The organism is Caulobacter sp. LARHSG274 (assembly GCF_052871235.1).
Genome location: NZ_JBIXJO010000013.1, coordinates 1 through 52,936, shown reverse-complemented (window position 1 = coordinate 52,936; position 52,936 = coordinate 1). Strand labels below are relative to the sequence as shown.

The 52,936-nt window shown below is 69.4% G+C and carries 62 protein-coding genes; 44 read left to right on the top strand and 18 right to left on the bottom strand.

Annotation, left to right across the window (positions count from 1 at the left end; genetic code table 11):
• Positions 1–15: 15 nt before the first annotated feature.
• From ACIPQB_RS18595 to ACIPQB_RS18570, 6 genes are all read left to right on the top strand, one after another.
• A complete protein-coding gene (locus tag ACIPQB_RS18595) occupies positions 16–963 on the top strand; it encodes a DUF6662 family protein (RefSeq protein ID WP_446486744.1) in 948 nt (315 codons plus the stop codon).
• A gap of 22 nt (positions 964–985) precedes the next feature.
• Positions 986–1,513: an FMN-binding protein gene (locus ACIPQB_RS18590; RefSeq protein WP_446486743.1), complete on the top strand. Its 528-nt coding sequence runs from the start codon at positions 986–988 to the stop codon at positions 1,511–1,513.
• A complete protein-coding gene (locus tag ACIPQB_RS18585; RefSeq protein ID WP_446486742.1) occupies positions 1,482–2,342 on the top strand; it encodes an FAD:protein FMN transferase in 861 nt (286 codons plus the stop codon). Before ACIPQB_RS18590 ends, ACIPQB_RS18585 begins: the two co-directional genes overlap by 32 nt.
• Complete coding sequence (locus ACIPQB_RS18580) at positions 2,339–2,794, top strand: hypothetical protein (protein WP_446486741.1); 456 nt, start codon at positions 2,339–2,341, stop codon at positions 2,792–2,794. Before ACIPQB_RS18585 ends, ACIPQB_RS18580 begins: the two co-directional genes overlap by 4 nt.
• A 295-nt stretch (positions 2,795–3,089) precedes the next feature.
• A complete protein-coding gene (locus tag ACIPQB_RS18575) occupies positions 3,090–3,659 on the top strand; it encodes a 5-formyltetrahydrofolate cyclo-ligase (RefSeq protein WP_446486740.1) in 570 nt (189 codons plus the stop codon).
• A 6-nt stretch (positions 3,660–3,665) separates the two neighbouring features.
• On the top strand, positions 3,666–4,487 hold the full coding sequence (locus ACIPQB_RS18570) for a TIGR00282 family metallophosphoesterase (RefSeq protein WP_446486739.1): 822 nt from the start codon (positions 3,666–3,668) through the stop codon (positions 4,485–4,487).
• A gap of 161 nt (positions 4,488–4,648) precedes the next feature.
• On the opposite strand, the gene ACIPQB_RS18565 is transcribed toward ACIPQB_RS18570, so the two are convergent.
• Positions 4,649–5,161, bottom strand: a complete 513-nt coding sequence (locus tag ACIPQB_RS18565) for a hypothetical protein (RefSeq protein WP_446486738.1) — start codon at positions 5,159–5,161, stop codon at positions 4,649–4,651.
• Positions 5,162–5,286: 125 nt separating this feature from the next.
• On the opposite strand from ACIPQB_RS18565, the gene ACIPQB_RS18560 reads away from it, so the two are divergent.
• Complete coding sequence (locus ACIPQB_RS18560) at positions 5,287–5,700, top strand: organic hydroperoxide resistance protein (protein ID WP_446486737.1); 414 nt, start codon at positions 5,287–5,289, stop codon at positions 5,698–5,700.
• 52 nt (positions 5,701–5,752) lie between these two features.
• Here ACIPQB_RS18560 and ACIPQB_RS18555 read toward each other — a convergent pair whose 3' ends face one another.
• A complete protein-coding gene (locus ACIPQB_RS18555) occupies positions 5,753–6,136 on the bottom strand; it encodes a BA14K family protein (protein WP_446486736.1) in 384 nt (127 codons plus the stop codon).
• Positions 6,137–6,343: 207 nt separating this feature from the next.
• On the opposite strand from ACIPQB_RS18555, the gene ACIPQB_RS18550 reads away from it, so the two are divergent.
• From ACIPQB_RS18550 to ACIPQB_RS18540, 3 genes are read left to right on the top strand one after another with little or no spacing between them, the layout of a single operon-like run.
• A complete protein-coding gene (locus ACIPQB_RS18550) occupies positions 6,344–7,099 on the top strand; it encodes a YebC/PmpR family DNA-binding transcriptional regulator (RefSeq protein ID WP_446486735.1) in 756 nt (251 codons plus the stop codon).
• A gap of 50 nt (positions 7,100–7,149) precedes the next feature.
• Entirely contained in the window at positions 7,150–7,839 is a 690-nt protein-coding gene (locus ACIPQB_RS18545; RefSeq protein WP_446486734.1) for an MgtC/SapB family protein, read from the top strand.
• 54 nt (positions 7,840–7,893) lie between these two features.
• Positions 7,894–8,835: a nucleoside hydrolase gene (locus ACIPQB_RS18540; RefSeq protein WP_446486733.1), complete on the top strand. Its 942-nt coding sequence runs from the start codon at positions 7,894–7,896 to the stop codon at positions 8,833–8,835.
• A 6-nt stretch (positions 8,836–8,841) separates the two neighbouring features.
• Here the strand turns inward: ACIPQB_RS18540 and ACIPQB_RS18535 are convergent, their stop codons facing one another.
• On the bottom strand, positions 8,842–9,354 hold the full coding sequence (locus tag ACIPQB_RS18535; protein WP_446486732.1) for a hypothetical protein: 513 nt from the start codon (positions 9,352–9,354) through the stop codon (positions 8,842–8,844).
• A gap of 150 nt (positions 9,355–9,504) precedes the next feature.
• On the opposite strand from ACIPQB_RS18535, the gene ruvC reads away from it, so the two are divergent.
• The 14 genes from ruvC to folP all read left to right on the top strand — a co-directional run bounded on the left by ruvC (position 9,505) and on the right by folP (position 23,090).
• Complete coding sequence (gene ruvC / locus ACIPQB_RS18530; protein ID WP_446486821.1) at positions 9,505–10,026, top strand: crossover junction endodeoxyribonuclease RuvC; 522 nt, start codon at positions 9,505–9,507, stop codon at positions 10,024–10,026.
• Complete coding sequence (gene ruvA / locus ACIPQB_RS18525) at positions 10,023–10,637, top strand: Holliday junction branch migration protein RuvA (RefSeq protein WP_446486731.1); 615 nt, start codon at positions 10,023–10,025, stop codon at positions 10,635–10,637. Before ruvC ends, ruvA begins: the two co-directional genes overlap by 4 nt.
• On the top strand, positions 10,634–11,680 hold the full coding sequence (gene ruvB / locus ACIPQB_RS18520) for a Holliday junction branch migration DNA helicase RuvB (protein WP_446486730.1): 1,047 nt from the start codon (positions 10,634–10,636) through the stop codon (positions 11,678–11,680). Before ruvA ends, ruvB begins: the two co-directional genes overlap by 4 nt.
• Positions 11,673–12,227, top strand: coding sequence for a DMP19 family protein (locus tag ACIPQB_RS18515; RefSeq protein WP_446486729.1), 555 nt, complete (start codon positions 11,673–11,675; stop codon positions 12,225–12,227). Before ruvB ends, ACIPQB_RS18515 begins: the two co-directional genes overlap by 8 nt.
• A gap of 19 nt (positions 12,228–12,246) precedes the next feature.
• Entirely contained in the window at positions 12,247–12,708 is a 462-nt protein-coding gene (locus tag ACIPQB_RS18510; protein ID WP_446486728.1) for a YbgC/FadM family acyl-CoA thioesterase, read from the top strand.
• A 196-nt stretch (positions 12,709–12,904) separates the two neighbouring features.
• Positions 12,905–13,600 (top strand): protein TolQ, encoded by a 696-nt coding sequence (tolQ, locus tag ACIPQB_RS18505; RefSeq protein ID WP_446486727.1) that lies wholly within the window; start codon positions 12,905–12,907, stop codon positions 13,598–13,600.
• Between the two features lie 4 nt (positions 13,601–13,604).
• A complete protein-coding gene (locus ACIPQB_RS18500; RefSeq protein WP_446486726.1) occupies positions 13,605–14,114 on the top strand; it encodes an ExbD/TolR family protein in 510 nt (169 codons plus the stop codon).
• Positions 14,115–14,246: 132 nt separating this feature from the next.
• Complete coding sequence (locus tag ACIPQB_RS18495; protein ID WP_446486725.1) at positions 14,247–15,074, top strand: energy transducer TonB; 828 nt, start codon at positions 14,247–14,249, stop codon at positions 15,072–15,074.
• A 505-nt stretch (positions 15,075–15,579) separates the two neighbouring features.
• Positions 15,580–16,839 (top strand): Tol-Pal system beta propeller repeat protein TolB, encoded by a 1,260-nt coding sequence (gene tolB / locus ACIPQB_RS18490; protein ID WP_446486820.1) that lies wholly within the window; start codon positions 15,580–15,582, stop codon positions 16,837–16,839.
• Positions 16,840–17,026: 187 nt separating this feature from the next.
• Complete coding sequence (gene pal / locus ACIPQB_RS18485; RefSeq protein ID WP_446486819.1) at positions 17,027–17,599, top strand: peptidoglycan-associated lipoprotein Pal; 573 nt, start codon at positions 17,027–17,029, stop codon at positions 17,597–17,599.
• 154 nt (positions 17,600–17,753) lie between these two features.
• Entirely contained in the window at positions 17,754–18,608 is an 855-nt protein-coding gene (gene ybgF, locus ACIPQB_RS18480) for a tol-pal system protein YbgF (protein WP_446486724.1), read from the top strand.
• A gap of 104 nt (positions 18,609–18,712) precedes the next feature.
• Entirely contained in the window at positions 18,713–20,011 is a 1,299-nt protein-coding gene (gene tilS, locus ACIPQB_RS18475) for a tRNA lysidine(34) synthetase TilS (protein WP_446486723.1), read from the top strand.
• A gap of 78 nt (positions 20,012–20,089) precedes the next feature.
• Positions 20,090–21,964, top strand: coding sequence for an ATP-dependent zinc metalloprotease FtsH (gene ftsH, locus ACIPQB_RS18470; protein WP_446486722.1), 1,875 nt, complete (start codon positions 20,090–20,092; stop codon positions 21,962–21,964).
• A 304-nt stretch (positions 21,965–22,268) separates the two neighbouring features.
• A complete protein-coding gene (gene folP / locus ACIPQB_RS18465) occupies positions 22,269–23,090 on the top strand; it encodes a dihydropteroate synthase (protein WP_446486721.1) in 822 nt (273 codons plus the stop codon).
• Positions 23,091–23,137: 47 nt separating this feature from the next.
• Here folP and ACIPQB_RS18460 read toward each other — a convergent pair whose 3' ends face one another.
• The 3 genes from ACIPQB_RS18460 to ACIPQB_RS18450 form a co-directional block, all read right to left on the bottom strand.
• Positions 23,138–23,803, bottom strand: coding sequence for an HAD family hydrolase (locus ACIPQB_RS18460; protein WP_446486720.1), 666 nt, complete (start codon positions 23,801–23,803; stop codon positions 23,138–23,140).
• 495 nt (positions 23,804–24,298) lie between these two features.
• Positions 24,299–25,201, bottom strand: a complete 903-nt coding sequence (locus tag ACIPQB_RS18455) for an acyl-CoA desaturase (RefSeq protein WP_446486719.1) — start codon at positions 25,199–25,201, stop codon at positions 24,299–24,301.
• Positions 25,198–25,662: a hypothetical protein gene (locus ACIPQB_RS18450; protein ID WP_446486718.1), complete on the bottom strand. Its 465-nt coding sequence runs from the start codon at positions 25,660–25,662 to the stop codon at positions 25,198–25,200. The genes ACIPQB_RS18455 and ACIPQB_RS18450 overlap by 4 nt, the downstream gene beginning before the upstream one ends.
• 83 nt (positions 25,663–25,745) lie before the next feature.
• On the opposite strand from ACIPQB_RS18450, the gene ACIPQB_RS18445 reads away from it, so the two are divergent.
• On the top strand, positions 25,746–26,087 hold the full coding sequence (locus tag ACIPQB_RS18445; RefSeq protein WP_446486717.1) for a metalloregulator ArsR/SmtB family transcription factor: 342 nt from the start codon (positions 25,746–25,748) through the stop codon (positions 26,085–26,087).
• Here the strand turns inward: ACIPQB_RS18445 and ACIPQB_RS18440 are convergent.
• Together ACIPQB_RS18440 and ACIPQB_RS18435 are read right to left on the bottom strand one after the other, a co-directional pair.
• Positions 26,065–26,523 carry a hypothetical protein gene (locus tag ACIPQB_RS18440; RefSeq protein ID WP_446486716.1) on the bottom strand — a complete coding sequence of 153 codons (459 nt, stop codon included), beginning with the start codon at positions 26,521–26,523 and terminating at the stop codon, positions 26,065–26,067. The two genes, ACIPQB_RS18445 and ACIPQB_RS18440, sit on opposite strands and share 23 nt — an antisense overlap.
• 221 nt (positions 26,524–26,744) lie before the next feature.
• A complete protein-coding gene (locus tag ACIPQB_RS18435; RefSeq protein WP_446486715.1) occupies positions 26,745–28,085 on the bottom strand; it encodes a hypothetical protein in 1,341 nt (446 codons plus the stop codon).
• A 120-nt stretch (positions 28,086–28,205) separates the two neighbouring features.
• On the opposite strand from ACIPQB_RS18435, the gene ACIPQB_RS18430 reads away from it, so the two are divergent.
• The 5 genes from ACIPQB_RS18430 to ACIPQB_RS18410 all read left to right on the top strand — a co-directional run bounded on the left by ACIPQB_RS18430 (position 28,206) and on the right by ACIPQB_RS18410 (position 32,084).
• Entirely contained in the window at positions 28,206–29,291 is a 1,086-nt protein-coding gene (locus ACIPQB_RS18430; RefSeq protein WP_446486714.1) for an MBL fold metallo-hydrolase, read from the top strand.
• A 47-nt stretch (positions 29,292–29,338) separates the two neighbouring features.
• Positions 29,339–29,782 carry a MarR family winged helix-turn-helix transcriptional regulator gene (locus tag ACIPQB_RS18425; protein ID WP_446486713.1) on the top strand — a complete coding sequence of 148 codons (444 nt, stop codon included), beginning with the start codon at positions 29,339–29,341 and terminating at the stop codon, positions 29,780–29,782.
• Entirely contained in the window at positions 29,779–30,549 is a 771-nt protein-coding gene (locus ACIPQB_RS18420; RefSeq protein WP_446486712.1) for an enoyl-CoA hydratase, read from the top strand. The genes ACIPQB_RS18425 and ACIPQB_RS18420 overlap by 4 nt, the downstream gene beginning before the upstream one ends.
• A 1-nt stretch (position 30,550) precedes the next feature.
• Entirely contained in the window at positions 30,551–30,979 is a 429-nt protein-coding gene (locus ACIPQB_RS18415; RefSeq protein ID WP_446486711.1) for a DUF3995 domain-containing protein, read from the top strand.
• 235 nt (positions 30,980–31,214) lie between these two features.
• Positions 31,215–32,084 carry an SDR family oxidoreductase gene (locus ACIPQB_RS18410; protein WP_446486710.1) on the top strand — a complete coding sequence of 290 codons (870 nt, stop codon included), beginning with the start codon at positions 31,215–31,217 and terminating at the stop codon, positions 32,082–32,084.
• Between the two features lie 127 nt (positions 32,085–32,211).
• Here ACIPQB_RS18410 and ACIPQB_RS18405 read toward each other — a convergent pair whose 3' ends face one another.
• Positions 32,212–32,547: a TfoX/Sxy family protein gene (locus ACIPQB_RS18405; RefSeq protein WP_446486709.1), complete on the bottom strand. Its 336-nt coding sequence runs from the start codon at positions 32,545–32,547 to the stop codon at positions 32,212–32,214.
• Here ACIPQB_RS18405 and ACIPQB_RS18400 point away from each other — a divergent pair, their 5' ends adjacent.
• Positions 32,548–33,048: an N-acetyltransferase family protein gene (locus ACIPQB_RS18400; protein ID WP_446486708.1), complete on the top strand. Its 501-nt coding sequence runs from the start codon at positions 32,548–32,550 to the stop codon at positions 33,046–33,048.
• A 159-nt stretch (positions 33,049–33,207) separates the two neighbouring features.
• On the opposite strand, the gene ACIPQB_RS18395 is transcribed toward ACIPQB_RS18400, so the two are convergent.
• On the bottom strand, positions 33,208–34,494 hold the full coding sequence (locus tag ACIPQB_RS18395; RefSeq protein ID WP_446486707.1) for an MFS transporter: 1,287 nt from the start codon (positions 34,492–34,494) through the stop codon (positions 33,208–33,210).
• Between the two features lie 260 nt (positions 34,495–34,754).
• Here ACIPQB_RS18395 and ACIPQB_RS18390 point away from each other — a divergent pair, with 260 nt between their 5' ends.
• From ACIPQB_RS18390 to ACIPQB_RS18365, 6 genes are read left to right on the top strand one after another with little or no spacing between them, the layout of a single operon-like run.
• Entirely contained in the window at positions 34,755–35,270 is a 516-nt protein-coding gene (locus ACIPQB_RS18390) for a GNAT family N-acetyltransferase (protein WP_446486706.1), read from the top strand.
• A gap of 41 nt (positions 35,271–35,311) precedes the next feature.
• Positions 35,312–35,905, top strand: a complete 594-nt coding sequence (locus ACIPQB_RS18385; protein WP_446486705.1) for a DUF1285 domain-containing protein — start codon at positions 35,312–35,314, stop codon at positions 35,903–35,905.
• 11 nt (positions 35,906–35,916) lie between these two features.
• Positions 35,917–36,576 (top strand): CoA pyrophosphatase, encoded by a 660-nt coding sequence (locus ACIPQB_RS18380; protein WP_446486818.1) that lies wholly within the window; start codon positions 35,917–35,919, stop codon positions 36,574–36,576.
• On the top strand, positions 36,573–37,826 hold the full coding sequence (locus ACIPQB_RS18375; RefSeq protein WP_446486704.1) for a CCA tRNA nucleotidyltransferase: 1,254 nt from the start codon (positions 36,573–36,575) through the stop codon (positions 37,824–37,826). Before ACIPQB_RS18380 ends, ACIPQB_RS18375 begins: the two co-directional genes overlap by 4 nt.
• A 60-nt stretch (positions 37,827–37,886) precedes the next feature.
• Positions 37,887–38,594 (top strand): glutamine amidotransferase-related protein, encoded by a 708-nt coding sequence (locus ACIPQB_RS18370; protein WP_446486703.1) that lies wholly within the window; start codon positions 37,887–37,889, stop codon positions 38,592–38,594.
• A gap of 60 nt (positions 38,595–38,654) precedes the next feature.
• Complete coding sequence (locus ACIPQB_RS18365) at positions 38,655–39,299, top strand: Isoquinoline 1-oxidoreductase subunit (RefSeq protein WP_446486702.1); 645 nt, start codon at positions 38,655–38,657, stop codon at positions 39,297–39,299.
• Positions 39,300–39,312: 13 nt separating this feature from the next.
• On the opposite strand, the gene hemF is transcribed toward ACIPQB_RS18365, so the two are convergent.
• A complete protein-coding gene (gene hemF / locus ACIPQB_RS18360) occupies positions 39,313–40,185 on the bottom strand; it encodes an oxygen-dependent coproporphyrinogen oxidase (RefSeq protein WP_446486701.1) in 873 nt (290 codons plus the stop codon).
• 261 nt (positions 40,186–40,446) lie between these two features.
• On the opposite strand from hemF, the gene ACIPQB_RS18355 reads away from it, so the two are divergent.
• Positions 40,447–41,898, top strand: coding sequence for a hypothetical protein (locus ACIPQB_RS18355; protein WP_446486700.1), 1,452 nt, complete (start codon positions 40,447–40,449; stop codon positions 41,896–41,898).
• Positions 41,899–42,758: 860 nt separating this feature from the next.
• Here ACIPQB_RS18355 and ACIPQB_RS18350 read toward each other — a convergent pair.
• On the bottom strand, positions 42,759–43,217 hold the full coding sequence (locus ACIPQB_RS18350) for a tRNA (cytidine(34)-2'-O)-methyltransferase (RefSeq protein ID WP_446486699.1): 459 nt from the start codon (positions 43,215–43,217) through the stop codon (positions 42,759–42,761).
• A 237-nt stretch (positions 43,218–43,454) separates the two neighbouring features.
• On the opposite strand from ACIPQB_RS18350, the gene petA reads away from it, so the two are divergent.
• Genes petA through ACIPQB_RS18335 form a run of 3 tightly spaced genes read left to right on the top strand, consistent with a single transcriptional unit; the run spans position 43,455 to position 46,206 of the window.
• Positions 43,455–44,006 carry a ubiquinol-cytochrome c reductase iron-sulfur subunit gene (gene petA, locus ACIPQB_RS18345; RefSeq protein ID WP_446486698.1) on the top strand — a complete coding sequence of 184 codons (552 nt, stop codon included), beginning with the start codon at positions 43,455–43,457 and terminating at the stop codon, positions 44,004–44,006.
• A gap of 5 nt (positions 44,007–44,011) precedes the next feature.
• Positions 44,012–45,331 (top strand): cytochrome b, encoded by a 1,320-nt coding sequence (locus tag ACIPQB_RS18340; protein ID WP_446486697.1) that lies wholly within the window; start codon positions 44,012–44,014, stop codon positions 45,329–45,331.
• Positions 45,332–45,336: 5 nt separating this feature from the next.
• On the top strand, positions 45,337–46,206 hold the full coding sequence (locus ACIPQB_RS18335) for a cytochrome c1 (protein WP_446486696.1): 870 nt from the start codon (positions 45,337–45,339) through the stop codon (positions 46,204–46,206).
• A 23-nt stretch (positions 46,207–46,229) separates the two neighbouring features.
• Here ACIPQB_RS18335 and ACIPQB_RS18330 read toward each other — a convergent pair whose 3' ends face one another.
• On the bottom strand, positions 46,230–47,021 hold the full coding sequence (locus tag ACIPQB_RS18330) for a hypothetical protein (protein ID WP_446486695.1): 792 nt from the start codon (positions 47,019–47,021) through the stop codon (positions 46,230–46,232).
• Between the two features lie 54 nt (positions 47,022–47,075).
• Positions 47,076–47,690 carry a peptidylprolyl isomerase gene (locus tag ACIPQB_RS18325; RefSeq protein WP_446486694.1) on the bottom strand — a complete coding sequence of 205 codons (615 nt, stop codon included), beginning with the start codon at positions 47,688–47,690 and terminating at the stop codon, positions 47,076–47,078.
• Between the two features lie 123 nt (positions 47,691–47,813).
• On the opposite strand from ACIPQB_RS18325, the gene ACIPQB_RS18320 reads away from it, so the two are divergent.
• From ACIPQB_RS18320 to ACIPQB_RS18310, 3 genes are read left to right on the top strand one after another with little or no spacing between them, the layout of a single operon-like run.
• Complete coding sequence (locus ACIPQB_RS18320) at positions 47,814–48,143, top strand: ArsR/SmtB family transcription factor (protein ID WP_446486693.1); 330 nt, start codon at positions 47,814–47,816, stop codon at positions 48,141–48,143.
• Positions 48,140–48,601, top strand: coding sequence for an SRPBCC family protein (locus tag ACIPQB_RS18315; RefSeq protein WP_446486692.1), 462 nt, complete (start codon positions 48,140–48,142; stop codon positions 48,599–48,601). Before ACIPQB_RS18320 ends, ACIPQB_RS18315 begins: the two co-directional genes overlap by 4 nt.
• A gap of 36 nt (positions 48,602–48,637) precedes the next feature.
• A complete protein-coding gene (locus tag ACIPQB_RS18310) occupies positions 48,638–49,054 on the top strand; it encodes a GFA family protein (protein WP_446486691.1) in 417 nt (138 codons plus the stop codon).
• Between the two features lie 189 nt (positions 49,055–49,243).
• On the opposite strand, the gene ACIPQB_RS18305 is transcribed toward ACIPQB_RS18310, so the two are convergent.
• The 4 genes from ACIPQB_RS18305 to ychF are packed head-to-tail and all read right to left on the bottom strand — an operon-like array spanning position 49,244 to position 52,636.
• A complete protein-coding gene (locus ACIPQB_RS18305; RefSeq protein ID WP_446486690.1) occupies positions 49,244–49,930 on the bottom strand; it encodes a dienelactone hydrolase family protein in 687 nt (228 codons plus the stop codon).
• On the bottom strand, positions 49,927–50,613 hold the full coding sequence (locus ACIPQB_RS18300) for a dienelactone hydrolase family protein (RefSeq protein ID WP_446486689.1): 687 nt from the start codon (positions 50,611–50,613) through the stop codon (positions 49,927–49,929). The genes ACIPQB_RS18305 and ACIPQB_RS18300 overlap by 4 nt, the downstream gene beginning before the upstream one ends.
• A gap of 39 nt (positions 50,614–50,652) precedes the next feature.
• Positions 50,653–51,528, bottom strand: a complete 876-nt coding sequence (locus ACIPQB_RS18295) for a hypothetical protein (protein ID WP_446486688.1) — start codon at positions 51,526–51,528, stop codon at positions 50,653–50,655.
• A 7-nt stretch (positions 51,529–51,535) separates the two neighbouring features.
• The gene (ychF, locus tag ACIPQB_RS18290; protein WP_446486687.1) at positions 51,536–52,636 is read right to left on the bottom strand and encodes a redox-regulated ATPase YchF; all 1,101 of its coding nucleotides are present in this window, start codon (positions 52,634–52,636) and stop codon (positions 51,536–51,538) included.
• Positions 52,637–52,936 lie beyond the last annotated feature (300 nt).

Below are 52,936 nucleotides of genomic sequence, written 5' to 3'. Positions count from 1 at the left end.
TCGCAACGGATGTTCATGTCGATCTTTGACGCCTTCAAGGCCCGCAGTTTGGCCCTCGCCCTGGCCTGCGCGGCCGTCGCGGGCGTCGCCCACGCCGACGAGCCGCTGTTCGGCTACGTCTACACCACCGACGTCCTGCCCAAGGGCCAGAAGGAGATCGAGCAGTGGGCGACCCTGCGCGAAGGCCGCAGCAACGGCGACTTCCACGTCTTGCAGGCGCGCACCGAGTTCTCCTACGGCCTGACCGACCGGCTGCAGGCCTCGGCCTATCTGAACCTGGCCTATGCCGACGTCTATCATAACGACCCCGACGGCCTGACCGCCCCGCCCGAAATCTTCGCCGACTATTCGACGGATCCCGACAAGCGCATGAAGCGCGGCCGGTTCGAGGGGATCTCCGGCGAGCTGATCTATCGTCTGGCCAGCCCCTACACCGCCCCGGTCGGCTTTGCGGTCTATATCGAGCCGACCATCGGGCCACGCACCCGCGAACTGGAATCGCGCGCCATCCTGCAGAAAAACTTCCACGACGACCGGGTGGTGCTGGCCGCCAACCTGACCGTCGGCCAGGAGTGGCGCTATCTGCAGGGCGACCCCGGCGCGGATCCGGGCAGCGTGGAGCTGAACGACCACTGGGACAAGGAGACCGACGTCAATTTCGGCCTCGCCGGCTCCTACCGTTTCCGGGCCAACTGGTCGACCGGGCTGGAGCTGCTGAACGAGCGCGAGTGGGCCGGCCTCAACCCGTTCAAGTCGGAACACCGCAACAACGTCGCCTACTACTTCGGCCCCAACATCCACTATGGCGGCGAGCACTATTTCGTCACCGCCACCTTCCTCAAGCAGTTGCACGGGGCCAAGGACTACGCCAATCCGCCCCCTGGCTTCATCATCGGCGGCATCACCAACGCCGATGATTTCGAGAAATACCGCCTGCGCCTGAAGGCCGGCTTCTATTTCTGATCGCTGACGAGATCACCGCGCCATGAAATCCCGTTTCGTCCTCGTTCCCCTGGCCCTGCTCGCCCCGGCCGCCGCCCATGCGACGGTCTATCTGAGCGTCGAGCAGGCCCAGGCCCAGATGTTCCCCGGCGAGCCCCTGAAGCCGGAGTTCCGCACCCTGACCGACGCCCAGTTCGCCGCGATCCGCAAGGATTCCGGCGAGACGCCGCTCAGCCGCGAGGTGAAGGCGTGGCGGGCGCGGGACGGCGGCTGGTTCATCCTCGACGAGGTGGTGGGCAAGCACGAGTTCATCACCTTCGCCGTGGCGCTGGACGCCTCGGGCGCGGTCAAGGGCGTCGAGATCCTCGACTATCGCGAAAGCTACGGCGGCCAGGTGCGCGGCCAAGCCTGGCGGGCCCAGTTCACCGGCAAGCGCCATGGCGCGGCGCTGAAGCTGGGCCAGGACATCAAGAACATTTCCGGCGCCACCCTGTCGTCCAAGCACGTGGCCGACGGCGTGCGCCGCCTGCTGTCGACCCATGCCCTCGTCCTCGCGCCCGGCGCCCATTGAACGGGCCCGGCCGCTGCTGGGAACCCTGGTGGCGGTGCGGGCGGAGTTCGATGATGCGGCGATCGGCGCGGCGGCGGTCGCGCGGGCCTTCGACGAGATCGCGCGGATCCACCAGCTGATGAGCTTCCAGGCGCCCGACGGCGATTTGGCGCGGCTGCGGCGCGCCCGACTTGGCCAGGCCGTGGCGGTCGACGCCCGCACCCGCGCGGTGCTCGCCTTCGCTCTGGCTCTAGCGGACGAGACCGACGGACGCTTCGACCCCACGCTCGGCGCGGCGGCAGTCGCGGCCGGCGGCCTTTCGGGCGCCGTCCATGATGACGATCTCGCGCCGACCGGCGACTGGCGTGACGTGAGGCTGGACGGCGACGGCGTGACTTTGGGCCGACCGGTCTGGCTCGACCTTGGTGGCGTGGCCAAGGGCTACGCCGTCGACCGGGCGATCGCGATCCTGGTCGAGGCCGGCGTGCGCCAGGTCTGCGTCGACGCCGGCGGCGACCTGCGGATCAGCGGCCCCGACGCCGAGCCGGTGCGGTTGGCGGCCGGCGGCGACGAGGCGGCGGCGATCATCGAGCTGGCCGACGGGGCGGTGGCGTCCAGCGGCGGCGGCAGGCTCGGCATGGCGGTCCATTTCGACGGCCGCGACCGCCGGCGCGTCGACTCCGCCCATTTCGCCAGCGTCGTCGCCCCGACCTGCATGGTCGCCGACGCCCTGACCAAGGTGGTGCTGGCCGATCCGCAGGCCGCCATGCCGGTCCTGGCCCGCCACGCGGCCCGGGCCTATAGCCACGACGCCGCGCGAGGGTGGCGAATCTGGGAGCCCGCCTCATGAAGCGGACCATGTGCAAGCCTTTGCCGGCCCGCCTGACCCATCGTCGGCGGCTGGCGGTCAATCTGTCGGGGCTGGTGCTGTGGGGTTCGGGCGTGGTCTGGCTGGGCCTGCACTATTTCGCCGTCCGCCAGGGGGAGTTCGGGCCCGAGCAGAGCCCGGTCGAGCCCTGGGCGCTGAAGGTCCACGGCGCCGTGGCCTTCCTGGCGCTGTGGCTGGGCGGATTGCTGTGGGGCGTGCATGTCGTCAACGGCTGGGGCCAGAACCGCCGCCGCGTCTCCGGCGGCGTGCTGCTGGGCGGCTTCCTGTTGCTGATCGTCAGCGGCTATCTGCTCTATTACGGCGGCGAGGCCGGGCGGCCGGCGATCTCGCTGTTCCACTGGGTCCTGGGCCTGGGCCTGCCGGCGCTCTATGTCGCCCATCGGATCCTGGAGCGCCGCAAGGCCGCGGGGTGAACGCCGCGACAAACGCGCCGCCCCCTATCGCCGGCGCGCCGGACGCCCTATATTGACCGGCGGCGGGTCAGCTGTGGCCCTCGTCGAAGATTTCTATTCCCAGGGACCTTAATCTCTCTATCGGGATCTGTTCCCTCCCGTGGCCGTGGCTGCGGGAACACGGAGCCCACCTGTAACAAACAGGTTCGAGTGGATTGAAACGTCTTCACGGTTCTTCACGGCGCCGCCACCTTCCTCTCTCCGTCCGATCGGACCCGCGCTTCGCGACGGGCGCGATGACGGCTAGAACCTCCCCATGACGATCGCCGATCCCGCCGCCGCCAAGACCGCCCTGCGCCTGCTGGTCCGCAACCGCCGCAAGGAACTGGCCCGCCAGCAGCCGGAGGCCGGCAAGATGGCGGCCGAGCGGGCGGCCGGGCCGCTGAGCGCCCGCTTTCCCGAACCGGCTGGAAAGGCGGCTTCCCTCTATATCGGCCTGGGCTCAGAGATCGACGCGGCCCCCCTGGCCGACTGGCTGGCGGGGCAGGGCTGGACCCTCGCCGCCCCCAGCGTCGAGGGGGAGGTCGGCCAGATGGTGTTTCGCCGCTGGACGCCGGGCGCGCCGCCCGACGCCTCGCACCCCGTCGTCGAGCCCGACCTGGTCGTGGTGCCGCTGCTGGCCTTCGACCGCGACGGACGGCGCCTGGGCCAGGGCGGCGGCTATTACGACCGGGCGCTGGAGGCCCTGCGCGCTCGCCGCGAGGTCTTCGTCCTGGGCCTGGCCTACAGCGGCCAGGAGACCCACGGCCTGCCCCGCGAACCGCATGATCAAGGATTGGACGCCATTTTGACTGAAAGCGAGTATATCGCCGTCCGAAAGGACTAATCTCCCATGCACTTCGCCTTCTTCGGGGACGTCGTCGGCAAGTCGGGCCGCGACGGCCTGGCCGACCACCTGCCCGCCCTGCGTCGCCAGCTTTCGCTGGAGTTCGTGATCGTCAACGCCGAGAACGCCGCCGCCGGCTTCGGCATCACCGAGAACACCGCCCGCGAGCTGTTCGAGGCCGGGGCCGACTGCCTGACCCTGGGCAACCACAGCTGGGACCAGCGCGAGGCCCTGACCTACATCGTCCGCGAGCCGCGGCTGATCCGGCCGGCCAACTATCCGATCCTGTCCGACGCGCCGGGCAAGGGCAGCCACCTGTTCCAGACCGAGGGCGGCCGAACCATTATGGTCATCAACCTGCTGGGCCGGGTGCACATGGACGCCATGGACGACCCGTTCGCCGCCGCCGACCGCGAGCTGGACAAGGCCCCGTTGGGCCAGGTGGCCGACGCGGTGGTGGTCGACATGCACTGCGAGGCCACCTCCGAGAAGATGGCCATGGGCCACTATTGCGACGGCCGCGCCTCGCTGGTGGTGGGCACCCACACCCACGTGCCGACCGCCGACGCCCAGATCCTGCCCGGCGGCACCGCCTACCAGACCGACGCCGGGGCCTGCGCCGACTATGACAGCGTCATCGGCAACCAGAAGGAAGAGCCCCTGCGGCGCTTCACCACCAAAATCAGCGGCGGCCGCTACACCCCGGCCTCGGGCCCGGCCACGGTCTGCGGCGTGTTCGTCGAGACCGACGACCGCACCGGCCTGGCGATGCGGATCGAGCCGATCCGGGTGGGGGGACGGCTGAAGGAGACGGTGCCGGCGGTGTGAGCGGAACTAACGACGCGCGGGCTTGCCGGCGGCCTGAGGCGGAGGCGCGGGACGGGTGGGCGCGGTTCCCGACGGCATAGGAACATTGACCTTGAAGGTCGGGAAGATCGTGCCGCGCTCGACCGGATTTCCCGAACTGGGTGCTTTGCGTTCGCTCTGATTCACGGCGCCGCCTCGTCGTCGAAGATGATCCTAAGATAGCCTTCGGTTTCCCGTTCCGCCAGGGTCACAAGCTTGGGGTCGGGTTCGAAACCCTCAGGGAAATGTTTGCGTTCGGCGTCCAACTGAAGCCGACGCAGCTTCTGCAGCCTTTTGCTGATCTCCTGATCGGTCAGGCGGCCCGCATAGATGTCGGTCCATTCCGCGTCCGCGTCGATCCAGATGGTTTCCATCGCAATCGTCAGATCGCTGGCGGCCCGATGCAGCTTGGCGAACGGAAACACCCCCTTGAGCGCATCAAGGAGCTGCGCGGCGGCGATAATGCCCGCCCAGAGAAATGGAAGATCCTTCCACACGACCCAGCCCGCGATCGCGCCGCTTGAGCTGACGGCCTTGATCAGCTCGATCGCCCGCACGCGCCTGGCGAGGCGATTCCGATAGAGGCGCATGTAGATGCCGGCGGCTTTGACCTGTCTCAGTTGCGCCCAGTAGAGATTGGGGAGTTGTACCGCCATGGCGAGACTCGGTGTGAATGTCACCCATAGGTTGTTTCAAGCGTCACCGCAAGGCAAGCTCGCGGCGGTGTTGCGGTTGTCATGCATCGGGTGTCCATTTGGGGTTTTGCAGAAGGAGCTCCCCCATGACCGACGCCATCTACACCGCCCACGCCCATGCGATCGGCGGACGCCAGGGCACCGCGAAGACCGACGACGGCCACCTCGACGTCAAGCTGGGCTACCCCAAATCGATGGGCGGCAATGGCGAGGGCACCAATCCCGAGCAGCTGTTCGCGGCCGGCTACGGGGCCTGCTTCCTCGGCGCCCTGGGGCTGGTGGCCCGCAACCAGGGGATCAAGCTGGGCGAGCACAGCCTCGACAGCGAAGTCGACCTGATCAAGGACGAGACCAGCTTCCACATCGGCGTGCGCCTGACCCTCAACGCCCCTGAGCTCGACCGCGAGACGGCCGAGAAGGTGCTGCACGCCGCCCACGAGGTCTGCCCCTATTCCAAGGCCACCCGCGGCAATGTCGAGGTGGTGCTGAAGGTGGCGTGACCTGGCCGGGGACAGGCGCATGCGCCTGTCCCCGGTCTTGGTTGCTGACCCCCTACAGCCGGCAGCGACGCCAGGCGCCGGGCCGCAGTCGGTAGCTGTCGGTGCGCGGATTGTAGCTGCGATAGCGCATCTGGCAGGCGCGGACGTGCTGGTACCAGCTTCCGGGCCGGCCCCAGTGCGACGGCGGCGGCGGCGGACGATGGCCCCAACCGGGGTTCCAGTGGCCATAGCCCGGACGGGGCGGCGACGGCCGGGTCGGGTTGGGACGCGGCGGCGGCCGGTTGGGACCGGCTCCGGGACCGCCTGGGCCGCCGTAGCCGGGACCGGATCCGCCGGGCGGCCGGTTGCGGTCCGGCGCGTTGCTCTGGGCGGTGGCGGTCAGGGGCGCGATCGCCAGCAGGGTCGCGCCGATGGCGACGAGTATCGATCTCTTCATGAGCGTCTTCTCCCGGGATGGAGCCCGCGATGCGGTCTCCAGGCGCGCCTCGCCCGACAGCTTGGCTTCAACCCTAACCATCTGCGATGGCGGAGGTTCCCGCCGAACGTGCGTCGATCAATGCAAGCCGGGTGACAAAACCCCGCTCCAGACGCTAGAAGCGCCGCCAACCTTTCTTTCCATCTCCAGTCAGAGAAGAGCCTCCGAATGGCCGGCCACTCGAAATTCAAGAACATCATGCACCGCAAGGGCCGCGCCGACGCCGCGCGCTCCAAGCTGTTCTCCAAGCTGTCGCGGGAAATCACCGTCGCCGCCAAGGCCGGCCTGCCCGACCCCAACATGAACCCGCGCCTGCGCCTGGCGGTCAACAACGCCAAGGCCGAGAGCCTGCCCAAGGACGTCATCGACCGGGCGATCAAGAAGTCGCAGATGGGCGACGCGGCCGACTATACCGAGATCCGCTACGAAGGCGTCGCGGCCGGCGGCGTCGGCATCATCGTCGAGGTGCTGACCGACAACAAGAACCGCGCCGCCGCCAATGTCCGCTCCTATTTCACCAAGCTGGGCGGCAACATGGGAGCCACCAATTCGGTGGCGTTCAACTATGACCGGGTCGGCCAGATCAGCTATCCGGCCAAGGTCGCCAGCGAGGACGAGATGATGGAGGCGGCCATCGAGGCCGGCGCCGACGACGTCGTCTCCGACATGGACGAGGAAGGCGAGGGCCACACCGTCTACACCGCCTTCGAAGGCCTCAACGAGGTCGCCGCCGCCCTGGAGGCCCGCTTCGGCCCGGCCGCCAACACCAAGATCGCCTGGCGTCCGAAGATGCAGGTGCCGGTGACCGGCGAGGCCGTCGCCACCCTGATGAAGCTGCTGGACGCCCTCAACGACGACGACGACGTCCAGGCGGTCTATTCGAACGAAGAGATCAGCGACGAGGACGTGGCGAAGCTGGGCTAGCGTTTTCGCCGGAGGCGGAGCGAGAGGAGGCCCTCGCCCGTTCTGCTTCCATGGACACGCCCCTCCAGCTCGTTCCGCCCATCCTCGGCGCCCTGGCCGCCGGGGGCGCGATCGGGTTCGAGCGGGAGTATCGGGCCCGGCCCGCGGGCCTGCGCACCCACATGCTGGTGGCTCTGGCCTCGGCCCTGCTGATGCTGGGGGCCGTGCACCAGATCAGCTGGCTGCAGGGCGCGTCCGAGGCGGTGCTGCGCATCGATCCGGTCCGCATGGCCCACGGCATCCTGACCGGGGTCGGCTTCCTGTGCGGCGGGGTGATCTTCCAGCAGGGCGCCTCAGTGCATGGCCTGACCACGGCGGCCTCGCTGTGGATCACCTCTGCCCTGGGCACGCTGTTCGGGGTCGGCCTCTATGAGCTGGCGATCGGCGGTTCGATTCTGACCCTGGCCGTGCTCAGCGCCGCCCGCTGGCTGGACCGCCACATGCCGCAGAAGAACTACGCCGAGATCACGGTCCGCTCGCGTCGCGAGGCGGTGATCGACGCGCCCGAGCTGCGGCGGCTGATGGACGACTTTGGCCTGAAGGGCGCGCGGCTGAACCAGCGCCTGGTCCAGGACGGGGCGGCGTTCGAACTGGCCGGGCCGTTCTCGGGGCGGGGCGACCTGCCGCTCGAGACTCTGGCGGCGGCCCTGCGGGACGATCCGCGGGTGGTGGCCTTCGAGATCGCGCCACGGAAGGACTGAGCGCGCCGTCGCGCCATCTTCTCCCCGTCACGGCAAGGGCCTACACTACCGCTCATGCCGTTGCGCTTGCACATCGACACCGACTGCGGCGTGGACGACGCCCTGGCCCTGGCCATGCTGGCGCGTTCGCCCGACGCGGTGGAGATCGTCTCGGTCTCGGCGGTGTTCGGCAACACCTATGTCGACCAGGCCGCCGCCAACGCCCGCGGCGTGCTGCGGCTCGCCGGCTGCGGGGCCGAGGTCTATATCGGGGCCGGGGCGGGCCTCGCCCGGCGGCGGGTCGAGCGGATGCGGCCGGCCCATGGCGTCGACGGCCTGAACGGGGCCGGTTTCTCGCAGCGCTGGAAACTGCCGGAGATGGACCGCGGCCACGGGGTCAGCCTGCTGGCCTATTGCGCGCGGCGCAAGCTGGCGGGGTTGTTCCTGGGGCCGCTGACCAATCTGGCCCAGGGCCTGCTGGAGGATCCGGGGGCCTTTCGCGGCTGGCGGCCGACGGTGATGGCCGGGGCCTTCGCGGTGCGCGGCATGGCGGCCGGCGGGGCCGACTTCAACAGCTGGAGCGACGCCGAGGCCCTGGCCCGGGTGCTGGAGGCGGGGGTGCTGCCGCGGGTCGTGCCGCTGGACGTCACGTCGCGGGTCACCCTGACGGCCCAGGGCATGGCCGCGGGAGCCTCGGCCTGCGGCACGCCGCTGTCGGCCCGGCTGAACCGGGCGATGGGGCCCTACATGGCCTTCCACCAGAGGGCCTGGGGCCTGGAGAACGGCTGCCATCCGCACGACGCCGTCGTCGCCGTCAGCCTGATCGCGCCGGAGCTCTACAGCTTCGAGCCGGCCCGGCTGCGGGTGGCCACCGACGGCGAGCACCTGGGCCGCATCGAGCGGGTCGAGGGCGAGCCCAACGCCGAGGTCTGCGTGGCCGTCGACGCCGAGGCCGTCCAGGACCTGCTGCTGGAGCGGCTGTTCTGCGCGCCGCGCGCCGCCCTGCGCCAGGCCTGAGAGACGTCAGCGCGCCGCGGCGGCGGTCGGCGAGCGGACTTCGAACACCAGCCGGTAGGCGCAGGTCAGCCACAGCAGCACCGCCGCCGAGAGGCCGGTGAAGAGCGCCCGATGCGGCGCCTCGACCACCAGGCCCGCGATCCCCGCCAGGGTGATCAGGCCGCCGGCGACATAGTAGATCTTCACCGAAAGCAGCTTGGCCAGCGGCAGGAAGTGCAGGCCGACGATGATCGCGACCGCCGGGACGACGAAAGCGACCAGGCCGGCCTTGACCAGCAGGTGACTGGTCACGGCGATGGCCACGCCTTCGCCCGCCACGGCCCAGCCGATGATGCGGCCGCGGCGCTTGGCCGTATCACCGGAGACGGCCGGGGCGTTCTTCAACCGCTGGCGGGCGAACAGGATCATGGCCGCGGAGACCATCGGTCCGATCGCCAGCAGGCCGACCGGCGCCTGCAGCCCCACGCCCATCACCCACCATGCGGCCGCGAAGCCCGCCATGAACACGATCGCCGACATCTACGCGTCTCCTGAAAGCTTGACCGTGGCTCTGTGACGTCTGTCGGATGATTTGACAATCGCTCCGCGCCGGGCCGTCTCCCGTTCGCCGCCCGCTTAAGGTTTCGTTAGGCAAGTCGCGCCTTTTCCTGGGAGCCGAAACCGGCGATGGTGCGAGAACACATGATGAACGCGAATCGCATCCCGATCCGAATCCTGGGGCTCGATCCCGGTCTGCGCCGCACCGGCTGGGGCGTGCTCAGCGTCGAGGGCTCGCGGATGAGCCATGTCGCCCACGGGGTCATCGCGCCCGACGAGAAGGCCGACTTCGCCAGCCGGCTGCTGGCCCTGTTCGAAGGGATCTGCGCGGTGATCGAGGCGCACCGGCCCGACGAGGCGGCGGTCGAGGAGGTGTTCCTCAACACCAACGCCCAGTCGACCCTGAAACTGGGCCACGCCCGCGCCGCCGCCCTGATCGCCCCGGCCCGGGCCGGCCTGCTGGTCGCCGAATATTCCACCCGCCTGGTCAAGAAGGCGGTGGTCGGCACCGGAGCGGCCGACAAGGCCCAGATCGGCTTCATGATCGCCCGCCTGCTGCCGACCGCCGGCAAGACCACCGCCGACGCCGCCGACGCCCTGGCCGTGGCCATCACCCACGCCAACCTGCGGATCGCCAACCGGAGGGTCGCATGATCGGGCGGCTGAGGGGCGCCGTCGCCGAGATCGGCGAGGAGGAGGCGCTGATCGACGTGATGGGGGTTGGCTATGTCGTGCGCTGCGGTTCGCGCACCCTGCAGCGTCTGCCGGCGATCGGCGACGAGACCATGCTGCACATTGAAAGCCAGTGGAGCGAGAGCGCCGGCCTGCGGCTCTATGGCTTTGGCGCGCGCGAGGAGCGCCGGGCCTTCGTGCTGCTGCAGGCCATCCAGGGGGTCGGGCCCAAGGCGGCGATGGCGGTGCTCGACGTGCTGTCGCCGGCCGAGCTGGCGAGCGCCGTGGCCCGCGAGGACAAGGCCGCCGTCGGCCGCGCCTCGGGGGTCGGGCCCAAGCTGGCCCTGCGCATCGTCACCGAGCTGAAGGACAAGCCGATCAGCGACGGGCTGGTGATGACCGGTCCGCCGGCCGCGGCGTCCGCCGTCCCCACCAAGCCCGCCCCGACCGGCGACGCGGTGGCGGCGCTGATGGGCCTGGGCGTGGCCGAGGTCAACGCCCGCCGCGTGGTCGAGGCCGCCGCCGCCAAGCTGGGCGATGAGGCGACGGTCCAGGCGCTGATCAAGGCCGGCTTGCAGGAGCTGGGACGGTGACCCGCATCATCTCCGGCGAACCGCAACACGGCGAGCAGATCCCCGGCGCCAGCGATCGCGCCCTGCGGCCCCAGACCCTGGCCGAGTTCGTCGGCCAGGAGCAGGCCAAGGGCAATCTGCGGATCTTCATCGAGGCGGCCAAGGGCCGGGGCGAGGCCCTGGACCACGTGCTGCTGTTCGGCCCGCCGGGCCTGGGCAAGACCACCCTGGCCCAGATCGTCGCCCGCGAGCTCGGCGTCAATTTCCGCGCCACCTCCGGCCCGGTGCTGAACAAGGCCGGCGACCTGGCGGCGATCCTGACCAACCTGGAAGCCAACGACGTCCTGTTCATCGACGAGATCCACCGCCTGCCTTCGACCGTCGAGGAGATCCTCTATCCGGCCATGGAGGACCACGTGCTGGACCTGGTGATCGGCGAGGGCCCCTCGGCCCGCTCGATCCGCATCGATCTCGCGCCCTTCACCCTGGTGGCGGCGACCACCCGGGCTGGCATGCTGGCCACGCCGCTGCGCGACCGCTTCGGCATCCCGATCCGGCTGGAGTTCTATACCCCCAAGGAACTGCAGCACGTGCTGCTGGGCGCCGCCCGCAAGATGGGCGCGCCCCTGGCCGAGGACGGGGCGGCCGAGATCGCCGCCCGGGCCCGGGGCACGCCGCGGGTGGCCGGCCGGCTGCTGCGCCGGGTTCGCGACTTCGCCTCGGCCGACGGCGCGTCGGTGATCGACCGCAAGGCGGCGGGGATGGCCCTGGCCCGGCTGGAGGTCGACGAACTCGGCCTGGACTCCCTCGACCGCCGCTACCTGCGGGCGATGATCGAGAACTATGGCGGCGGCCCGGTCGGCGTCGAAACCATCGCCTACGCCATCGCCGAGGCTCGCGACGCCGTCGAGGACGTCATTGAGCCCTATCTGATGCAGCAGGGCTTCATCCAGCGCACCCCGCGCGGCCGCATGGCCTGTGGCAAGGCCTATCTGCACCTGGGCCTGGCGGAGCCGGTCTCGGCGCCGAAGATCGTGCAGGGCGGGTTGTTCGGGGATGAGTGAACCGCTGACAGTGCCTGTCAACCGGACTTGGCTCGGCAAAGTCGACGGGAACCTGAACGACGAAGCGATCTATCTGGGGATTCTCGTGCCACTGATGAACGCCATCGACGAGCACGAGGAGCGGTTGAGTGACACTCAGAGGCTATTGGCGTTGGTTGGCTTGGCCTATCTGGAAATTCTCAACGGCGGCGTCGAGCAACTAGTGTCCAACTGTCCGAATTGGGCTGAGGAAACGCCGGCCGCCATGAAGGCCATGGGTTGGGGCGCGGAAGCGGAATTGTTGGCCGAGGCTTTGGCGTTGATCCTGCCGTTGGCCTGCGAGCCGCCGACTTGGCTCGATCGCCTTGCAGGGCGGGAGGGACGTCGACGTGACTTTGTGCAGTTGGTGCGCGCCATGAGCCCCGAAGCGACGACTCGTGTGGAGGCGATCCAAAGGGTTCTGGGCGACTTCCTTGAAAGTCCGGGCTTCTTCATGACGGTCATCGATCGGGTTCGCGGCGACACCGTCGGGTTCGTACTCACCGACGGCCCTCCGTCGACCTCGTAAAGGCCGGGCAGGTGCTTCAATGACCCAACTAGAATCCGCCGCCCCCCAACCCACCGCCGGCGTCGTCGACGGCCGCGAGCACCAGTTGCCGGTGCGGATCTATTACGAGGACACCGACTTCACCGGCGTCGTCTACCACGCCAACTACCTGCGCTATCTGGAGCGGGGGCGCAGCGACTTCTTCCGGGTGATCGGGATCTCGCACACCGAGATGGCCAAGGTCGACACCGCCTTCGCCCTGACCCGGATGGAGATCGACTTCAAGCGCGCCGCGCGGGTCGACGACGCCCTGCTGGTGCGCACGACCTATGACCGGGTCAAGGGACCCCGTCTGTTCGTCAGCCAGAGAATCACCCGCGGCGACGAGCTGATCGCCCAGGCCGTGGTCGAGGCCGTCTGCATCACAATGGACGGCCGGCCGCGCAAGCCGACGGCGCAGATGGTGGCGATGCTGGCGCCATGGTTCGAGGCGGGCGCCTGACTTCACCACCCTCCGCCCGAGGATGACGGGGCAGGGATGAAGCTTAGCGCGTGATCAGCAAAAAACCCCATCGCCCGCCTATCGTCATAGTTTCACCATTGCCCCGCTTCATGCCAGTAAGGCGCAACGGAACGCGCCAAGGTGCGCTATCCACCTTTCACGACCCACTGACGCCCCAACGGAGCAGGACCCCCGCATGGACGCCGCAGGCCCCCAGAGCTTTTCCTTTCTTTCGCTGTTTCTCCAGGCCGACTGGGTGGTCAAGGCGGTGATGGTCGGGCTGATCCTCGCCTCGCTGGGCTCGTGGGCGGTGATCATCGACAAGCTGTTCCGCTTCGGCGCCGCCAACCGGGCCGCCGACCGATTCGAGGACCAGGTCGGGTCGGGCCAGGGGCTGGAGGAGGTCGCCGCCCAGGCCGGGCCCAACCCGCGCGAGGCGCTGCCGCGCATGCTGCAGGCGGCGCTGAAGGAATGGCGCGAGGCCAAGGCCAAGGGCGCGCTGGGCGAGGGCCAGGCGGCCTTCCTGATCCAGCGCATCGACCGGATGCTCGACACCCTGATCGCCCGCGAGAGCAGCAAGGCCGAGGACGGCCTGGGCAGCCTAGCCATCGTCGCCACCGCCTCGCCGTTCATCGGCCTGTTCGGCACGGTCTGGGGCATCATGCACGCCTTCCAGAACATCGCGATCTCGAAGAACACCTCGCTGGCGGTGGTCGCCCCGTCGATCGCCGAGGCCCTGTTCGCCACCGCCGTCGGCCTGATCGCCGCCATCCCGGCCTATATCGCCTACAACAAGTTCTCGACCGACGCGGGCAAGTACGCCGGCCGGCTGGAGAACTTCGCCGACGACCTGTCCACGGCCATTCAGCGCCGCCTGAGCGAGCGGGTCTGACCCGATGGCGATGTCCGCGAACGACGCCTTCGCCACCGGCGGCCGCCGCGGCCGCCGCCGGCGCGGCCGCAAGGGCAGGGGGGCCTTGTCGGAGATCAACGTCACCCCGCTGGTCGACGTGATGCTGGTGCTGCTGATCATCTTCATGATCAGCGCTCCGCTGCTGACCGCCGGCGTGCCGCTGGAGCTGCCCAAGACCGAGGCCGCGGCCCTGCAGAACCAGCAGGAGCCGATCACCGTGTCGATCAAGGCCGACGGGGCGGTGTTCGTCGGCGAGAACCCCGTGCCGTTCACCGAGCTGGCGCCGCGCATCGGGGCGATCGCCGGCGACGGCTACGACAAGCCGATCTTCGTGCGCGCCGACGGCAAGGCCAGCTATGCCACCGTGGCCCAGGTGATGGCGGCGCTGTCGAACGCCGGCTACGCCAAGATCAACCTGCTGACCGACACCGGCGGCCCGTCCTCGGGCGCGACGCCGAAGGCCGGCGCGGACGCCCTGCGTCCGGCGCAGTGACGGGTTGGCGCCCATGTGTTTTTCCACCGCTCATCCCGGCGAATGCCGGGACCCAGGTGAAACCCACAAGTTGCTCCGGATGAATCTGGGTCCCGGCATTCGCCGGGATGAGCGGATTGCGGGGGGGCGCCCGTGAGTCTGCGTCGCGAGGACCGTACCAACTTTTCTCCGGCCCTGGTCGGCTCGGTGGCGCTGCACGTGCTGGTGGCCGCCGCGATCCTGATCGGCCCGTGGAAGCCGTCCAAGCCGGTCGTCATCGGCGAAAGCGTGCCGGTGACCATCGTCACCGACGGGCCGACCAACGTTCGGCCGGCGACCGAGGCCCCGCAGGATCAGACGGCCCAGACCGAGGCGCCGGTCCCCGAGGCCACGCCCGAGCCGCCGGCCCCGGTTCCCGCCCCGACCCCGACGCCGTCGCCGACCCCGCCGAAGGCGGCGCCGTCGCCGAGCCCGACCCCCAAGCCGCCGGTTCCCAAGCCGCCGACGCCCAAGCCGGCCAAGCCCGAGCCCGACTTCTTCGCCTCGCTGGAAAAGACCCTGGCCAAGACGCCCAAGTCGACCGGCAAGCCGCAGGCCAACGCCGCCAAGGGCCCGACCCGTCCGGAGACCGCCACCGAGGCCCGGCCGGGCGCCGGGGCCATGACCGGCCTGCAGGCCGCCGCCATCGCCGGCATGAAGGACGAGATCCAGCGCCGCTGGAATCCCAACTGCGAGGTCGAGGGCGGGGCCGACGTCCAGGTGCGGGTGAACTTCAAGCTGGCGACCGGCGGCCGCCTGGTCGGCCAGGTGACGGCCGGCGGGGCCGAGAATTCGCCCAACGCCACGATCAAGGCCGCCGCCGATCGCGCCATCCGCGCGGTTTACCAGTCGGCGCCCTTCGAGGGCTTGCCGCCCGACTATTATGGGCCGCAACTCAATTTGAACTTCAAGGCGCGCGACGCTTGCGCAAACCGAGGGTAGCTTTGATGCGTGGAAGCTCTTCCATTCGGGGTGCCGCGCTTCTTTTGGCGGGGCTCTGCCTGTTCTCGACTACCGAGACGAGTGCTCGGCCCGCATCTTCCGCTTCGCAATCGCCCATCCCGATCGGCGAACACGAGATTGTGGCGATCAAACGAATGACGAGCACAATCCAGGGGAATTGGAATCCCGATTGTCGGAACGCGGCTCAAGCGCAAGTGCGTGTAAGCTTTACGCTCGATCCGACTGGATCGGTCGTCGGACAAGTTACTGTCGCCAAGCCCGATGGTGTGGACGATCCGGCGACGCGCGTGGCGGCCGATCGCGCCGTTAGAGCAGTTTACCAGTCGGCGCCGTTCCAAGGCCTACCGCCCACCTTCTACGGGCAGAAAATCACTTTGAACTTCAAGGCGCGCGACGCTTGCGCGGCGCGATAGGGAGGACACCGAGCATGAACCTGAAGTCCGTCTTCACCGGCCTGGCGACCGCGGCGGTCCTGGCCCTCTCCATGACCGCCCTCGCGCCCACCGTCGCCCGCGCCCAGATCGAGATCGACATCGACAAGGGCGCGGTCAAGCCGCTGCCGGTCGCCATCCCCGCCTTCTCGGGCGCCGGCGGACGCGGGGCCGACATCGCCCAGGTCATCAGCGGCAATCTCGAGCGCTCGGGCCTGTTCCAGCCGCTGGACGTGAGCGCCGTCGCCGACAAGCTGACCGACGTCAACGTCCAGCCGCGCTTTCCCGACTGGCAGGCGACCGGGGCCCAGGCCCTGATCAACGGCCAGGTGACGGTCGGCGCCGACGGCACGCTGCGCGTCGACTTCCGCCTGTGGGACACCTTCAGCCAGCAGCAGCTGCTGGGCCTGCAGTTCACCTCGACCGCCGAGAACTGGCGGCGGGTGGCCCACAAGATCAGCGACGCGGTCTATGAGCGGCTGACCGGCGAGAAGGGCTATTTCGACACCCGCGTGGTGTTCGTGGCCGAGAGCGGCTCGAAGATGGCCCGGATCAAGCGCCTGGCGGTGATGGACCAGGACGGCGCCAATCCCAGCTACATCACCGACGGCTCCTATATCGTCATGACGCCGCGGTTCTCCTCGACCAGCCAGGAGATCACCTACATGGCGCTGCGGCCCACGGGCTCCAGCATCTATCTGCTGAACCTGCAGACCGGCCGCACCGAGACCGTCGGCAAGTTCCCCGGCATGGTGTTCGCGCCGCGCTTCTCGCCGGACGGCACCAAGGTGGCCTTCTCGGTCGAGAAGGGCGGCAACAGCGACATCTATGTGCTCGACCTGCGCAGCCGGGCCTCGACGCGGATCACCACCGACCCGGCCATCGACACCTCGCCGTCGTTCTCGCCGGACGGCAGCAAGATCGTCTTCAATTCCGACCGCGGCGGCCAGGCCCAGATCTATGTGATGAACGTCGACGGCAGCGGCGTGCGCCGCATCTCCTACGGCGGCGGCCGCTACACCACGCCGGTGTGGAGCCCGCGCGGCGACTTCATCGCCTTCACCAAGCAGACCGGCGGCGAATTCCACATCGGGGTGATGCGCGCCGACGGCGGCGACGAGCGCCTGCTGACCACCAGCTACCTGGACGAGGGCCCCACCTGGGCCCCCAACGGCCGGGTGCTGATGTTCGCCCGCGAAAGCTCCAGCGGCAATTCGCGGCTGTGGACGGTGGACGTCACCGGCCGGATCCTTCGGCCGGCCGCCTACCAGGGCGCGGCCTCCGACCCGGCCTGGTCGCCGCTGCTGGATTAGATGCATTCGGGCATGGCAACCCGGAGCGTGACCGCGCGTTGCCGCTTAGTCGTTCATCCGGCGTTCAGGCCGCAGGTGAAACGAGGTGGCGGTGCGACAATCTGACGCCATTGTGAGGTGCAGGGTGAATTTTCGCACCGCGTCGCAAGTGCTTCGCGCGTAAGAAGTATGAACCTTGGCCGTGGACTTGAGGAGAAATTGGATGAGCTTCGACACCCACCGCGTCGCTAGACTGGCGCTGATCGGTCTGGCGGCCGCTTCGCTCGCCGCCTGCGCCTCGCGGCCGAAGCCCGCGGGCCCCGTCGCCCCGACCGCGCCTTCGCAGCCCATGGCCCAGCCGCCGGAGGCCTCGACCGCGCCGCCGACGTCGCCGGTCGACCAGGGTCCGCTGCCCGGCACCGTGCAGGACTTCGTCATCAACATCGGCGAGCGGGTCTATTTCGACACCGACCAGTACGAGATCCGCAGCGACGCCCAGCCGACCCTGACGGCCCAGGCCCAGTGGCTGAACCGCTATCCGGCCGTGCGCGTGCGCATCGAAGGCAACGCCGACGAACGCGGCACCCGCGAATACAACCTCGCCCTCGGCGCGCGCCGCGCCAACGCCGTCCGCGAATTCCTGGTCGGCCAGGGCATCTCGGGCTCGCGCATCGAGACCCTGTCCTACGGCAAGGAAAAGCCGATCGATCCGGGCACGGGCGAAGAGGCCTGGGCCAAGAACCGCAACGCCCGCACCGCCATCACCGACGGCGCGCGGTAATCCATGAGACTCCCTTCCCCCTCGATGGGGGAAGGGCCGGGGATGGGGGTGACGCGGCGGTTCCGCTGTCACCCCACCAACCCTCCTCCCATCCAGGGGGAGGGCTTTTGTTTAGCGCCGCACTTTTGTCCGCAACCGGGGCATAATCGCCGACATGAAGCTGAAAGCCGCCCTGCTCGCCGCCGTCCTGACCCTGGCTCCGGTCATGACGGCTCCTCCGGTCCTGGCCCAGACCGCCATGCCCGATCCCCTCGACGACCGCTCGGTCAAGCGCCTGGACAAGATGGAGAAGGTGGTCCGCGAGCTGCGGTCGATCGTCTTCCAGGGCCGCGACACCGGCAAGCCGGTGGTCGTGCAGGCCGCCGAGACCGACGCCCAGATCGCCGCCCTGTCCGAGCGGTTGAACGACCTGGAACAGACCCTGACCAAGCTGAACGGCCAGAACGAGGGCCTGACCCACGACCTGGACGAGGCCCGCCGGGCCGGTGATTCGCAGAAGGCCCGCGCCGACGCCCTCGACCAGCGCCTGGCCGCCCTGGAAAAGAAGATCGCCGACCAGGAGGCCGCGGCCCTGGCCGCCGTGCCGCCGCCGCCTCCGCCGCCGCCGCCCGCCGCCTCGACCGACCCGGCCCAGGCCTTCAAGTCGGCCCGCCAGCTGCTGCTGGACGGCGACTACGCCGCGGCCGAGAGCGCCTTCGCCGGCTATGTCGAGGCCTTTCCCGACAGCGCCAAGACCCCCGAGGCCCGCTATTGGCTGGGCGAGACCCAGTTCGTGCGCGAGGCCTATGGCGACGCGGCCGGCTCGTACCTGGCCGCCGTGCGCGGCTGGCCCCAGACCAGCTGGGCGCCGGACGCGGTGCTGAAGCTGTCGCGCTCGCTGGTCGCCCTGAAGAAGCCGGCCGACGCCTGCAAGACCCTGGACGAACTGGCCCGCCGCTATCCCAAGGCCCCATCGGCGATCACTTCCAAGGCGGCGACCACGCGGGTCCAGGCCAAGTGCGCGGCTTGATCTTTATCCGCTCATCCCGGCGAATGCCGGGACCCAGGTGAAACCCGCGAGCCGTTCCGGATGAATCTGGGTCCCGGCGTTCGCCGGGATGAGCGGATTTCTATTTGACCTTCCCCACCGTCACCGCCGCTCTGGACCGCCGCCTCGCCGTCAACGCCGAGGCCCCCCTGGCGGTCGGCTTCTCGGGCGGCGGCGACAGTCTGGCCCTGCTGATCCTGACGCTCGACTGGGCCCGCGTCCACGGCCGATCGGTGCTGGCCCTCACCGTCGACCACCGGCTCAACCCCGCCAGCGCCGCCTGGACCGCCGACGCCGTCGCCAAGGCTCAGGCGCTGGGCGCCGCCGCCCGGGCCCTGGCCTGGACCGGCGACAAGCCCGCCACCGGCCTGCCCGCCGCCGCCCGCGGCGCCCGTCACGCCCTGCTGGCCCAGGCCGCGCGCCAGGCGGGGGCTAAAGTCCTGCTGCTGGGCCACACCCGCGACGACCTGGCCGAGGCCGCCGCCATGCGGGCGCAGGGCTCGACCGTCTCCGATCCCCGCGACTGGGCCCCGTCGCCGGTCTGGCCGGAGGGGCGGAGCGTGTTCGTGCTGCGGCCGCTGCTGGCCGTGGGCCGCGACGAACTCCGAAGCTGGCTGCGGGCCCGCGGCGAGACCTGGCTCGACGACCCGGCCAATGAGGATCCGACCTACGCCCGGGCCCAGGCGCGGCGGTTGCTGGCGACGCGATTCCCCTCCCCCTGGAGGGGGGAGGGGCTAGGGGGGGGGGCGCCGCCGCCGGCGGAAGCTGCTGCGTTCGAGCTTCATCCGGACGCGCTTCCACCCCCATCCCCGACCCTTCCGCCATCCAGGGGGAAGGGAGACGCCGCCGCCGGCTACCTCACCCTCCTCCGCGACGCCCCCGCCGCCCACATCGCCGCCGCCTGCCTGTGCGCGGCCGGCACGGCCCAACCGCCGCGCGGCGAACGGCTGGCGCGGCTGGCGGCGCGGATCCGGGCCGGCGAGGCCTTCACCGCCACCCTGGCCGGCGCCCGGATCGAGGCGACGGGCCCAGTCGTGCGGTTGTACCGCGAGCCGGGCGAGGCCCGCCGCGGCGGCCTGTCTCCGGTCGACCTGCCCGTCGGCCAGCCCATGGTCTGGGACGGCCGCTACGAACTCGTCGCCGAAGATCCCGGCCTGACCGTGCGGCCGCTGCAGGGCCTGGCCGCCCGGCTGCCGCCGGCCCAGCGCCAGGCGCTGAAGGCCCTGCCGCCCGCCGCCCGCGCCCCCCTGCCGGCGGTGGTCGACGCCGCCGGGACCGTGACTTGCCCGATCCTTGCAGGGGCTTTTCCGGCGCGCGCGCGCTGTCTCGTCGGGGATCGTTTCGATGCGGCCATCGGCCTTGTCGATCAAGAACCCGCGACATGATATCCCCGCGCGTGGCGAAACCGGCTAGGCCGTCCTATCTTGGAAGGTCAGAGACTTTACGTTGGGAAGACAACGCGTATGAATTTCAAGACCCTGGGCATCTGGGCGGTGATCGTTCTGGTGCTGGTCATGGCTTATGGCGTCGTGAGCCAGGGCGGAAAAACCGGCGGCGGCGGCGAGGTGAGCTACTCGCAACTGCTGCGCAACATCGACGCCAGCCAGGTCCGGAAGGCCGACATCAACGGCGACGTGGTCAAGGTCGAGCCCAAGGCGGGCAAGCCCTACACCGTCAACGTGCCGCCCAATTCCGATGACCTGGTCAAGCGTCTTGAGGCCCGCGGGGCCGAGATCGTCTATCAGCGCGGCGGCTTCAGCCTGGTGGGCCTGCTGCTGCAGATGCTGCCGATCCTGCTGCTGATCGGGGTGTGGATCTTCTTCATGCGCCAGATGCAGGGCGGCACCAAGGGCGCCATGGGCTTTGGCAAGTCCAAGGCCCGACTGCTGACCGAGAACAAGAACCGCGTGCTGTTCGAGGACGTCGCCGGCGTCGACGAGGCCAAGGAAGAGCTGCAGGAAGTCGTCGAGTTCCTCAAGGACCCGGCCAAGTTCCAGCGCCTGGGCGGCAAGATCCCCAAGGGCGCCCTGCTGGTCGGCCCGCCCGGCACCGGCAAGACCCTGATCGCCCGCGCCGTGGCCGGTGAGGCCGGCGTGCCGTTCTTCACCATCTCCGGTTCGGACTTCGTCGAGATGTTCGTCGGCGTCGGCGCCAGCCGCGTGCGCGACATGTTCGAGCAGGCCAAGAAGAACGCGCCCTGCATCATCTTCATCGACGAGATCGACGCCGTCGGCCGCCACCGCGGCGCCGGCCTGGGCGGCGGCAACGACGAGCGCGAACAGACCCTCAACCAGCTGCTGGTCGAGATGGACGGCTTCGAGGCCAATGAAGGCATCATCCTGATCGCCGCCACCAACCGGCCCGACGTGCTGGACCCGGCCCTGCTGCGTCCGGGCCGTTTCGACCGCCAGGTGGTGGTGCCCAATCCCGACGTCACCGGCCGCGAGAAGATCATCCGCGTCCACATGAAGAACGTGCCCCTGGCCGCCGACGTCGACGTCAAGACCCTGGCCCGCGGCACCCCCGGCTTCTCGGGCGCGGACCTGGCCAACCTGGTCAACGAGGCGGCCCTGACCGCGGCGCGCAAGAACCGTCGCATGGTCACCATGCACGACTTCGAATACGCCAAGGACAAGGTGATGATGGGCGCCGAGCGCCGCTCGATGGCGATGAGCGAAGAGGAAAAGCGCAACACCGCCTATCACGAGGGCGGCCACGCCCTGGTGGCGCTGAGCGTGCCGGTCGCCGATCCGGTGCACAAGGCCACCATCGTGCCGCGCGGCCGCGCCCTGGGCATGGTCATGCAGTTGCCCGAGGGCGACCGCTATTCGATGAACTTCACCCAGATGACCTCGCGCCTAGCCATCATGATGGCCGGCCGGGTCGCCGAGGAGCTGATCTTCGGCAAGGAGAATGTCACCTCGGGCGCCTCCAGCGACATCAGCGCCGCCACCAGCCTGGCCCGCAACATGGTCACCCGCTGGGGCTTCTCCGACGAGCTGGGCACCGTGGCCTATGGCGACAACCAGGACGAGGTGTTCCTCGGCCACTCGGTGGCCCGCACCCAGAACGTCTCGCCTGAGACGATGATCAAGATCGACTCTGAGGTCCGCCGCCTGGTCAAGGGCGGCGAGGACGAGGCCCGCCGCATCCTGACCGAACGGCTGGAGGACCTGCACGCGGTCGCCAAGGCCCTGCTGGAGTTCGAGACCCTCAGCGGCGACGAGATCATCGGCGTGATGAAGGGCGTCCGGCCGGTCCGCGAGGAAGAGGTGGAAAAGAAGCCCACTGGTCCCGTAGCCTCGGTCCCCGTCTCGCCCGCCGGCGTGACGGCCTAGGCTCTTTCGAGCCGCGAAAGATTGAAGCCGGGTCGGTTCGCCGACCCGGCTTTTTTCTGGGCGCGCGGGCCGTGCTGTTCTGGCGAGGCCTCGACTTCACGGCGTTTATTGGCTGGTAGGGGAGGGTGGACGCCCCTGAATCCGGGTGATCCGCCTTGACCCACTTCCGCTCATCCCGGCGAATGCCGGGACCCAGATCCATCCTGGGCGATTTGCGGGCTTCACCTGGGTCCCGGCATTCGCCGGGATGAGCGGTGTTTTGGGTGCGCACCAATCTAACTGGCGAAGGTTCTAGAACAGCGTCATGTCCTTCCAGTCGTCCGCCATCCCCCGCGTCATGGGCGTCGTCAATGTCACGCCTGACAGCTTCTCGGACGGCGGCCGGTTCCTCAGGCCCGAGGCGGCCCTGGCCCAGGCCCTGCGGCTGGTCGCCGACGGGGCCGCGATCCTCGACATCGGCGGCGAGAGCACCCGGCCCGGCGCGACCCCGGTCGCGGCCGAGGAGGAGATCGCCCGCGTCGTGCCGCTGATCGCGGCGATCCGCGCCCACAGCGACGTGGCCATCTCGATCGACACCATGAAGCCGGCCGTGGCCCGGGCCGCCGTCGCCGCCGGGGCGACGCTGTGGAACGACGTCGCCGCCCTGCGCTTCGCGTCCGACGCCCCGGAGGTCGCCGCCGAGCTCGGCTGCCAGGTGGTGCTGATGCACATGCTCGGCGAGCCGGGAACCATGCAGACGGACCCGCGCTACGACGACGTGGTCGCCGAGGTCGAGGCCTTCCTGCTGGCCCGGGCCCTGACCGCGATGGCCGCGGGGGTGGCGCGCGAGAAGATCTGGCTGGACCCGGGCATCGGCTTCGGCAAGACCCCGGCCCACAACCTGGCCCTGCTGGCCGCCCTGCCACGCTTCGTGGCCCTCGGCTACCCGGTGCTGCTGGGGGCCAGCCGCAAGCGCTTCATCGCGGCGCTGGACCCGCTGGCGGCCGATCCCGCCGCCCGGCTGGGCGGCTCGCTGGCGGCCCACCTCTACGCCGCCGCCTGCGGCGTGGCGGCGGTGCGGGTGCATGACGTGCGTGAGACGGCGCAGGCCCTGGCGGTGTGGGGGGCGATCGGGGGTGCGGAATAGGGCTGGGGGGTCGGCTTTCGACCCTAGTCGGACGTTTAAATGGTCCGCTAACCGGCGAGCGTGACTACCTCGTACAGGGTGTCGACTGTAGCGCCAGGATTTCTGGGTAGATTATCTGGCCAGGCTTGGCCGCACCGGAACCAAGCTGTCTGCATGCCCACTGCCGCCGCTCCCAAGATATCTGCGCGGGGATTGTCGCCGACGAAAAGACACTGCTCCGGCGGGACGCCCAGCCTATTCGCTCCACGCAGAAATAGCTGCGGGTCAGGCTTGCGAAGGCCCTCTTCCTCGGAAACCAGCACCTCATCTACTAATCGCCATAGGTCCAGCGCCTCAAGGTGCCGCGACTGAAAGGCGCTCTCGCCGTTCGTCACGATCCCGAGCCGTTTGCCAGTGCCCCGGAGCTGCACCAGGACGCGAGTCATGCCCTCGAACGGTTGGGCATGTTTGCAGCAGTTCTCCGCGTAGTCGGCAACGAGCCGGTTCGCCTCTGCGATTTTCCCGCCAAACTCATCCAGTAGAACTGGGTAGACCTTGGATTTTGGCTGGGACCCGCGTGCGTCCAACTTGAGGAATCGCTCTTCCCAGATGGGATAGTCGGCTCTCCCCAGGTGTTCGTTGAAGCGGAAGAACTGGTCCCTCAGGAAGGACCGCAGCGAAGTCGTGCGGTCCAACAGCGTCTCATCAAGATCGAAAAGCACGGCTTCGGCCATACCTCGGTATGGGTGGAGCCTGACGTCCGCGCAAGGGCCCCTCTCCACCCTTCTGCGACACTCCGAACGCCCCCTCGGGGCAAACCGCCATCCGCCTCGGATGCGGCCACGCCTTACCCCCCTGTCGCCGCGGCGCTCGGGCGTCGGGCCCACCCACGCCCCGCCGGCGGCGGCCGCGTCGCGGCGACGCGGAGCGTCGTCCTTGACTCGGCCAGACGCCAGAGCAGGCTTGCCTACAAGGATTTAAGGCGCGGCCTCGCCGTGGCGGGCGGATTGGGGAGGGGCTGTGCCTTCCCCTTTTGGACTCGTCATCCTCGGACTTGTTCCGAGGACCCCTGTTTCAACCGCGAAGAAGGACGATCCCTGTGGCGGTGAGATCGCGGTCTTGCTTCAATGGGCAGCTCGGCCGGACGAGGGGTCCTCGGAACAAGTCCGAGGATGACGAGGATTGGGGCGAGCCGCGGCCGCAATGTTGAGGCGCCAGATCGAAGCCCCCTACACCCCCACCAACCCCGTCCGCTCCGGCAGGCTCTCCGGCGTCCGCACGTCCCACGCCAGCCCCAGCCGCTCCAGCAGCCGGATGAACCCAAAGCCCAGGTCCGCCTGGCCCGCATAGAGCCCCAGTCTGGCCGAGCCCGGCCAGGCGTGGTGATTGTTGTGCCAGGCCTCGCCCATGGTCGGGATCGCCGCCCAGGGCACGTCGTGGGCCTGGACGCCCGAGGTCTCGACGATCCAGCGCTGCGGCCCGGTGCGGTGGGCCAGGCGGCCGACATACCAGTGGCCGGTCACCGACACGCAGACCCGCGCGCAGACGCCCCACAGCAGCCACGACCAGCCGCCCAGGGCGAACGAGGCGACGGCGACCGGCAGCTGCTGCAGCATCCAGGTCCGCTCCAGGAAACGGTAGAACCGGTCGCCGGCGATCCGGGCCGGAATCTCGACCCGCGGCGGCGAGGCCAGCACCAGCCGGCCGTGCAGGTTCCAGGCGTAGTCGGTCCAGAAACCGGCTCGGTTGGACAGGTAGGGATGGCAGTCGGCCTGCCGCTGGCCCCAGTCGCGCAGGTCGTGGGCGGCGATCATCGCCAGCGGCCCGCTCATGCCCACCAGCGTGCCGGCGTACATCATCAGGTGGTCCAGCCACCGCGGGCTCTGGAAGCTGCCGTGGATCAGCCGTCGGTGGAAACCGACCGAGTGCCCGACCAGCAGGGTGGCGCCGGTCAGGGCAACGAAGACCAGCAGGCCGCTCCAACTGAAGACGAACGGCGCCGCCAGGGCTCCGGCCAACATCACGCCCTGCCAGATCGAGGTCGCCGGCGCCCAGACCACCCGGCCGGTGACGGCGTCGTCGGCGGGGGAGGGGATGATGGAATGCACGGCGTAGGGATCGTCGTGGTTCATCGCGCGGCTCCTTTTGCGTATGCGATCTTGACCAGCACGCGACCAGTGACCGCACCGATCGCCGTTAGGCCGGCGACGAACATCCAAGCTTCGATCGAGCTTCTTTCGGTGGGCGAGAGGGCGAGGTATCCGCCCGCGGTCAACAAGGTCAGCAACGCGCCGGCCAGAGGGGCCGTCCACGGTGATCGGGCGCCCAACCGGTGCAGCATCCACCAACAGGGTCCGCCGATGGCCATCAGGCCGGCTAGCCAGACCGGGCAAGCAGAGAAAAAGAATAACGGCAGATCCGGGATCGCCATGACGATCCTGTCGATAGAGGGAGGCAGGGCGGCGCCGCCGACGAACAGCAGGGCCGTCAGGCCTGACCCGGTCGCCGTAGCCAGGACCAGGGCGGCGAGCACGTTTCCCGCGCCAAGGCAGCGGGCGGTTTCGCGAGGATGAAACGGGACAGCCGGGGTCATGATTGCTCCCTATTGATAAGCTATTCCTTAAATACCTTCCTGCCTATTTGCAAGCGGTTAGCGAAGCGATTAAATACCCTCACATGCAACGTGTGTTCGAAGCCCTCTCCTCGACGGTCCGCCGGAAGATCCTGGCCTATCTGGCCCATGCCGAACTGACGGCGGGGGACATCGCCTCGCGGTTTTCGATCTCCAAGCCGGCGGTGTCGCAGCACCTGTCGATCCTGGAGGCCGCCGGCCTGGTCCGCAGCGAGAAACGCGGCCAGTTCGTCCATTACAGCCTGGTGCGCGACAGCCTGGTCAACACGCTGAACGACTTCGTCCAGGAGGTCTGCCCGGTGTCCAAGCCGCTGAAGGAAGAAAGCGCCGAGCTGAAGGTCAAGCAGGCGGGCGAGACCGCCCCTAGCGGTGATCGCTCATCCTGAACCGGTGGGCCAGGACGCAGCGGGTCTGGCCGTCGAGGATCGCCACTCGGGCGGCCTGGACCGAGGGCAGGGCGAAATAGGCCTCGGACTGGGCGGTCCTGACGCCGAGGAAGACCGGGCCGGTGAACTGGCACACCGGATAGTCGCCGCCGAGCAGGCCCTTGCGTGGGCGCAGCGTGCACATCATGTGGCCGACCCGGTATTCGTAGCTGGCGTCCTTGTAGACCGTGGTCTTGGCCTTGCCGGGGGCCTGTTCGTAGGCGGCCTTGTCGAGGGTCGGGCAGGGCGGTCCGTCCAGGCTCCAGAAGGCCGTCTCGGCGGCGTCGGCCTTGCGCTGCACGGCGTGGACATAGGCCAGGGTCGCCAGGCCCAGGGCGCCGACGGCGATCGCACCGAGGCGCAGGCCGGTGTTGAGGATCATGGTCGCCTTGGGCATCGCTTCCCCCGCACGTCGCAGCAGGGAGGGTTCGACTTGGGCGTGTGTCTGTCAATCCCCGCGATCTGCAGGGTGGAGAGCGGCCGGGCCTTGCCAAATCAAGGCCCTGCGGTTTTCTCGCCTTTTTCGATACCCGCCGGCTCCAAGCCGCCGGGATCGCGCAGCAAAAAGCCCGCCGGGATCGCTCCTGGCGGGCTTCTGCGTTCAGGCCTGGGCCCGAGCTAGCTCTTGGTCGCGTTGGTCGGCAGCTTGCAGCCGCCGCCGATGCCCTTGGCCTGCAGGCAGGACAGCAGTTCGGCGGGCTTGGGGGTGGTCTGGCCCAGCGGATAGGCCATCACCCAGCCTGGCAGGCCGTCCGAACAGGCGACTTCGACAAAGCCCTGGGTCGCGGTCTGGCCGATGATGCGCGAACCGGAGACGGTGCAGGTATTCTTGCCCAGGCCCTTCAGATCCGCCGTCAGGCGGGGATAGACGGCGTCGGGTTTGGTGAAGCTGCAACGGTAGCCGTTCATTTCCGAGGTCACGCAGTCGTAGACCGTGCTGCTGGTGCCGGTGAAGACGCCGATGCCGCCGTCCGGACGGTTGGAGCACTTCATCTCGACGATTTCCTTCTTGGGGTCGTCGCTGGGCAGCATGCCGTACTTCTCGACCTTGCAGTCGAAGCCGGCCTTGCTCGCCAGCTTGGTGTAGAGGCCGGCCTGCGCGGTTTCGGCCGCGCGGCTGTCGGTCAGGGTGCAGCCGCCGCCGACGAAGCTGGCCTGGGCGCAGTCGATGGCCTTGACCAGGGCGCCGGTGGTGGCGGCCTGTTGCAGCATGTAGCCCTTGCCGTCCTGGCAGGCGACTTCGAAATAGTTGTCGGTCTTGGTGCTGAGGACGTAGCGCTTGTCCTTGACCGCGCAGTTCTTGCCCGAGGCCGCGGCCAGGGGATCGACGATCGCCAGCTGGGTGGCCTTGTCGGTCAGCTTGCAGCTGACATTGCCGCCGTCGTCGTACAGCAGGCAGCTGTTGGCGACGACGTCCTGGTCGAGATTGATCGGGCTGGAGGTCTGCAGGATGTAGCCCGTGCCGCCCTTGCAGGCGATTTCGAAATAGGCGTTCTTGGCGCCGGCGCCGATGGCGCGGGCGTTCTCGATGTCGCAGGGGACGCCGGACTTCTTGACGTAGGGAGCCAGGCCCGACTTCGGATCGGCGTTGGCGGGCAGGATGCAGGCCAGGGCGCTGGGCTTGCCGTCGGCGCCGGGCTGGCCGGTCTCCAGGCAGCTGTAGCCTTGCGGCGGAGCGTCCTTCTTGGCGACCAGGGCGAAGCCCAGGCCCTGCTGGCAGGCGACTTCGTAATAGTCGGTGCCGCTCTTCTTGTCGTTGCCGATCAGGCGGGCGTCGGTGACGGTGCAGGCCAGGTTGGCGGCCTGGGCCACGGCGGGGGCCGCCTTCATGCCGGCCTCGCGGGCCTTGGCGTCGACGGCGGCGGGCTTGTCCTTCTCCTTCGGCGCCGAAATCACGGCGGCCGGAACGAGCACGGCGAGCGCGAGGGCGGCCGTCAGGCCGATCGCGAAGGGCCTCATGGGGGTACGTCTCCTGGGTAAATTCCTCGCGGCGGACTTAAGGCCCGCTTGCATCGAGGGTCAAGATGTCGTCCGACGAGGGCGTAAACATGACGATCGGCCGAGGACGGAGGACGCCAAATGCGCGACGGGATCGAGGAGGGGCCTGAAGAACAGGCGTCCGAGCCGCGGCGGCCGCGGCTGGTCTATCCGTTCGAGGCCGTCCCCGAGACGGGATCGGGCCAGGCCGTCGAGGTCGCGCCGGGGGTGCTGTGGCTGCGCCAGCCGCTGGGCGGGTCGCTGGGCTTCATCAATGTCTGGGCGATCGCCGACGGCGACGGCTGGGCGGTGGTCGACACCGGCTTCCATACGTCCGAGACTTCGCAGGCCTGGCGCGCGGCCTTCGCCCAGGCCCTGGGCGGGCGGCCGGTCACCCGGGTCATCGCCACCCACCTGCATCCCGACCATGTCGGCCTGGCCGGCTGGATCACCCGCCGCTTCGACGTCCGGCTGTGGATGACGCGGCTGGAATACTTCCAGTGCCGGATGCTGGCGGCCGACACCGGCCGCGAAGCGCCCGAGGACGGGGTGCGGTTCTTCCGCGCCGCCGGCTGGGACGAAGAGGAGATCGAGAACTACCGGACCCGGTTCGGCGGCTTCGGCAAGATGATCTACCCCCTGCCCGACAGCTACCGGCGGATGACCGACGGCGAGGTGTTCGCGATCGACGGCCACGACTGGCGGGTGGTGACCGGCCAGGGCCATTCGCCCGACCACGCCTGCCTGTGGTGCGAGGAACTGGGCGTGCTGATCTCGGGCGACCAGGTGCTGCCGCGCATCTCGTCCAACGTCTCGGTGTTCCCCACCGAGCCCGACGCCGACCCGCTGACCGACTGGCTGGCCTCGCTGGCCAGGATCAAGGCGACCGTGCCCGACACGGTGCTGGTGCTGCCGGCCCACAACGACCCGTTCCGGGGGCTGCACGCCCGCATCGACGGGCTGATCTCCGGCCACGAGCGGGCCCTGGCGCGGCTGGCGGGCAAGCTGGCCGAGCCTCGGCGCGCCATAGACACCTTCGGTTCGCTGTTCGCCCGGCCGATTGGCTCCGACCTGCTGAGCATGGCCACCGGCGAGGCCCTGGCCCATCTCAACTGCCTGATCGGCCGCGGGCTGGCGGTGCGGGAGACCGACGGCGAGGGGGTGAACTGGTACCGGGCTCTTCCCTGATAAAAACATTCGTTTGATATTTCGCGCGCGAACTATAACGTGGCGCCATGTCCACGCCGCCCGACCGTCGCCTGGTGTTCCTGCTCAATGTCGCGCACCGCCGCGTGCAGCGCCATGTCGAGGCCCGGATGGCCGCCCAGGACGGGCTGACCGCCGCCCAGGCCGGGGCGCTGTTCGTGCTAGGGGCCCGTGACGGAGCCTTGATCGGCGAGGTGGCCGAGGCCCTGGATCTGGCTCCCTCGGCCATGACCGGCCTGATCGACCGCATGGCCCGGGCCGAGCTGGTCGAGCGCCGGCCCGATCCCAAGGACGGCCGCGCCCTGCGCCTGCACCTGACCTCAAGGGGGCTGAAGGCCCGCGAGGCGGCCAAGGCCGGGGTCGCGGGCCTCAACGACCAGCTCACCGCCGGCTTTACCGAGGCCGAGATCGCCGTCGTCAGCCGCTGGCTGGCCAGCCTCCAAACCAAGTTCCCCAAAGGAGATCCCGCATGACCGAGTACGTGAAGGTCGAGGTCGAGGCCGGCGTGATGACCCTCACCCTGTCGCGCCCGGACAAGAAGAACGCCCTCAGCAACGCCATGTACGGCGTGCTGGCCGACAGCCTGGAGCGGGCCGAGACCGACCCGGCGGTGCGGGTGGTGGTGTTCCAGGGCGACGGCGACGCCTTCACCGCCGGCAACGACCTGCAGGACTTCGCCGCCCAGGCCACCGGCGCCTTCACCGGCGAGCGCCATGTGCTGCGGTTCATCCGGGCCCTGGCCTTGGCGACGCGGCCGCTGGTCGCCGCCGTCCACGGCCAGGCGGTCGGGGTCGGCACGACCATGCTGCTGCACTGCGACCTGGTGTTTGTCAGCCCCGACGCCCGCCTGACCGTACCTTTCGTCAACCTGGCCCTGGTGCCGGAGGCCGCGTCCAGCCTGCTGCTGCCGGCCCGCATCGGCCACGCCCGCGCCTATGCGATGTTCGCCCTGGGCGAGGCGGTCGACGGGACCACGGCCGCCGCATGGGGCCTAGCCAACGCCGTCGTTCCGCGCGACGAGCTGCGGGCTCGGGCCCGGGCCGCCGCCGACCAGGTGGCGACACGGCCGCTGGGGGCCCTGACCGTCACCAAGCGCCTGATGCGCGACGGCGAGGCGATCGCCGCCCTGATGGACAAGGAGGCGGCCCTGTTCGGCGAGCGGCTGCAGACCGCCGAGGCCCGCGAGGCCTTCATGGCCTTCGCCGAGCGCCGGCCGCCGGACTTCAGCAAGGTCGGCTGAGATGGCGCTGGCGATCGTCCTGGCGGCGGTGCTGTTCGCCCTGGCGGGGATCCACCTCTATTGGGGACTGGGCGGCCGCTGGCCTGGTCATGACGAGGCCTCGCTGGTCGAGCGCGTGGTGGGACGCACCCGCGGCATGCGCGCGCCGGGCCTCCCGGCCTCGGCCGCGGTCGGCCTGGCCCTGGCGACCGGCGCCGCCCTGGTCGCCGCGACGCTGATCTCGACCGCCTGGGATCCGCTGCTGCGGTTCGCGCGCTGGGTCCTGTTCGCCGTCTTCGCTGCCCGGGGGTTGGCGGCCTATGTCCCATCCATCTTCCGCTATGCCGAGGGCACGCCGTTCGCGACGCTGAACCGCCGCGCCTATGGACCGCTGTGCTTGGCGATCGCCGTGGGGCTTCTGGTCCTGCAACTCTGGATGATTGAAGGCTGAATCACATTTCACCCCGTCTCCCCGGCGAAGGCCGGGGCCCAGGTTCAGCCGTCGTGCTGGCCGCTTGTCCGAAATACACAGCCCTATGATCTGGGCCCCGGCCTTCGCCGGGGAGACGGGATAAGGTGGGCGTTTCTATCTGGTCCTGCAGCTCTAGCCGCGGCATCCACCTTGCCGGGCGGACCCCGGAGGATCAGGGTCTGCAATCCAGGCCGCAACCGTCGAGAAAGCCTCCATGAGCCCGTCCAAGTCCCTAGCCGGCAAGACCCTGTTCATCACCGGCGCCTCGCGCGGCATCGGCCTGGCCATCGCCCTGCGGGCGGCGCGCGACGGGGCCAATATCGTCGTCGCCGCCAAGACCGCCGACCCCCATCCCAAGCTGCCGGGCACCATCTACACGGCCGCCGCCGAGATCGAGGCGGCCGGCGGCAAGGCCCTGCCGCTGGTGGTCGACGTGCGCGAGGAGGCCAGCGTCCAGGCCGCCGTCGACCAGGCGGTGGCGACGTTCGGCGGCGTCGACATCTGCGTCAACAACGCCTCGGCCATCTCGCTGACCGGCACCCTGGCGACCGACATGAAGCGCTACGACCTGATGCACCAGATCAACGGGCGCGGCACGTTCCTGACGACCAGAATCTGCCTGCCGCACCTGAAGAAGGCGGCCAATCCGCACGTCCTGGCCCTGTCGCCGCCGCTGGACCTCAAGCCGCGCTGGTTCGCGCCGCACGTGGCCTATTCGATGGCCAAGTACAATATGAGCCTGTGCATGCTGGGCATGGCCGAGGAGTTCCGGGCCGACGGCGTGGCCTGCAACGCCCTGTGGCCGCGCACCGCCATCGCCACCGCCGCCGTCCAGTTCGCCCTGGCCGGGGAGGCGGGCCTCAAGCACTGCCGCACGGTCGAGATCATGGCCGACGCCGCCCACGCGATCTTTGAAAAGCCGTCGCGCGACTTCACCGGCCAGTTCGTGATCGACGACAGCTTCCTCTACGCCGAGGGCGTGCGCGACTTCGACCGCTACCGCGTCGACCCGACCGCGTCCCTGATGCCCGACTTCTTCGTGCCGGAGGACAGCGAGCCGCCGCCGGGGGTGGTGATCGGATGATTCCTAAATCCGCTCATCCCGGCGAACGCCGGGACCCAGATCCACCCGCTGAATCCAGGATCTATCGTGAACACCTGCCCTATGACCTGGGTCCCGGCATTCGCCGGGATGAGCGGATAAAAGGGGGCTAGGGTTTGCGCTTCCTCCGCGCCGCCGCCACCGCCATCGCGCGTCGGGCCCAGGCGACCATCAGCTCGCCGTCGTCCAGCGCTTCGGCCGGGGCGCTCCAATAGGCCATCGGTCGGGCCTCGGGGAACGGACAGAACGGCTGGCTGCCCGCGGCCTCGAAATCGGGCCGCATCGCCTCGTCGCCCTTGAGGTACAGCACGTCGTCGTCGATCAGGGCGAAGAACAGCCCTTGGGCGTAGAGGCCGACTCCGCCGAACATCCGCCGCGAGGTCAGGGGCCCAACCGGGGCCAGCTGTTCGAGCACGAAATCCAGATAGTCCGAAGAGACCGCCATATGTCCGCCGCCGCCAAAGTCGCCCAAGTCGTCGTTCGTCCCGCCGTCGCCGCCGACGCCGCCCTGATCTATCAGTTCATTCGCGACCTGGCGGAATATGAAAAGCTGCTCGACGCGGTCGAGGCCACCCAGGGCGACGTCGCCGAGGCGCTGTTTGGCGAAAATCCGCGCGCCTTCTGCGACATCGCCCAGATCGATGGCGCCCCCGTCGGCTTCGCCCTGTGGTTCTACAACTACTCGACCTTCGTCGGCCGGCACGGAATCTATCTGGAGGATCTGTTCGTGCGGCCGCAGGCGCGGGGAAGCGGCGCGGGCAAGGCCCTGCTGGCCAACCTGGCCCGGCGCTGCGTCGACGAGAACCTGGGCCGGCTGGAATGGGCGGTGCTCGACTGGAACGCCCCGTCGATCGCCTTCTATGACAGCCTTGGCGCGGCGGCGCTGGACGAGTGGATCGTGCGGCGGATGACGGGCGAGGCGTTGCGGAAGTTGGCCAGTCAATAACCCCGTCATCCTGTCCGTCTCCCCGGCGAAGGCCGGGGTCCAGATCGTAGGGCTGTGTGTTTCGGATAAGCGTCCAATGCGACGGCTGAACCTGGGCCCCGGCCTTCGCCGGGGAGACGGGGGAAAGGTGATTCAGCCTTCAACCATCGCGCTCTGGAATTACTCCAACCGATCCGCCTTGCGCAGGTCCGGGAACATCCGCGCCCAGGCCCCGGTCACCACCAGCGCCCCGACGCCGCCGAACACCGCTGCGCCGACCGGGCCCAGGAAGCGGGCGGCGACGCCGCTCTCGAACTCGCCCAGCTCGTTGGAGGCGCTGATGAACAGGCCCGAGACCGCGGCGACCCGGCCGCGCATCGGGTCGGGGGTGACCAGCTGCACCAGCGTCTGGCGGATATAGACCGAGACCATGTCGGCCCCGCCCAGCACCGTCAGGGCCGCCACCGACAGCCAGATCCACTGCGACAGGCCGAACACCACGGTGGCGGCGCCGAAGACCGCCACGGCCAGGAACATGGTCAGGCCGGCCCGGCGGCGGATCTGGTGGCTGGCGAGATAGAAGGCCACCACGGTCGCCCCGATCGCCGGGGCGGCGCGCAGGATCCCGAAGCCCTCGGCCCCGACATGCAGCACGTCGCGGGCGAACACCGGCAGCAGGGCCGTGGCCCCGCCCAGCAGCACGGCGAACAGGTCCAGCGAGATCGAGCCGAAGACGATCTTGTTGCGCCAGGTATAGACCAGGCCCTCCTTGATCAGGGTCCAACGCGAGCCGGGCTGCACCACCGGCTTGGTCGAGGCCTTGATGCCCAGAAGCAGCAGGCCGGCGACCAGGAACAGCCCCACCGAGGTCCCGAACGCCGTGGCCGGCGAGATCGCGCACAGCAGGCCGCCCAGGGCCGGGCCGACGATCGAGCCCGTCTGCCAGGACAGCGAGTTCCAGGCGATGGCCCGCGGCAGCAGCGGTCGCGGCACCAGCATCGGCCCCATGGCGCTGGAGGCCGGCGACAGGAAGGCGCGGCCGGCCCCGAACAGCATGGCCAGGGCGAAGATCGGCCACAGGGCCTTGTGGCCCGACCAGGCCAGCAGGCCCAGGCCGCCGGCGCAGAGGATGTCGACGCCGATGGCCGCGGTGACGATGGTTTTGCGGTCGTGGCGGTCGGCGGTCTCGCCGGCGGTCAGGGCCAGGAAGAACAGCGGCACGAACTGGGCCAGGCCGACCATGCCGAGCAGGAAGGCGCCCTGGCCCTCGTTGTGGCCGGTTTCGCGGGCCAGGGTGTAGACCTGCCAGCCGATCGTCACCCCCTGGATCTGCACCGCCAAAGTGGAGACGAAACGCGCCACCCAGAAGAACAGAAAGTCGCTCTGCCGCAGCAGGGCGCGCATCGAGGTGTCGGCCGCCTCCAGGGCGGAGGGGACGGAATCGGGGTCGGGGGGGAGGTCGGTCATCGGAGCCGGACCATGTCCCTGACGCCGCGTCGCCGCAATCGCGTTTCTCTGATGCGACAGTTGATTTCATTGACGCCGGGGGCGTTGGGCCCTATGTCGCGCCCCTCTGGAAACGAGGAACGCGCCGCCGATGCGACGCCTGCGACGAACCTGCGCCGAGCGGACCGGAGTCCGCGCCTAGAACCGCCCCGGCGGCGACCGTCTCGGTCGCGTCACGATCCGGGGCTATGTCCCCTTTCGTGCCTGGATCCCGCGCGTTGATGTCCTCCTCTCCCGCCATCGCCCCCCTTGTCGCCCCGCCGCCGTCGATCCAGGTCGAACGGCCCGAACACGCCCGCGCCGTCGAGACCCTGGTCGACCGCGCCTTCGGCCCTGGCCGGTTCGCCAAGTCGTCCGAGCGCCTGCGCGAGGGCAACCATAAGCTCGACGACTGCTCGTTCGTGGCGCTGGACGCCGGCCGGGTGGTCGGCAGCGTGCGGCTGTGGCCGGTGACGGTCGGCGGCCAGCCCGCGGCCTTCCTCGGCCCGCTGGCCGTCGACGCCGAGCAGCGCAGCCATGGCCTGGGCCAGGCCCTGGTCGAGGCGGCCTGCGAGGCGGCGGCCCAGGCCGGCTGGCGCGCCGTGCTGCTGGTCGGCGACGCGCCCTATTTCGGCCGGCTTGGCTTCTCGGTCGCTCCGGCGACCCTGCCCGGTCCAGCCGACCCGCGTCGGGTGCTGGCCAAGGCCCTGGTCGCGGGCGGCGACGCCGGCCTGGCCGGACCCATCCGCATCGCCTGACCGCGCTTGAGCCGGCCGCCGGCTTGGCCTACCTGAAGGCCATGACCGCCGATCCCGTCCCTTCCGGCCTCGCCGGCCTCACCGCCACGGCCAAGGCCGCCGGCGAGCGCGGACTGCCGCCGGTGCATCTGTGGCATCCGGAGCATTGCGGCGAGATCGACATCCGCATCCGCAAGGACGGGGTCTGGTTCCACGAGGGCTCGCCGATCGGCCGCGAGGCGCTGGTGCGGCTGTTCTCGACCGTGCTGCGGCTCGACCCGGACGGCTATCACCTGGTCACCCCGGTCGAGAAGCTGAAGATCCAGGTCGAGGACGCGCCGTTCATCGCCACCCGGGTCGACCTCCTTTCAAGCCAGGATGGGGTTGGCAATATCCTGCGCTTCCAGACCAATGTCGGCGACGTGGTCGAGGCGGGACCGGACAACGCCATCCGCGTCGAGACCGACGCCGCCAGCGGCGAGCCGCGGCCCTATCTGCATGTCCGGCGGGGACTGGAGGCGCTGATCGCCCGGCCGGTATTCTATGAGCTGGTCGGCCTGGCGCAGGAGCGTGAGACGCCGGAGGGCCCGCGCCTGGGCGTGGCCAGCCACGGCGTCTGGTTCCCGCTCGCCCCGGCCGGGGCCCACCGGGCATGACCCGCCCGGCCCTGACGAGGGACGAGCGCCGGGCCTGGATCGCCAGCCGGCTGGACCCGATCAGCGCCTACGATCCCAGCCTCGACGCCGCCCGCTCGGACTTCGATCTCAACCCGCACGTCCTGCCCGACAATCCCCACGCCCTGCGCCCGGCCGCGGTGCTGGTCGGCCTGGTCGAGCACGACGACGGCATGACCGTGCTGCTGACCCGCCGGGCCGACACCCTGCGCAGCCACACCGGCCAGATCGCCTTTCCCGGCGGCCGCTGCGATCCCGGCGAGACCCCGTGGGAGACCGCCCTGCGCGAGGCGCAGGAGGAGGTCAATCTCGACCCGAAGTTCGTGACCCTGGCCGGCCTGCTGCACGGCTACCGCACGGTGACCGGCTTCCATGTCACCCCGGTGGTCGGCTTCATCGACCCGGCCGCGACCTTCCAGGCCAGTCCCGACGAGGTGGCCGACGTGTTCGAGACGCCGTTCGCCTTCCTGATGGATCCGGGCAACCACCAGCGCCAGCACCGCGACCAGCCCGACGGCGAGCGGCGGTTCTTCTACGCCATGCCGTGGAACGAACGGTTCATCTGGGGGGCGACGGCGGGCATGCTGCGGGCGCTCTATGAGCGGCTGCACCCCGACGGGGCGCAGGACGGCGGGGACGGGGGCCGAGCATGAGGATCGAGACCATAGGCGCGCCGCCGTGGATGGCGCTGCCGCAGACCCAGGCGGTGATCGCCGCGCTTGAGGCCCATGGCTTTCCCGGCTGCGCGCGCTTCGTCGGCGGCTGCGTGCGCAACACCCTGATGGGCAAGCCGGTCGAGGACATCGACATCGCCACCGTCCTGACCCCCGACCAGGTGACCGAGGCGCTGCGCGCGGCCAGGCTGCGGGCCGTGCCCACCGGTGTCGAGCACGGCACGGTGACGGCCATTTCCGGGGGCGCGCCCTACGAGATCACCACCCTGCGCCGCGACGTCGCCACCGACGGCCGGCGGGCGGTGGTGGCGTTCACCCACGACTGGAGCGAGGACGCCGAGCGTCGCGACTTCCGCTTCAACGCCCTCTACGCCGACCTCGCCGGCCAGGTCTATGACCCCACGGGCGCGGGCCTTGACGACGCCCGCGCGGGCCGGGTGGTGTTCGTCGGCGATCCCGCGGCCCGCCTGCGCGAGGACTATCTGCGCATCCTGCGGTTCTTCCGCTTCCACGCCTGGTATGGCCGCGGCGAGGCCGATTCCGCAGCCCTGGCCGCCTGCGCGGCGCTGAAGGACGGGCTGGAGAGCCTGGCCGCCGAGCGCGTGCAAAAGGAGCTGCTGAAGCTGCTGGCCGCCGACGATCCGCGCCCGTCCCTGCGGCTGATGGCGGCGACCGGCGTGCTGGCCGCGATCCTGCCCTGCGCCGCCTCGCTGGCCCGGCTGGAGGCGCTGGTCGCCATCGAGACCGAGCAGCTCTTTGAAAACGACCCCGAGCTGCGCCTGGCCGCCCTGATCCCCGACGATCCGCAGATCGCCGGCCAGGCCGCCGAGCGGCTGCGGCTGTCCAACGCCCTGCGGGACCGGCTGGTCGCCGCGGCCGGCCGGGAGCCGCCCATCGTCAGCTGGATGAGCCCGCGCGAGACCCGCCGGGCGGTCTACGCCCTGGGGCTGCGCGCGTTCAGCGACCGGGTCAAGCTGGCCTGGGCCGCGGCCCCGCGCACCGCCGCCACCCCGCAATGGCGCGGCCTGCTGGCCCTGGGCGAAAGCTGGACCCCGCCGCCCTTTCCCCTGACCGGCGACGATGTCCTCAAGGCCGGGGCCCCCAAGGGTCCGCTGGTCGGCGCGGTGATGCGCGAGGTCGAGGCCTGGTGGATCGACCAGGACTTCATCGACGACCGCTTCTCGGCCATCGAGCGGCTGAAGGCGGTGGTGCAGGGGATGGCGTTCTGAGGGCCTCGAAGGACGCAAAGCCCGCGCCTATATCGCAGACGGACGCCAGGAGACCCGCGCATGAAGATCGGCCTGCTCGAGACCGGCGAACCGCCGCGGGCCCTGCAGCCGGCCTTCGGGCGCTACGGCGGCATGTTCCAGGCCCTGCTGGGGCCGGGGCACGACTATGTGACCTATGACGTCCAGGCCGGGGCGCTGCCCGCCGATCCGGCCGCCTGCGAGGCCTATCTGGTCACCGGCTCGTCGGCCGGGGTCTATGACGACCTGCCGTGGATCGCGCCGCTGAAGGGCTTCCTGCGCGCCGCCCGCGGCCGGCCGCTGGTCGGGGTCTGTTTCGGCCACCAGGTGATGGCCGAGGCGTTCGGCGGCCAGGTGGTCAAGTCCGACAAGGGCTGGGGCGTTGGCCTGCAGGCCTATGACATCGCCGAGCCGCAGCCGTGGATGGACCCGTCGACCACCACCGACCGGGTGGTGACGGCGCCGGGCTCGCACCAGGACCAGATCGTGGCCCTGCCGCCGACGGCCCGGGCCGTGGCCGGCAGCGCCTTCAACCCGGCCGGAATCCTGGTCTATGCCGACCAGCCGGCGATCTCGATGCAGTTCCATCCCGAGTTCGAGCCGGCCTACGCCGTCGCCCTGATCGAGGCCCGGCGCGGAACCCGCTACACAGACGCCCAGGCCGACGCGGCCATCGCCAGCCTGGCCGGACCCAATGACCGGGCCCGGGTGGCCGGTTGGATCGACGCCTTCCTGGCCCAGGCCGGCTGAGCGACGGCAACCCAAGCGCTAGCTCGACCGTTCCTTGCCCGAACGGCGGGAGATCAGCCCATGCGCGCCACCACCCTCGTGCTTGTCGTCGGCGTGCTGCTGGCCGGCGGGGCGCTGACCGCCGGGGTCCGCGCCGCCGACCCCGCGCCGGCCGCCCCGCAGGTCGAGACCCTGAAAAGCGCCGCCAGCTTCGCGGCGATCGGCGACCCGGCCGCCCGCTCGGTCGCTCTGTTCACCGAGGCCGGCAAGGTGATCGCCAGCCCGCGCTGCCTGAACTGCCACCCGGTCCAGCGGGCCCCGACCCAGGGCGACGACCGCCATCCGCACAATCCGCCGATGGTCGCCGGCCAGAGCGGCCACGGTCCCGCCGGCCTGCCCTGCGGGTCGTGCCACGGCCCGGCCAATGTCCCGACCTGGGGGCAGGCGGTCCGCTCGATCCCCGGCGATCCGAAATGGGCCCTGGCCCCGGCCGAGATGGCCTGGCAGGGCCGGTCGCTCGGCGCGATCTGCGCCCAGCTCAAGGATCCGGCCCGCAACGGCGGCCGCGGCCTGGCCCAGCTGCACGACCACATGGCCAACGACCACCTGGTCGGCTGGGCCTGGAGCCCGGGCGAGGGCCGCCGCCCCGCGCCTGGAACCCAGGCGGCGTTCGGCCAACTGATCCAGGCCTGGATCGACACCGGGGCCAAGTGCCCGAAGGCTTAGCGAAGAGGCCCCCTTACGGCCACTTCACCACGGGCGGCATCGAGCTGAGGATCGACTCGACATTGCCGCCGGTCTTGAGGCCGAACATCGTGCCGCGGTCATAGAGCAGGTTGAACTCCACATAGCGGCCGCGTTGGACCAGCTGCTCCTCGCGCTCCTGCGCCGTCCAGGCCTCGCCCATCCGGCGGCGGACCAGCTGCGGATAGATCTCCAGGAACGCCTTGCCGACATCCTGGGTGAAGGCGAAGTCGCGGTCCCAGTCGCCGCTGTCGTGGTGGTCGTAGAAGATGCCGCCGATTCCGCGCGGCTCGTTGCGGTGCGGCAGGAAAAAGTACTCGTCGCACCAGGCCTTGTACTTGGCGTGCCAGTCGGGGTGGTGGGCGTCGCAGGCGCGCTGGTAGGCGGCGTGGAAGTCGATCGCGTCGGGAAAGTCCTGCCGGCGCTGATAGCCGAGCAGCGGCGTCAGGTCGCCGCCGCCGCCGAACCAGCTCTGGGTGGTGGCGATGAAGCGGGTGTTCATGTGCACCGCCGGCACCCGCGGATTGGTCATGTGGGCGATCAGGCTGATCCCGGTGGCGAAGAACCGCGGATCCTGGTCGGCCCCGGGCATGGCCTTGGCCATCTCCTGCGTGAAGGTCCCGAACACCGTCGAGACATGCACCCCGACCTTCTCGAACAGCCGGCCGTGCATCATCGCCATCACCCCGCCGCCGCCGGCCTCGCGGTCCCACGGCTTGCGCTCGAAGCGGCCGGCGGGGCCGGGATAGAGGTCGGCGGGAGCCTCGTCCTCCAGGCGCTCGAACGCGGCGCAGATCTGGTCGCGCAGGCTTTCGAACCAGGCGCGGGCGGCGGCTTTCTTGCGGTCGAGATCGAGGGCGGTGCTCATGGCCCAGCCGATTAGGCGTTCACGGCGCGGGGCGCAAATCCGCAGAAGTCCTTAGGGGGTGAAGTCGACCTGGGCTGGTGGTTGCGGTTTGAAGGCTGGGTTGCCGGCGTGGGCGTCAATGGTGAGTTTCGACCCAAGTCGGACGTTGGCTCTACCGTCGGATAGCTAGCGGTTGAGCTTTCTTGCAGTCGCACAGCAAAGCTGGCGACAGAATGCTTGGCGGCAGGCTAGGGAGGGTTTGCTTATAGTGGGGAGGGCACCATGCGGCGGCTGAAGATGATCGGGATCGTACTGGCGGCCTTCGCCCTGGTTTCATCAGGGCCAATGCCGACTCCGCTGCCCTACCAATTCATCGATCGGCCTGACGACGGTAGTCTTTCGCTCAAATATACAAACACCTCAAATGGAGCCGTATGCATCCGAGAGGATTGGCCTTTTAACAGCGGCCCCGGCGGCGGCCCGGTTGTACTGGAGGTTGCCGGACGGCGGTTCCCGTTGCGACCAGAAGCGTGGGCAGTCTGCAAAAAGAATTGCACCGAACGCATGTGGACGGGGACTAGCCGGGGTTGGAATCTGCCCTACACGGCTTTCGGCCTGCCCGAAGAGTTGGCCGCCGCCCCCAAAACTATCGACGCCTCTTTGGTCGCCGCCTCCTGCAAGGGCACCAAACCCTTGCCTGAGCAGCTGTTTAAGACTTCGGAATGGATCCCGGTCGGCGCGACGGAAAAGCAAATCTGCGCGGCTTTTCGCCAGGTGACCCAATGGGACAACCGCGACCGCGTCAGCTACGCCCGCAAAGGAGGCGACCCCATCGGCGGCATTGAAGACTACGATCGCGAACAGTTTCCCGGCGGGTCGATCTACAACTACTTCCTGTCAATGTCCGACAGTCAGCTCGCCGAGCCGGCAGAAGACGGCGGCCGCCGCTTCCGATTCTATATCCTCGCCGAACGCCAAAGGCTGAAGGGAGCCTCGGCTTTCGAGCGCATGCGCCACCTGTTGATCAGCGCCCTGCCGCCGGCATCGGAGATCAGGGATTTTGCTGGTCCGAACGCGAGCATCCAGCTCAAGCAGAGCAGAGCGATCGGCACGTACATACCCGCGATGTGCCGTCTCCAGACCCTGTGCCGCCCGCATGGCGTCGTCCGAACCGCCAACAAGCTGCCGTGCGGCGACCTGGAGACCAGCACCAACGCCAGGGCGCCGACCCCGCCGTCTCCCGCCTTGAACATGGTTCCGGAAACGACCCAGGGCACAGCCGTAGTGACCAAGACGACGGACGGTCAAACGTCACCCGAGGTCGGGCTCCCCCTCGGCTACTCCGCTGCGATCGAGATCAGGCTTCCGTCTGGCTCCGACGGATTTCCATGTTCGTTGGGCGGAGGGGTCTGCACGGCACGCTTCGCCAGATGGACGTCTTTGCCAGACCATGCCCAGGCAACGAAGATCATGTCTCAAGTGGGCCGCGTCGAGGGCGTGACCGAGACCACCTGCCGGGTTGGACCCAATGGCGATCTCGTGCGGTGCCGCTCGAAAGGAGTGATGGACAAGCATGTCAGTGCAGCCATCGACAGCTCCATCGCGCTAATGCGCGTTCCAGAAATGATGCTTGGTTTGCCCACTAAGGGGGGCGTCGTTTCGATCTCATGGAACTGGCGTGAATTGCGTCAAGGCCTTTGGCAAAACCCCGGACCGAAAGATGCCGGCCACTAAGCATCGTCACACTTCGGCCCGGCGCAGCTAGAGGCATGCGTCCGCTTCCCACCCCGTTGCCGCCTCTAAAAGGTCCGGTTTGCGTAAGCCCGCAGCCTCGCCGGCGGGCGGGCGAGGCCAGCTCCCTTCCCCCTTGATGGGGGAAGGGCCGGGGATGGGGGTGACTGCTGAGCTGGCGGCGAGAAGAACGCTGCGCGTTCACCCCCATCCGACCCCTTCGGGGCCACCTTCCCCCATCCGCCGACGGGAAGGAAAAGATAGAGGGGGTCCCGCAAGGGCGTTTGCGGGGATCGACGCCGCTCCATCCCCGGCGCTGACGCCAAAAACCCCAGCCCTTTCAACGCCCTGAAAAATAACCAGCGTCACCCACGCGCCAGGGCTCGAACCTCCCGCACAATCAAACCTGTCTCCGTCGCGGAGGAGGGCGCTTGGTACCGACCCGAAGCGGCGATGGAGATGGAACCGAGCGGGGCCGCCTGGGCCTGGCGATCGCATCGCGGCGGGTTGCGGGGCTCAGAAGGCTCCAAGGTCTGCCGGGGACGGTCGCGGGACAGGCGGGTCGACGGGGCCGGGAGGTTCAAACCGGCCTGTTCCAGGATCTGTCGGAGTCGCTGACGGCCCCTTCCGGGCGACTTTGATCCTGCCCGTCCGAGGGGGAACGTCGATCGGGATGAAACAGGCCCTCAGTCGCCGTCCCTTGAGAAAAACGGTTCCGCGGAGCGGTCTGTCCACGCCGAAACGCAAACACTAACCCCACGGTCCCCGGGCCTGGCCCGGCCGCTCCGCACCTCCTCATCCCACTCGTCGCGAAAGCCCGAGGTCGAGAAGCCGTGTCTTGCAAAGATCGCCTCCGCCGCCCCCTAGGCCGGAAACCCGTCGGTCTGCCGCAGGGCCTCGCCCAGGGCCATGGCGGCGGTAGTCGCCAGGTTCATCGACCGGGCCTCCGGCCGCAGCGGGATTCTCAGCCGCGCGAAGGCGGCGGCGTGGACTTCCGGCGGGGCGCCGCGGCTCTCGTTGCCGAACAACAAAGTATCGCGTGCTCGAAAGGTGAACTTGTGGAAGGGCGCCGTCGCCTGCGTCGTGAACAGCAGCAAACGCCCCTCGTCGCGCTCCGGTGCGGCCAGGAAGGCCTCCCAGGACGAGTGGCGGACCATGTGGGCCAGGGGGCCATAGTCGAGGGCCGCGCGCTTCAAGCTCTTGTCGTCCAAGGGAAAACTGCACGGCTCGATGACGTCCAGGCCCGCCCCCAGGCAGGCCGACAATCGAATCGCCGCCCCCAGGTTCTGAGGAATGCCGGGTTGAAAAAGCGCGAGACGCATTCTAAGCGAACCACCACAGGGCCGACAGGGGCATGGCTGCGAATCGAAAGGGCTTGCGGACTCGGTCCGCGCGTCCGATAGGACGATCCGCTTGAAGCCCCTTGTGACCAAGACCCGCTCGCGGGTCCAGGCCTTGTGGCGACGACCCGCTCGCGGGTCCAGACGAGATACGGCGCCTTTGGCGCTTTTCCTGGTCGAACCGATCGTGCGGTTCGACGGTTTCGAAGGGTGACTTAGGTGGCCGACACCGCCGTGGGCGCAACGACTGAACCGGCGCAGGGGTCAGACCCCAGCCGCCGGGATTTCATCTACATCGCGACGATCGCGGCCGCCGCCGGCGGCGCGGTCTCGATCGCCTGGCCGTTCATCGACCAGATGAACCCGTCGGCCGATACGCTGGCCCTGGCCTCGATCGAGTTCGACCTCAGCAAGGTGGCGTCCGGCCAGCAGGTGACGGTCAAATGGCGGGGCAAGCCGCTGTTCGTCCGCAACCGCACGGCGGCCGAGATCGCCGCGGCGGTCAAGGACGACCATGCGGCCCTGAAGGATCCCCAGACCGACGCCGAGCGGGTCAAGCCGGGCAAGGCCCAATGGCTGGTCCTGGTCGGCAGCTGCACCCACCTGGGCTGCGTGCCGACCTTCGGCGGCGGCGCCTATGGCGGCTGGTTCTGCCCGTGCCACGGCTCGGTCTATGACACCTCGGGTCGCATTCGCCAGGGTCCGGCTCCGAAGAACCTCGCGGTTCCGGACTACACCTTCCTATCCGACACCAAGGTCAAGATCGGCTAAGAGAGATGAGCGGACATTCGACCTACGAACCCAAGACCGGTTTCGAGCGCTGGCTCGACGCCCGTCTGCCGATCGTGCGCCTGGGCTATGACAGCTTCGTCGACTACCCCACGCCGCGGAACCTGAACTACTGGTGGACCTTCGGCGGCATCCTGTCGCTGTGCCTGGCCGCCCAGCTGATCACCGGCATCATTCTGGTGATGCACTATACGCCCAGCGCCGACCACGCCTTCGCCTCGGTCGAGCACATCATGCGCGACGTCAACTACGGCTGGCTGATCCGCTACATGCACGCCAACGGGGCGTCGATGTTCTTCATCGCCGTCTATGTCCACATGCTGCGCGGCCTCTATTACGGCTCGTACAAGGCCCCGCGCGAAGTGCTGTGGATCCTGGGCTGCGTGATCTACCTCTTGATGATGGCCACGGCCTTCATGGGCTACGTCCTGCCCTGGGGCCAGATGAGCTTCCACGGCGCGGTGGTGATCACCAACCTGTTCGGGGCCCTGCCGGTGGTCGGCCCGGCCATCACCACCTGGCTGTGGGGCGGCTTCGCCGTCGACAACCCGACCCTGAACCGCTTCTTCTCGCTGCACTACCTGCTGCCCTTCATGATCGCCGGCGTGGTGATCCTGCACATCTGGGCCCTGCATGTGGTCGGCCAGAACAACCCGACCGGCGTCGAGCCCAAGTCGAAGGCCGACGTCCTGCCCTTCACGCCGTACGCGACGGTGAAGGACGGCTTCGCCATGGGCGTGTTCCTGATCCTGTTCGCGGTGTTCGTCTTCTACCTGCCCAACGCCCTGGGCCACGCCGACAACTACATCCCGGCCAACCCGCTGGTGACCCCGTCGCACATCGTGCCGGAATGGTACTTCCTGCCGTTCTACGCGATCCTGCGGGCCGTGCCGGACAAGCTGATGGGCGTGCTGGCCATGTTCGGCGCCATCGCCTGCCTGTTCGCCCTGCCGTGGCTGGACACCTCCAAGGTGCGCTCGATGCGCTATCGCCCGACCGCCAAGGTCTATTTCGTGATCTTCGTGGTGGCCTGCTGCATCCTGGGCCTCTGCGGCGCCAAGCTGCCGAGCGATCCGGTCATCCCGGGCGTGACGACGTTCACGCTGATCGACGCCGACCTCAACAGCTTCGTGTGGCTGTCGCGGGTCGCGGCGCTGTTCTACTTCGCTTTCTTCCTGGTGATCCTGCCGGTGCTGGGCCTGGTCGAAAAGACCCTGCCGGTGCCGGACTCCATCGCCTCCCCCGCCCTGTCGCACCCGGCCACCGTGCCGGCCGAAGCGGCCGCCGCGCCTGAAATGAAGGGCTGATCTCGATGCTGCGCAAACTCTCCGTCATCGCAGCGGTCGCGGGTCTCCTGACGGCCGGCGCCGCCGGCCCGGCCCTGGCCGCCCACGGCGCCCTGGAAGCCAAGGACGTCCACTGGTCGTTCGAAGGTCCGTTCGGCAAGTTCGACCAGGCCCAGCTGCAGCGCGGCTACAAGGTCTATCGCGAGGTCTGCTCGGCCTGCCACTCGATGAACCTGGTCAGCTTCCGCAACCTTGGCGACAAGGGCGGTCCGTTCTACGACGAGAAGTACTCGGCCAAGTTCGGCAAGACTTCGAACGACAACCCGTACGTCAAGGCGATCGCCAAGGACTACGAGGTGGCCGACATCGACTCCGAGACCGGCGACCCGATCAAGCGTCCGGCCACCCCGGCCGACCGCTTCGTCTCGCCGTTCCCGAACGAGGCCGCGGCCCGCGCCAGCAACGGCGGCGCCCTGCCGCCGGACATGTCGCTGCTGGCCAAGGCCCGCGAGGAAGGTCCGGCCCACATCTATTCGATCGTCACCGGCTACAAGGATCCGCCCGCCGGCCTGAAGATCGGCCCGAACCAGCACTACAACCCCTACATGGCCGGCGACCTGACCTCCTACTGGTCGGGCCCGCACGAGCACACGCCGCCGGGCGGCTTCATCGCCATGGCCCCGCCGCTGAAGGCCAACCAGGTGACCTTCGACGACGGCACGCCGGCGACGCTGGACCAGGAAGCCAAGGACGTCTCGGCCTTCCTGATGTGGGCCGCCGAGCCGAAGCTGGACGAGCGCAAGCAGACCGGCTTCGCGGTACTCCTTTACCTTCTGCTGTTCACCGGCCTGCTCTATGCCAGCTACCGCAAGGTCTGGAAGAACGAGTCGCACTGAGCGGTCCAGCGCCTGCGAAATGATCAGGGCCCGGCGGAAACGTCGGGCCCTTTTTCGTGGCCGGCGACCGGGGTCAGCCACAGCCGCCCGGCCGCCGGATCCAGCCGCAGGCGATAGCCGGCCAGGACCTGGACGCCCAGAGCGCCGACCACCCCGTCCGGCAACTCGCCGGCCACGACGGCGGGCAGGTCCCGCCGCAGGACGCCGTCCAGCGACAGGGCCGGCAGCGTCCCGGCCGGCTTCTGCCGCGGCGCGTCGGCCGGCCCCCGGGCCCGCACTCCGCCGTTCGAGGCCGTATCCAGCGCGAACGCCCCCGCCACGCCGCCGACGCCATCGGAAGCCGCCGCCTGCACCGTCGCCACGCCGCCGACCACCGTCACGCCCAGACCCCGTCCGCGCGGCCTCCCGGCGCTTCCCAGGAGTTCCAAGTCCAGGCGGCAGGGCGCGAAGTCGAGCGTGACGACATAGCGGCCAAGAATGTCGGCCCCGATCACCCCGAGGATCGGCGTGAAAAAGCCGACATTGCGATAGTCGAGGTCCTGCACGGTCACCGGTCCGGGGGCCGTCCGCTGGCCGGCTAGCAGCACCGGCAGCGTCAGGGCGGTCTCGGCATAGCCCGCCCGCTGGGCCGCGGTCTCGTGCAGCAGGGTCCGGGGCGCCGAAAGGTCGAGCACGTAGTCGCCGGCCATGCCGCCGATCGCAGCGGGCACGACCACCGCGCCGTTCTCGAACCAGCAGGCGGTCTCGCCGGCCAGGGCCGGACCGCCGCTCGCCGCCAGCAGGCACAGGATCAGCAGGGAGGCGGCGGGGCGCATGGGCCGATCCTAGACAAGGTTTCGCCAGCGGGCGACCGGCGGCCGGCCTGAGCTTCAGCTCAACCGCTTCGTGCTGAGGATCTGCACCGGCGGATTGAGCATCTGGCCCTTCATCGACGGGACCAGCGGCGTCCCCGTGGTCGGCAGGGCGAGGATCTTGCGGACGATCGCCAGGCCCTCGACCACGGTTCCGAACGCCGCGAAGCCCTGGTTGTCGCCGGGCGCGCCGGGATGGGCGTCGAGATAGGGGGCCGGGCTGGCGCAGATGAAGAAATCCGCCGTCGCGGTGCCCGGGGCGTTGCGGGCCAGCGAGATCGTGCCGGCCCTGTGCCGCAGCCCGGTCGTCCGGGTGCTCTCTTGGGCGATGGGGGCGAAGCGCCGGACCCGGGCGGCGGGCCCGCCCTGGATCGAGCCGGCGCCCTTGACGCCCTTGGTCCGCGACGCCCGGTAGATCGTCCCGCCGTCATATTTGCGGGCGTCGACATAGCGCAGGAAATTGGCCGAGGTGATCGGCGCCTTTCCGGCCTCCAGCTCGACCACGATCACGCCCTGGTCGGTCTGGATCGCCACCCGCGGCTTGCCGACCGCCGCCTGGGCGTGGAACGGGCCCGCCATCGCCAACGCGACAGCCCCCAGCAAGCTTCGACGTCCGATCCTGGCGCTGGTCATCTTGGTCCTTCTTCGATGCGTGGCCGGCGGAATATCGAGCCAGCCGCGGCGGCGGGCAAGGGTGGGCTGGCGACAAACGAATTAGCATTGACTAATGCATTAGTGTTCACTAACGTATCTCCAATGACCGAAGCCGCCCCCATCAACGCCGTGATGCGCACCCTCGCCGATCCCACCCGGCGCGCCGTGTTCGAGCGCATCGTGATGTCCGACGAGATCACCGTCGTCGAACTGACGCGGGGCAGCGGGGTGACCCAGGGCGCCATCTCCCAGCACCTGAAGGCCCTGAAGCTGGCCGGCCTGGTCGCCGAGCGGCCGGAGGGCCGCAATGTCTATTACCGCGCCCAGCCCGAGGGCCTGGCGCCGCTGGTCGACTGGATGAGCCATTACGGCGTCTTCTGGCGCGATCGCTTCGCCAACCTCAGAACCCTCCTCAAGGAGATCGATCCATGAACGACGCCGCCCTGAAACCCGCCACCCAGGAGATCGTCGTCGACGAAATCCTCCCGCACGCGCCGGACGTGATCTGGAAGACCCTGGTCACCCCCGAGCTGATGGGCCGCTGGCTGATGGTCCCGACCGGCTTCGAACCGGTCGAGGGCTGTCGCTTCACCTACCAGACGACGCCGGCCGGGCCGTGGGATGGCGTCATCCACTGCCAGGTGCTGGAGGTCTGGCCGAACGAGCGCCTGGTCTACAGCTGGCGGGGCGGCGACGACGCCAACGCCGGCTACGGCTCGCGCCTCGACACCGTCGTCACCTGGACCCTGGCCAGGGTCGAGGGCGGCGTCCGGGTCCGGCTGGTTCATGCCGGCTTCAAGCCGAGCAACGAGACCGCCTTCAAGCGCATGAGCGACGGCTGGCCCAAGGTCGTCCAGAAGGTCGGCGCCCTGGCTGGCGGACAGGACTGACGCCACCCGACAATAATCGACGAGAGGAGCGATGAAATGAGCGAGGCCTTCACCGGCGGCTGCGCCTGCGGCGCGATCCGCTATGAAATCGCCGGCGAACCGCTGGCGATGAACCACTGCCAGTGCCGCGACTGCCAGCGCAAGAGCGGCACGGGGCACGGGTCCTACCTGACCTTCGGCGACCGCCGGCGCGTGACCCTGGAGGGCGCGGCGAGCCATTGGGACATGGTCGCCGACAGCGGGGCGGTGAAGACGCGCGGCTTTTGCCCGACCTGCGGGTCGCCGGTCTATCTGACCTTCTCGGCCATGCCGGACCTGTTCACCGTCCACGCCGCCAGTCTCGACGATCCGGCCCGCTACACGCCCCAGATGGTCACCTACGCCGTGCGCGGCCACGCCTGGGACGCCCTCGATCCGGCCCTGCCGAAGTTCGACAAGATGCCGCCGATGTGACATCGCCCCGCCTAGCGCGCGGTGATTGAAGGCTGAATCACCTTTCATCCCGTCTCCCCGGCGAAGGCCGGGGCCCAGGTTCAGCCGTCGTACTGGCCGCCTATCCGAAATACACAGCCCTATGATCTGGGCCCCGGCCTTCGCCGGGGAGACGGATAAGGTGGGCGTTCCATCTGTCCTCATCATGCCCTAGGCCTCGCCCTTGGCGCCGCCCGACCGCTGGAACAGCTGCAGGGTCCGCAGCATGGCCAGGCGGGCGCTGTCGGGATGGTGGCCGCTCGGGGCGACGAAGGCGTGGCCGGCGTCGTAGCGCCAGATCGGCAGGTCGGGATGGGCCGCCTCGATCGCCGCCACGTCGGTCAAGGGGATCAGCGGATCGGTCTTGCCGAAGTGCAGGATGGTCGGGACCTTCGGCGTCTCGGCCACATGGCGGATGATGTCGCCGCCATAGAAGCACGACACCGCCGTCAGGCCGGCGCAGCGGGCGGCCGCCAGCCAGGCGACCGTGCCGCCGAAGCAGAAGCCCATGGCGAACACCGGGCCCGCGCTGGCCAGGGCGTCGATCGCCGCCTGCACCCGGGGCAGGGCCGCCACGCCCCAGCCGCTGGCCTCGCCCAGGGCCATGCGGGCCTCCAGCCGGGGCGGGTCGAGGTCGAGGGCGGGGAAGGGCGCGTCGGCCGGATCGAGCAGGCTGGGGGCGATGACCTCGTAGCCCTCGGCGGCCAACTCGTCCGACAGGGCGCGGATATGGGGCGTCACGCCCCAGATGGCGTGCAGGATCACCAGCCCGCCGCGCCGCGCCTCGCCCGGCGGCGCGTGATAGGCGGCGAGGCGCTCGCCGTTCGCCGCGGTCAGGATGATGGGTTCGCCGGTCATGCCCGAGCCGCCCCATGAGCCTCGAACAGCGCCAGGGTCCGCTCGCGGGCCAGCCGGGCGTCGGCGGGGTCGGCGTCCACCCGGCCGTCGTTGTTGAAGCCGTGGCCGCTGTGGTCATAAATGTAGACCGGAACCTCCGGGTGGGCCGCGGCGATGGCGGCCTTGACCGCGTCGGCCGGGATGTGGGCGTCGGTCCGGCCCAGATGGACGATCAGCGGCGTGGTCACCGGCCGCTCGACATGGGCGGCGAACAGGCCGCCATAATAGGCCGAGCCGGCCGCCAGCCCCTTGACCGCCCCGGCCGCCAGCCAGACCAGCGAACCGCCCAGGCAGTAGCCGACCGCGAACACCGGTCCGCGCGGGGCCAGGTCGTCGACGCAGGCCTGGATGTCCGACAGCATCGCCTCCAGCCCCACGGTCTTGACGTGGGCCGAGCCGGTGGCGAAGTCCTGCGGCTCCCGGCCGCCGACATAGCCGGGCGCGACCCGGTCGAACAGCGACGGGGCCAGCACCTCGAAGCCGAGCGCCGCCCAGCGGGCCACGTCGGCCTGCACGAATTGGTCGAGGCCGAAGATCTCCTGCACCACGATCACGCCGCCCCGGCGCGGGCCCTGGGCCGGCGCATGGGCGGCGGTGAAGGCGAAGCCGTCGAGGGCGGAGGTGAGGGTGACAGTGTTGGTCATGAAGGCCTCCTCGTGCGTCGGGGATTGGTAGGTTTGGCGCTAGGGGGCCGCACTTGGCGCTGGTGCCGTCAGGATCGAGAGTTCGGCCGTCTCCGGCGCTTCGGCGACCGGCGTTAGCAGCAGTCTTCCGCCCTGAATGCGAAGAATGACCGAACCATCAGCCTCCCGCGGTACGGAGCGGCGCAGCACGATCGGTGTCGGGCCGGCGCCGTCGATCGTGGTGTCGATCAGCAGGCCATCCGCCGTCCAGCCCCCGAAACCGACGGCGCGACGCATGGTAGGCAACCGCTCGACCGGCGCCGGGGCGACAAGGACTCCGCTCACCATTGGCGACTTGCTGGTCGCTGTGATCTCGGAGGGATAGAGGGCGGGACCCGCCTCAACCCAGCGATAAATGCCGCCCATCATCGGCAGACAGATCGTCTTCCCATCGGCGCCGCGTGGCGCCTGGGCTAGGCACCAGATGGTCTGGTCGTTCAGGGGAAGCACCGTACCAGGTGCGCCGTGTCGGCGGGCCCAGTCCGTCGTCGGCTGACGCACGGCCATCGAGGTGCGCATACCGAAGACTTCGGTCCCCGCCGGGACCGCCATGCGCCTGCCGCTAAGCCCATCCACGCGCAGCACGTCCCATTGCAGGATCCCCGTCAGGGCGTGCCGGACGGGGGCGGAGACGAGGACGTCGCCGACGGCGATCCGCCCCGGGGGATGGGTCTGGGGCGGTCCATCACTCTTCAGCGTGTGGACGGCTTCGCCGCCGGGCGGGCGAGGCAGGGCCTCCAGCGGGGCTTCCTGAGCCTCGGCCGTCGCGGCCCAGGCCACGATGGCGGCGCAGGCGAGGGCAAAGCCACCCAAAAGTCGGCCGTTCGCTCGTGCCTTGAACCGCTGAAACCCCAGCATGGACAGGTTCGCCGTCACCACTGTCCTAGACGTTGAACCGGAAGTGCATCACATCGCCGTCCTTGACGATGTAGTCCTTGCCCTCGGCCCGCATCTTGCCGGCCTCCTTGGCGCCGTTCTCGCCGCCCAGCTTGACGAAGTCGTCGAAGGCGATGGTCTCGGCGCGGATGTAGCCCTTCTCGAAGTCGGTGTGGATGACGCCGGCCGCCTGCGGGCCGGTGTCGCCGACATGGATGGTCCAGGCCCGGGCCTCCTTGGGACCGACCGTGAAATAGGTCTGCAGGCCCAGCAGGTTGTAGGCCTCGCGGATCAGGCGGTTGAGGCCCGGCTCCTCCAGGCCCAGGGTCTCGAGGAACTCGGCCCGCTCGCCGGCCTCGAGCAGGGCGATCTCGCTCTCGATCTGGGCCGAGATCACCACGGCCTTGGCGTTGTCCTGGGCGGCGCGGGCGGCGACCAGGTCGCTGTACTTGTTGCCCTTGTCGGCGCTGCCTTCGTCGACATTGCAGACATAGAGGGCCGGCAGCGCCGTCAGCAGCTGCAGCATATGCCAGGCCTTCTCGTCGTCGGCGTCGATCTTGGCGGCGCGGGCCGGGCGGCCTTCGCGCAGCAGGGCCAGGGCGATATTGGCCAGGCGCAGGGTGTTGGCGCTCTCCTTGTCGGCGCCGACCTTGGCCCGCTTCTCCAGGGCCGGGACGCGCTTTTCCAGGCTCTCCAGGTCGGCCAGCATCAGCTCGGTCTCGATGATGTCCAGATCGCTGATCGGGTCGATGCGGCCCTCGACGTGGACGATGTCGCCGTCCTCGAAGCAGCGGGCCACGAAGGCCACGGCGTCGCAGTCGCGGATATTGGCCAGGAACTGGTTGCCCAGGCCCTCGCCCTTGCTCGCGCCGCGCACCAGGCCGGCGATGTCGACGAAGGTGATGCGGGCCGGGATGATCTCCTTGGAGCCGGCGATCTTGGCCAGGGCGTCCAGGCGCGGCTCGGGCACGGCCACCTCGCCGGTGTTGGGCTCGATCGTGCAGAACGGATAATTGGCCGCCTGGGCCGCCGCCGTCTGGGTCAGGGCGTTGAACAGGGTGGACTTGCCGACATTGGGCAGGCCGACGATGGCGACTTTAAGGGCCATGGATCTCTCGTGATTTTCGCTGGCGGGCGCTTAGCACGGATCGGCGGGGAAGTCCCCACTTCCGCCTCGGCGGGTCGGTAGGAAGGCGCGCGCTCGCCGCCTCACGCGGATGACCGCTGAGGTGATGGAAAGGGACGCGGAGCGCCGGACGACGTCCGGAGTTCTTTGATAAATACCGTTTCGACGAAGCCACCGCTCCGCGCGCTCGTTTTCCGTCCGCGTCCGGTAGGCGGCCCTGTTAAGGCCTAGCCGGACTCCGGAACCCCGCCGTTTCCGACGGGCCCCGGCGACGAGGGCGCG

Coding starts and splice junctions, on each gene's coding strand:
- ACIPQB_RS18595 (WP_446486744.1), top strand. CDS start 16: ATGTCGATCTTTGACGCCTTCAAGGCCCGCAGTTTGGCCCTCGCCCTG.
- ACIPQB_RS18590 (WP_446486743.1), top strand. CDS start 986: ATGAAATCCCGTTTCGTCCTCGTTCCCCTGGCCCTGCTCGCCCCGGCC.
- ACIPQB_RS18585 (WP_446486742.1), top strand. CDS start 1,482: ATGCCCTCGTCCTCGCGCCCGGCGCCCATTGAACGGGCCCGGCCGCTG.
- ACIPQB_RS18580 (WP_446486741.1), top strand. CDS start 2,339: ATGAAGCGGACCATGTGCAAGCCTTTGCCGGCCCGCCTGACCCATCGT.
- ACIPQB_RS18575 (WP_446486740.1), top strand. CDS start 3,090: ATGACGATCGCCGATCCCGCCGCCGCCAAGACCGCCCTGCGCCTGCTG.
- ACIPQB_RS18570 (WP_446486739.1), top strand. CDS start 3,666: ATGCACTTCGCCTTCTTCGGGGACGTCGTCGGCAAGTCGGGCCGCGAC.
- ACIPQB_RS18565 (WP_446486738.1), bottom strand. CDS start 5,161: ATGGCGGTACAACTCCCCAATCTCTACTGGGCGCAACTGAGACAGGTC.
- ACIPQB_RS18560 (WP_446486737.1), top strand. CDS start 5,287: ATGACCGACGCCATCTACACCGCCCACGCCCATGCGATCGGCGGACGC.
- ACIPQB_RS18555 (WP_446486736.1), bottom strand. CDS start 6,136: ATGAAGAGATCGATACTCGTCGCCATCGGCGCGACCCTGCTGGCGATC.
- ACIPQB_RS18550 (WP_446486735.1), top strand. CDS start 6,344: ATGGCCGGCCACTCGAAATTCAAGAACATCATGCACCGCAAGGGCCGC.
- ACIPQB_RS18545 (WP_446486734.1), top strand. CDS start 7,150: ATGGACACGCCCCTCCAGCTCGTTCCGCCCATCCTCGGCGCCCTGGCC.
- ACIPQB_RS18540 (WP_446486733.1), top strand. CDS start 7,894: ATGCCGTTGCGCTTGCACATCGACACCGACTGCGGCGTGGACGACGCC.
- ACIPQB_RS18535 (WP_446486732.1), bottom strand. CDS start 9,354: ATGTCGGCGATCGTGTTCATGGCGGGCTTCGCGGCCGCATGGTGGGTG.
- ruvA (WP_446486731.1), top strand. CDS start 10,023: ATGATCGGGCGGCTGAGGGGCGCCGTCGCCGAGATCGGCGAGGAGGAG.
- ACIPQB_RS18515 (WP_446486729.1), top strand. CDS start 11,673: ATGAGTGAACCGCTGACAGTGCCTGTCAACCGGACTTGGCTCGGCAAA.
- ACIPQB_RS18510 (WP_446486728.1), top strand. CDS start 12,247: ATGACCCAACTAGAATCCGCCGCCCCCCAACCCACCGCCGGCGTCGTC.
- tolQ (WP_446486727.1), top strand. CDS start 12,905: ATGGACGCCGCAGGCCCCCAGAGCTTTTCCTTTCTTTCGCTGTTTCTC.
- ACIPQB_RS18500 (WP_446486726.1), top strand. CDS start 13,605: ATGGCGATGTCCGCGAACGACGCCTTCGCCACCGGCGGCCGCCGCGGC.
- tolB (WP_446486820.1), top strand. CDS start 15,580: ATGACCGCCCTCGCGCCCACCGTCGCCCGCGCCCAGATCGAGATCGAC.
- ybgF (WP_446486724.1), top strand. CDS start 17,754: ATGAAGCTGAAAGCCGCCCTGCTCGCCGCCGTCCTGACCCTGGCTCCG.
- ftsH (WP_446486722.1), top strand. CDS start 20,090: ATGAATTTCAAGACCCTGGGCATCTGGGCGGTGATCGTTCTGGTGCTG.
- folP (WP_446486721.1), top strand. CDS start 22,269: ATGTCCTTCCAGTCGTCCGCCATCCCCCGCGTCATGGGCGTCGTCAAT.
- ACIPQB_RS18460 (WP_446486720.1), bottom strand. CDS start 23,803: ATGGCCGAAGCCGTGCTTTTCGATCTTGATGAGACGCTGTTGGACCGC.
- ACIPQB_RS18455 (WP_446486719.1), bottom strand. CDS start 25,201: ATGAACCACGACGATCCCTACGCCGTGCATTCCATCATCCCCTCCCCC.
- ACIPQB_RS18450 (WP_446486718.1), bottom strand. CDS start 25,662: ATGACCCCGGCTGTCCCGTTTCATCCTCGCGAAACCGCCCGCTGCCTT.
- ACIPQB_RS18445 (WP_446486717.1), top strand. CDS start 25,746: ATGCAACGTGTGTTCGAAGCCCTCTCCTCGACGGTCCGCCGGAAGATC.
- ACIPQB_RS18440 (WP_446486716.1), bottom strand. CDS start 26,523: ATGCCCAAGGCGACCATGATCCTCAACACCGGCCTGCGCCTCGGTGCG.
- ACIPQB_RS18435 (WP_446486715.1), bottom strand. CDS start 28,085: ATGAGGCCCTTCGCGATCGGCCTGACGGCCGCCCTCGCGCTCGCCGTG.
- ACIPQB_RS18430 (WP_446486714.1), top strand. CDS start 28,206: ATGCGCGACGGGATCGAGGAGGGGCCTGAAGAACAGGCGTCCGAGCCG.
- ACIPQB_RS18425 (WP_446486713.1), top strand. CDS start 29,339: ATGTCCACGCCGCCCGACCGTCGCCTGGTGTTCCTGCTCAATGTCGCG.
- ACIPQB_RS18420 (WP_446486712.1), top strand. CDS start 29,779: ATGACCGAGTACGTGAAGGTCGAGGTCGAGGCCGGCGTGATGACCCTC.
- ACIPQB_RS18415 (WP_446486711.1), top strand. CDS start 30,551: ATGGCGCTGGCGATCGTCCTGGCGGCGGTGCTGTTCGCCCTGGCGGGG.
- ACIPQB_RS18410 (WP_446486710.1), top strand. CDS start 31,215: ATGAGCCCGTCCAAGTCCCTAGCCGGCAAGACCCTGTTCATCACCGGC.
- ACIPQB_RS18405 (WP_446486709.1), bottom strand. CDS start 32,547: ATGGCGGTCTCTTCGGACTATCTGGATTTCGTGCTCGAACAGCTGGCC.
- ACIPQB_RS18400 (WP_446486708.1), top strand. CDS start 32,548: ATGTCCGCCGCCGCCAAAGTCGCCCAAGTCGTCGTTCGTCCCGCCGTC.
- ACIPQB_RS18395 (WP_446486707.1), bottom strand. CDS start 34,494: ATGACCGACCTCCCCCCCGACCCCGATTCCGTCCCCTCCGCCCTGGAG.
- ACIPQB_RS18390 (WP_446486706.1), top strand. CDS start 34,755: ATGTCCTCCTCTCCCGCCATCGCCCCCCTTGTCGCCCCGCCGCCGTCG.
- ACIPQB_RS18385 (WP_446486705.1), top strand. CDS start 35,312: ATGACCGCCGATCCCGTCCCTTCCGGCCTCGCCGGCCTCACCGCCACG.
- ACIPQB_RS18375 (WP_446486704.1), top strand. CDS start 36,573: ATGAGGATCGAGACCATAGGCGCGCCGCCGTGGATGGCGCTGCCGCAG.
- ACIPQB_RS18370 (WP_446486703.1), top strand. CDS start 37,887: ATGAAGATCGGCCTGCTCGAGACCGGCGAACCGCCGCGGGCCCTGCAG.
- ACIPQB_RS18365 (WP_446486702.1), top strand. CDS start 38,655: ATGCGCGCCACCACCCTCGTGCTTGTCGTCGGCGTGCTGCTGGCCGGC.
- hemF (WP_446486701.1), bottom strand. CDS start 40,185: ATGAGCACCGCCCTCGATCTCGACCGCAAGAAAGCCGCCGCCCGCGCC.
- ACIPQB_RS18355 (WP_446486700.1), top strand. CDS start 40,447: ATGCGGCGGCTGAAGATGATCGGGATCGTACTGGCGGCCTTCGCCCTG.
- ACIPQB_RS18350 (WP_446486699.1), bottom strand. CDS start 43,217: ATGCGTCTCGCGCTTTTTCAACCCGGCATTCCTCAGAACCTGGGGGCG.
- ACIPQB_RS18340 (WP_446486697.1), top strand. CDS start 44,012: ATGAGCGGACATTCGACCTACGAACCCAAGACCGGTTTCGAGCGCTGG.
- ACIPQB_RS18335 (WP_446486696.1), top strand. CDS start 45,337: ATGCTGCGCAAACTCTCCGTCATCGCAGCGGTCGCGGGTCTCCTGACG.
- ACIPQB_RS18330 (WP_446486695.1), bottom strand. CDS start 47,021: ATGCGCCCCGCCGCCTCCCTGCTGATCCTGTGCCTGCTGGCGGCGAGC.
- ACIPQB_RS18325 (WP_446486694.1), bottom strand. CDS start 47,690: ATGACCAGCGCCAGGATCGGACGTCGAAGCTTGCTGGGGGCTGTCGCG.
- ACIPQB_RS18320 (WP_446486693.1), top strand. CDS start 47,814: ATGACCGAAGCCGCCCCCATCAACGCCGTGATGCGCACCCTCGCCGAT.
- ACIPQB_RS18315 (WP_446486692.1), top strand. CDS start 48,140: ATGAACGACGCCGCCCTGAAACCCGCCACCCAGGAGATCGTCGTCGAC.
- ACIPQB_RS18310 (WP_446486691.1), top strand. CDS start 48,638: ATGAGCGAGGCCTTCACCGGCGGCTGCGCCTGCGGCGCGATCCGCTAT.
- ACIPQB_RS18305 (WP_446486690.1), bottom strand. CDS start 49,930: ATGACCGGCGAACCCATCATCCTGACCGCGGCGAACGGCGAGCGCCTC.
- ACIPQB_RS18300 (WP_446486689.1), bottom strand. CDS start 50,613: ATGACCAACACTGTCACCCTCACCTCCGCCCTCGACGGCTTCGCCTTC.
- ychF (WP_446486687.1), bottom strand. CDS start 52,636: ATGGCCCTTAAAGTCGCCATCGTCGGCCTGCCCAATGTCGGCAAGTCC.